At 48.3% G+C, this 57,671-nt stretch carries 47 protein-coding genes and 2 pseudogenes (1 of these 49 running past the window's edge); 37 read left to right on the top strand and 12 right to left on the bottom strand.

All coding sequences use genetic code 11. The features are described 5' to 3' along the window. Positions 1–510, bottom strand: the 5' end (the start) of a protein-coding gene (locus AC2D8L_RS16315) for a glycosyltransferase (RefSeq protein ID WP_484686566.1). The gene continues 585 nt to the left of window position 1, outside the view; only the first 510 of its 1,095 coding nucleotides appear in the window; its start codon is at positions 508–510; its stop codon lies off the left edge, out of view. Between the two features lie 186 nt (positions 511–696). Next, positions 697–1,911 carry a sugar transferase gene (locus tag AC2D8L_RS16310; protein ID WP_484686565.1) on the bottom strand — a complete coding sequence of 405 codons (1,215 nt, stop codon included), beginning with the start codon at positions 1,909–1,911 and terminating at the stop codon, positions 697–699. A 512-nt stretch (positions 1,912–2,423) separates the two neighbouring features. On the opposite strand from AC2D8L_RS16310, the gene AC2D8L_RS16305 reads away from it, so the two are divergent. The 9 genes from AC2D8L_RS16305 (at position 2,424) to AC2D8L_RS16265 (ending at position 15,860) form a co-directional block, all read left to right on the top strand. Beyond that, positions 2,424–4,397 (top strand): polysaccharide biosynthesis protein, encoded by a 1,974-nt coding sequence (locus AC2D8L_RS16305; RefSeq protein ID WP_484686564.1) that lies wholly within the window; start codon positions 2,424–2,426, stop codon positions 4,395–4,397. Positions 4,398–4,944: 547 nt separating this feature from the next. Then, a complete protein-coding gene (gene repA, locus AC2D8L_RS16300) occupies positions 4,945–6,183 on the top strand; it encodes a plasmid partitioning protein RepA (RefSeq protein ID WP_484686563.1) in 1,239 nt (412 codons plus the stop codon). Beyond that, complete coding sequence (repB, locus tag AC2D8L_RS16295) at positions 6,180–7,196, top strand: plasmid partitioning protein RepB (RefSeq protein WP_484686562.1); 1,017 nt, start codon at positions 6,180–6,182, stop codon at positions 7,194–7,196. The genes repA and repB overlap by 4 nt, the downstream gene beginning before the upstream one ends. A gap of 351 nt (positions 7,197–7,547) precedes the next feature. Then, positions 7,548–8,426 carry a helix-turn-helix domain-containing protein gene (locus AC2D8L_RS16290; RefSeq protein ID WP_484686561.1) on the top strand — a complete coding sequence of 293 codons (879 nt, stop codon included), beginning with the start codon at positions 7,548–7,550 and terminating at the stop codon, positions 8,424–8,426. 493 nt (positions 8,427–8,919) lie between these two features. Continuing rightward, positions 8,920–10,596 carry a hypothetical protein gene (locus tag AC2D8L_RS16285; protein ID WP_484686560.1) on the top strand — a complete coding sequence of 559 codons (1,677 nt, stop codon included), beginning with the start codon at positions 8,920–8,922 and terminating at the stop codon, positions 10,594–10,596. 48 nt (positions 10,597–10,644) lie between these two features. Next, positions 10,645–12,843: an AAA family ATPase gene (locus AC2D8L_RS16280; RefSeq protein ID WP_484686559.1), complete on the top strand. Its 2,199-nt coding sequence runs from the start codon at positions 10,645–10,647 to the stop codon at positions 12,841–12,843. Continuing rightward, complete coding sequence (locus AC2D8L_RS16275; protein ID WP_484686558.1) at positions 12,843–13,613, top strand: hypothetical protein; 771 nt, start codon at positions 12,843–12,845, stop codon at positions 13,611–13,613. The genes AC2D8L_RS16280 and AC2D8L_RS16275 overlap by 1 nt, the downstream gene beginning before the upstream one ends. A 260-nt stretch (positions 13,614–13,873) precedes the next feature. Further along, positions 13,874–15,421: a Fic family protein gene (locus AC2D8L_RS16270; protein WP_484686557.1), complete on the top strand. Its 1,548-nt coding sequence runs from the start codon at positions 13,874–13,876 to the stop codon at positions 15,419–15,421. Continuing rightward, complete coding sequence (locus AC2D8L_RS16265; protein ID WP_484686556.1) at positions 15,411–15,860, top strand: thiol-disulfide oxidoreductase DCC family protein; 450 nt, start codon at positions 15,411–15,413, stop codon at positions 15,858–15,860. Before AC2D8L_RS16270 ends, AC2D8L_RS16265 begins: the two co-directional genes overlap by 11 nt. Here AC2D8L_RS16265 and AC2D8L_RS16260 read toward each other — a convergent pair. Both AC2D8L_RS16260 and AC2D8L_RS16255 read right to left on the bottom strand, forming a co-directional pair. Next, positions 15,844–16,950 carry a saccharopine dehydrogenase family protein gene (locus AC2D8L_RS16260; protein ID WP_484686555.1) on the bottom strand — a complete coding sequence of 369 codons (1,107 nt, stop codon included), beginning with the start codon at positions 16,948–16,950 and terminating at the stop codon, positions 15,844–15,846. The genes AC2D8L_RS16265 and AC2D8L_RS16260 overlap by 17 nt on opposite strands. Continuing rightward, positions 16,937–17,503 carry a DUF4166 domain-containing protein gene (locus AC2D8L_RS16255; RefSeq protein ID WP_484686594.1) on the bottom strand — a complete coding sequence of 189 codons (567 nt, stop codon included), beginning with the start codon at positions 17,501–17,503 and terminating at the stop codon, positions 16,937–16,939. The genes AC2D8L_RS16260 and AC2D8L_RS16255 overlap by 14 nt, the downstream gene beginning before the upstream one ends. Positions 17,504–17,600: 97 nt before the next feature. Between AC2D8L_RS16255 and AC2D8L_RS16250 the strand changes: the two genes are divergently transcribed. Beyond that, complete coding sequence (locus AC2D8L_RS16250; RefSeq protein WP_484686554.1) at positions 17,601–18,065, top strand: DUF2269 family protein; 465 nt, start codon at positions 17,601–17,603, stop codon at positions 18,063–18,065. A 214-nt stretch (positions 18,066–18,279) separates the two neighbouring features. Here the strand turns inward: AC2D8L_RS16250 and AC2D8L_RS16245 are convergent, their stop codons facing one another. After that, on the bottom strand, positions 18,280–19,044 hold the full coding sequence (locus AC2D8L_RS16245; protein ID WP_484686553.1) for a DeoR/GlpR family DNA-binding transcription regulator: 765 nt from the start codon (positions 19,042–19,044) through the stop codon (positions 18,280–18,282). A 121-nt stretch (positions 19,045–19,165) separates the two neighbouring features. On the opposite strand from AC2D8L_RS16245, the gene AC2D8L_RS16240 reads away from it, so the two are divergent. The 4 genes from AC2D8L_RS16240 to AC2D8L_RS16225 all read left to right on the top strand — a co-directional run bounded on the left by AC2D8L_RS16240 (position 19,166) and on the right by AC2D8L_RS16225 (position 26,079). Then, positions 19,166–21,625, top strand: coding sequence for a GcvT family protein (locus AC2D8L_RS16240; protein WP_484686552.1), 2,460 nt, complete (start codon positions 19,166–19,168; stop codon positions 21,623–21,625). A 167-nt stretch (positions 21,626–21,792) separates the two neighbouring features. Beyond that, positions 21,793–22,812: a putative 2-aminoethylphosphonate ABC transporter substrate-binding protein gene (locus AC2D8L_RS16235; RefSeq protein ID WP_484686551.1), complete on the top strand. Its 1,020-nt coding sequence runs from the start codon at positions 21,793–21,795 to the stop codon at positions 22,810–22,812. Positions 22,813–22,931: 119 nt separating this feature from the next. Continuing rightward, positions 22,932–24,071 carry a putative 2-aminoethylphosphonate ABC transporter ATP-binding protein gene (locus AC2D8L_RS16230; protein WP_484686550.1) on the top strand — a complete coding sequence of 380 codons (1,140 nt, stop codon included), beginning with the start codon at positions 22,932–22,934 and terminating at the stop codon, positions 24,069–24,071. 1 nt (position 24,072) lies between these two features. Beyond that, positions 24,073–26,079, top strand: coding sequence for a putative 2-aminoethylphosphonate ABC transporter permease subunit (locus AC2D8L_RS16225; protein ID WP_484686593.1), 2,007 nt, complete (start codon positions 24,073–24,075; stop codon positions 26,077–26,079). Between the two features lie 44 nt (positions 26,080–26,123). On the opposite strand, the gene AC2D8L_RS16220 is transcribed toward AC2D8L_RS16225, so the two are convergent. Continuing rightward, a complete protein-coding gene (locus AC2D8L_RS16220) occupies positions 26,124–26,996 on the bottom strand; it encodes a LysR substrate-binding domain-containing protein (RefSeq protein ID WP_484686592.1) in 873 nt (290 codons plus the stop codon). 117 nt (positions 26,997–27,113) lie between these two features. Between AC2D8L_RS16220 and AC2D8L_RS16215 the strand changes: the two genes are divergently transcribed. From AC2D8L_RS16215 to AC2D8L_RS16175, 9 genes are all read left to right on the top strand, one after another. Then, positions 27,114–28,325 carry a 2-aminoethylphosphonate--pyruvate transaminase gene (locus AC2D8L_RS16215; protein WP_484686549.1) on the top strand — a complete coding sequence of 404 codons (1,212 nt, stop codon included), beginning with the start codon at positions 27,114–27,116 and terminating at the stop codon, positions 28,323–28,325. A gap of 13 nt (positions 28,326–28,338) precedes the next feature. Continuing rightward, on the top strand, positions 28,339–29,583 hold the full coding sequence (gene phnA, locus AC2D8L_RS16210; RefSeq protein ID WP_484686548.1) for a phosphonoacetate hydrolase: 1,245 nt from the start codon (positions 28,339–28,341) through the stop codon (positions 29,581–29,583). A 14-nt stretch (positions 29,584–29,597) separates the two neighbouring features. Continuing rightward, positions 29,598–31,049: a phosphonoacetaldehyde dehydrogenase gene (phnY, locus tag AC2D8L_RS16205; protein WP_484686547.1), complete on the top strand. Its 1,452-nt coding sequence runs from the start codon at positions 29,598–29,600 to the stop codon at positions 31,047–31,049. Between the two features lie 76 nt (positions 31,050–31,125). After that, a complete protein-coding gene (gene pbfA, locus AC2D8L_RS16200) occupies positions 31,126–32,481 on the top strand; it encodes a (R)-1-hydroxy-2-aminoethylphosphonate ammonia-lyase (protein ID WP_484686546.1) in 1,356 nt (451 codons plus the stop codon). Then, a complete protein-coding gene (locus AC2D8L_RS16195) occupies positions 32,478–33,317 on the top strand; it encodes an EamA family transporter (RefSeq protein WP_484686545.1) in 840 nt (279 codons plus the stop codon). The genes pbfA and AC2D8L_RS16195 overlap by 4 nt, the downstream gene beginning before the upstream one ends. A 96-nt stretch (positions 33,318–33,413) precedes the next feature. Beyond that, positions 33,414–34,229 (top strand): DeoR/GlpR family DNA-binding transcription regulator, encoded by an 816-nt coding sequence (locus tag AC2D8L_RS16190; RefSeq protein ID WP_484686544.1) that lies wholly within the window; start codon positions 33,414–33,416, stop codon positions 34,227–34,229. Then, positions 34,222–35,001, top strand: a complete 780-nt coding sequence (locus tag AC2D8L_RS16185) for an inositol monophosphatase family protein (RefSeq protein ID WP_484686543.1) — start codon at positions 34,222–34,224, stop codon at positions 34,999–35,001. Before AC2D8L_RS16190 ends, AC2D8L_RS16185 begins: the two co-directional genes overlap by 8 nt. Next, positions 34,998–36,671, top strand: coding sequence for a Na/Pi cotransporter family protein (locus tag AC2D8L_RS16180; protein ID WP_484686542.1), 1,674 nt, complete (start codon positions 34,998–35,000; stop codon positions 36,669–36,671). Before AC2D8L_RS16185 ends, AC2D8L_RS16180 begins: the two co-directional genes overlap by 4 nt. Before the next feature lie 108 nt (positions 36,672–36,779). Continuing rightward, positions 36,780–38,180, top strand: a complete 1,401-nt coding sequence (locus AC2D8L_RS16175) for an FAD-dependent oxidoreductase (protein WP_484686541.1) — start codon at positions 36,780–36,782, stop codon at positions 38,178–38,180. 401 nt (positions 38,181–38,581) lie between these two features. On the opposite strand, the gene AC2D8L_RS16170 is transcribed toward AC2D8L_RS16175, so the two are convergent. Beyond that, complete coding sequence (locus AC2D8L_RS16170) at positions 38,582–39,748, bottom strand: ROK family protein (RefSeq protein WP_484686540.1); 1,167 nt, start codon at positions 39,746–39,748, stop codon at positions 38,582–38,584. A 151-nt stretch (positions 39,749–39,899) separates the two neighbouring features. Between AC2D8L_RS16170 and AC2D8L_RS16165 the strand changes: the two genes are divergently transcribed. The 11 genes and pseudogenes from AC2D8L_RS16165 to AC2D8L_RS16115 all read left to right on the top strand — a co-directional run bounded on the left by AC2D8L_RS16165 (position 39,900) and on the right by AC2D8L_RS16115 (position 49,816). Then, positions 39,900–40,913: an extracellular solute-binding protein gene (locus AC2D8L_RS16165; protein ID WP_484686539.1), complete on the top strand. Its 1,014-nt coding sequence runs from the start codon at positions 39,900–39,902 to the stop codon at positions 40,911–40,913. Between the two features lie 81 nt (positions 40,914–40,994). Continuing rightward, entirely contained in the window at positions 40,995–41,990 is a 996-nt protein-coding gene (locus AC2D8L_RS16160) for an ABC transporter ATP-binding protein (RefSeq protein ID WP_484686538.1), read from the top strand. Between the two features lie 2 nt (positions 41,991–41,992). Continuing rightward, entirely contained in the window at positions 41,993–43,693 is a 1,701-nt protein-coding gene (locus AC2D8L_RS16155; protein ID WP_484686537.1) for an ABC transporter permease, read from the top strand. A 7-nt stretch (positions 43,694–43,700) separates the two neighbouring features. Continuing rightward, entirely contained in the window at positions 43,701–44,684 is a 984-nt protein-coding gene (locus AC2D8L_RS16150) for a glycerophosphodiester phosphodiesterase family protein (protein WP_484686536.1), read from the top strand. 65 nt (positions 44,685–44,749) lie between these two features. After that, the gene (locus tag AC2D8L_RS16145; protein ID WP_484686535.1) at positions 44,750–45,496 is read left to right on the top strand and encodes an inositol monophosphatase family protein; all 747 of its coding nucleotides are present in this window, start codon (positions 44,750–44,752) and stop codon (positions 45,494–45,496) included. Between the two features lie 697 nt (positions 45,497–46,193). Beyond that, the gene (locus AC2D8L_RS16140) at positions 46,194–47,213 is read left to right on the top strand and encodes an IS110 family RNA-guided transposase (RefSeq protein WP_484686534.1); all 1,020 of its coding nucleotides are present in this window, start codon (positions 46,194–46,196) and stop codon (positions 47,211–47,213) included. A gap of 347 nt (positions 47,214–47,560) precedes the next feature. Then, positions 47,561–48,190, top strand: a complete 630-nt coding sequence (locus AC2D8L_RS16135; protein WP_484686533.1) for a TetR/AcrR family transcriptional regulator — start codon at positions 47,561–47,563, stop codon at positions 48,188–48,190. Beyond that, positions 48,108–48,491 (top strand): annotated as a pseudogene (locus tag AC2D8L_RS16130) (GFA family protein); the annotation flags it as partial. The gene AC2D8L_RS16135 and the pseudogene AC2D8L_RS16130, both read left to right, overlap by 83 nt. Positions 48,492–48,566: 75 nt before the next feature. After that, positions 48,567–48,725, top strand: a complete 159-nt coding sequence (locus tag AC2D8L_RS16125) for a hypothetical protein (RefSeq protein ID WP_484686595.1) — start codon at positions 48,567–48,569, stop codon at positions 48,723–48,725. Next, positions 48,718–49,017: a DUF6958 family protein gene (locus tag AC2D8L_RS16120; RefSeq protein WP_484686532.1), complete on the top strand. Its 300-nt coding sequence runs from the start codon at positions 48,718–48,720 to the stop codon at positions 49,015–49,017. The genes AC2D8L_RS16125 and AC2D8L_RS16120 overlap by 8 nt, the downstream gene beginning before the upstream one ends. Before the next feature lie 163 nt (positions 49,018–49,180). Further along, positions 49,181–49,816 (top strand): tyrosine-type recombinase/integrase, encoded by a 636-nt coding sequence (locus AC2D8L_RS16115; protein WP_269395297.1) that lies wholly within the window; start codon positions 49,181–49,183, stop codon positions 49,814–49,816. 345 nt (positions 49,817–50,161) lie between these two features. Here the strand turns inward: AC2D8L_RS16115 and AC2D8L_RS16110 are convergent, their stop codons facing one another. From AC2D8L_RS16110 to AC2D8L_RS16090, 5 genes and pseudogenes are all read right to left on the bottom strand, one after another. Further along, the gene (locus AC2D8L_RS16110) at positions 50,162–50,650 is read right to left on the bottom strand and encodes a FadR/GntR family transcriptional regulator (RefSeq protein WP_484686591.1); all 489 of its coding nucleotides are present in this window, start codon (positions 50,648–50,650) and stop codon (positions 50,162–50,164) included. Between the two features lie 9 nt (positions 50,651–50,659). Continuing rightward, positions 50,660–50,842, bottom strand: a pseudogene (locus tag AC2D8L_RS16105) (GntR family transcriptional regulator); the annotation flags it as partial. A 26-nt stretch (positions 50,843–50,868) separates the two neighbouring features. Continuing rightward, positions 50,869–51,840, bottom strand: a complete 972-nt coding sequence (locus AC2D8L_RS16100; RefSeq protein WP_484686531.1) for an ABC transporter permease — start codon at positions 51,838–51,840, stop codon at positions 50,869–50,871. Next, complete coding sequence (locus AC2D8L_RS16095; protein ID WP_484686530.1) at positions 51,833–52,633, bottom strand: ATP-binding cassette domain-containing protein; 801 nt, start codon at positions 52,631–52,633, stop codon at positions 51,833–51,835. The genes AC2D8L_RS16100 and AC2D8L_RS16095 overlap by 8 nt, the downstream gene beginning before the upstream one ends. 68 nt (positions 52,634–52,701) lie before the next feature. After that, a complete protein-coding gene (locus tag AC2D8L_RS16090) occupies positions 52,702–53,715 on the bottom strand; it encodes a sugar ABC transporter substrate-binding protein (protein WP_484686529.1) in 1,014 nt (337 codons plus the stop codon). Between the two features lie 171 nt (positions 53,716–53,886). On the opposite strand from AC2D8L_RS16090, the gene dgoD reads away from it, so the two are divergent. From dgoD to AC2D8L_RS16075, 3 genes are all read left to right on the top strand, one after another. Then, positions 53,887–55,035, top strand: a complete 1,149-nt coding sequence (gene dgoD, locus AC2D8L_RS16085) for a galactonate dehydratase (protein WP_484686528.1) — start codon at positions 53,887–53,889, stop codon at positions 55,033–55,035. A gap of 7 nt (positions 55,036–55,042) precedes the next feature. After that, complete coding sequence (locus AC2D8L_RS16080) at positions 55,043–55,930, top strand: dihydrodipicolinate synthase family protein (protein ID WP_484686527.1); 888 nt, start codon at positions 55,043–55,045, stop codon at positions 55,928–55,930. A gap of 326 nt (positions 55,931–56,256) precedes the next feature. Beyond that, positions 56,257–57,671: glycine-rich domain-containing protein (locus AC2D8L_RS16075; RefSeq protein WP_484686526.1), on the top strand; the 1,415-nt coding region annotated here is incomplete at its 3' end.

Below are 57,671 nucleotides of genomic sequence, written 5' to 3'. Positions count from 1 at the left end.
TCCAAGTGGGATGATCGAGGTTTTCTCTTCATAGCGGGGCAAAACGGGACTGCTTTTCAAATAGTTAGGTGAAGTTGCGACTATGTGGTCCACGCTTTGGAGAAATCGCGTCATGATTGGGCGGTAAAACAAACGCAGCACTTTTTGTTTAACAATATCGGAGTGATATGTCACAATTGTCGGTTTTTTAACAGGAGATGTCAGTTGCAGCAAATCGGCAGATGGCCAGGGAAAGTGAAAATGCACAACATCTGTATCTTGCACGAGAGCTCGAAACTTCGAAAAAATTGATATTGACAAATCGTTTGAAGAAATTTGTGCATCACGCTTTGCTTGATGGGAATAATGGTGCGCAATTTTGAAAGGCTCGATTGTAGATTTCTCACCCAGAGACAAAACATGGCTTTCAATTCCACTGCATTTTGTTCCTTCCGATATCTGCCAAATAACTCTTGGAATTCCTGTAAAGTTGTCCGGCAAATAACTCTTGTAGACGTGAAGTATTTTCAAGTTGTGTCCTTCAAGTACCTATGGAAAAGCGTTTTTCAAGCGACTTATCGCTAGTTTTCTCAAAATTGTTCCAGTTCTACGCCGTGGATTTGACAACCTAACCATGTTTGTCTTCTTCATTGATGTGAATTAGGAAGGCCTCATATTTTCACACCTAATAAATGGGACATAAGAAATGGTGAACTATTATGTCGTTGCGTCTCTTCTCTTGAAGAGTGTTCTGAACAAGATTTGAAGGTCTAATGATATACATTGCAATCGAATATAGTTTTCATCACATCTAGAGATCAATATTGGTTCACTCATATCGATTCCGTTTACCTGTGAAAGCCCTGTTATTCCGGGCAGCACATCGTAAATTCCACGTTTCGTTCGCCTTTCTATCAGTTCCAATTGATTGGGCAAACACGGGCGTGGGCCAACAAGTGCCATTTCCCCTTTTAGGATATTCCAGGCCTGTGGAAGTTCATCAATTTTTGTGAATCTGAGAAATCTACCAACGCGTGTGATTGAGCTTTCACCAATCTCGTGCGTTCCTAATTGAGGCGTGCCGGTAGTCATAGTTCGAAATTTCAAGCAATGGAATATCTTTCCATTTTTTCCGACACGTTTTTGTCTAAAAAGGCCGGCTCCTGAGGAGTCGAGTTTGATGACTATCCAAATGATCAGCAATAACCACCAAAATCCAAGGATAATTGTGAGTGAAAATCCAAGGCCTAGTGCCCTGTTGAAAACTCCATAGACTCGATTTTGACGTTGACCTTTCGTCTGGATAGCGTGGTTCACTGTTCCGTCATTGACAATAGACTTGATTGAAGATGACAGACGTACAAGGTTGGTCGTTGGCCAAAATGCATGAATAATTTGTTGTCCTATTCCATAAGTAGATTTTGCAAGCGGGTTTGGATTAGAGTTTTCATTGACTTCACCGTTTGAACTGCAGAGCGCGGAAATGTACAAGTTAAAAACATTGGCTTGTGGGAATTGGGCGAATGTGTCAGGTGATTTGACACATGTACCCGAGTGTATCTCGGTAGCTTGCAGTTTCAGATCTGCAATGAAGGAGATTTTTATCAACTTGGGGATATTTGTCTCATTGGGGGCAGCGCAAAAACCTGAATTATGACAAACGGATGTATTTGCTTCGCTCGGTGTTGGCTGAGCAACGTAAACCATTGCGTCAAAGTAATTCGATTTATCAACTATTGAATCAAATCCTTTATGAATAGAAAGTTCAAAATCTTTTTCAAGCAATGAAATCAAGGCGCTATCTAATTTGCTGCCATTGTCAACAAGCAACACTCGTTTTCTATATTTGGGGAAATCAATTGGTTTTGCCAACACTGCCATCTGGTGCCTTTCAATCCAAGTTGGACCAAGGATTTCGTACCAATAGTCCATTGCATTCAACCAGGCAATGCGCTTCTTGTGCGATTTCCATCGGATATCTTATTGTTCTATGAATTCGATGTTTTCGTCTTCACCTAATGGTCGGCGGGGCCCTGCCAATCCCAATGCGTCTTTGATGGTTTTTCGGGACGAGCGACTTGGCAAACCGCTGTCATCGTAGCTAATTCCGAAACACGCAATCATGGTTCCAGCTAAACGGGAAGTTTCTGTATGAAGCCGCTCACGTAGTAACACCCTCAATCATAGGATGGCCATGCTCGTTCGATTTGTTGTCGGTGCAGGTACTTATTTCCTTGGTTAATAACTTATCGGTTGAAACACCTTTTGTTCTAGTCTGTCGGAAGAAAGTATTGTCCGATGATTGGAAATGAGGAGATCTGTTCGAATATCGTAATCTCAATTAAATGTTGCCAAACTTGGGCCCATTTGACACCGTGTTCCGGTTGTTTAGGAATGAATCCGCTTATACGCTGAAAATGGAAACCACAAGAGATATGAATTCGATGTTGAATAGACTTTTGGGTCTAGATCGCCCAAAAAAACGTGCAATTCAGTTGGCTATTGATTGTGTGTTGCTTGCCTTGAGCTTTGCACTGGCTATGGCATTACGCTTGGATGGATTTGGCTCTTTGGCTGTTTTTTCGGTTTGGGTGGCATTTATGGCGATGGTTCCTGGATCCCTATTTATCTTCATCCGCCTGGGATTCTATCGAGCTGTCATTCGATACATGTCAACGAAAGTAGTCGAAACCATTGCTACTGGGGTCGTCTTCTCCGCCCTTATCCTTTTCGCAGTTAGCCAGGTATTTGGGCTGCCCATTCCGCGCTCGGTTCCTGCTATTTATGCACTTCTGGCATTTGTCAGCGTTGGCGGTGTCCGTTTTGCATTGCGGGCGCTTGTGGAAAGGCAGAAAATTGGGAATAAGGAAAATGTAATTATCTACGGTGCTGGAGAGTCTGGGCACCAATTGCTGACAGCGCTTTCTAACGGACCAGATTACGCGGTTGTCGGTTTCGTGGATGACGGAATTGATATACAAGGTCAAGAACTTAGCGGCGTTGCTGTTCATAATCCGGTCCAGCTTGCGACGATTGTCAAACAGCATGGTGTGAAAACTGTTTTATTGGCCGTTCCTAGCGCAAACCGGGCGGCGAAGCGGCAGATTGTCGATAAGCTGGAGAGCTTGAATGTTGAAGTGCGCACGATTCCGGGAATGGCGGATTTGGTGTCTGGAAAAGCCAGTGTAAGCGATTTGCAGGTGGTGTCTGTTGAAGACCTTTTGGGGCGAGATCCAGTGCCGCCGAAAAAAGACCTGTTAAACCAAGATGCGGCTGGGAAAAGGGTGATGGTTTCGGGTGCTGGCGGGTCGATTGGTAGCGAGCTTTGCCGACAGATTTTGCGACAAATTCCTGTAACGCTTGTCCTTTTTGATGTATCTGAATTCGCGCTCTACCAAATTGAAGACGAACTAAAGTCTTTGGCAACGACGAATAATATTGACGTTGAAATAGTGCCTGTCATTGGCTCTGTGCAAAACCCGCGCCGCGTTGAAGCAGTGCTTAAGCAATTGAAAGTGCAAACAATTTATCATGCCGCGGCCTATAAACACGTACCGTTAGTTGAGCAGAATGTCATCGAGGGGATGCGAAATAATGTATTTGGCACCAGGACGATTGTTGACGCGGCGATTGCGGCTGGCGTTGAGAATTTCATATTGATTTCAACAGATAAGGCCGTGCGACCGACTAATTTCATGGGCGCATCAAAGCGCGTGGCAGAGTTGATTTGTCAGGCGGCGGCGAGATCGCAGAACCAAACGCGGTTTTCAATGGTGCGGTTTGGCAACGTTTTGGGATCGTCGGGATCGGTAATACCTCGGTTCCGAGAACAGATTGAAAAAGGCGGGCCGGTGACGGTCACTCACCCTGAAATCAATAGATTTTTCATGACGATACCTGAGGCCGCACAACTGGTTATTCAGGCTGGCGCCATGGCGCAGGGCGGGGATGTATTTGTGCTGGATATGGGTGAGCCAGTGAAAATTGTTGATTTGGCACAGCGCATGATCAAACTGCATGGACTGCAGCCTTATTTCCCCGAAGATCCGCATTTAGGGCCGGCAAGCGGGGATATCCCCATTACATTTTCGGGCCTGAGAAAAGGCGAGAAGCTTTATGAGGAATTGCTGATTGGTAATTCGCCCGCCGGGACTAGTCATCCGCGTATTTTGACGGCCAGTGAAATTGCCATGGAACAACAAGAACTTGAGCAGATGCTTGATGATTTGCTCAGGACCTGTGTGGAATATGATGCGCAAGCCATTCGGCAAATCTTGCAGGATGCCCCTATTGAATTTCACCCAGTTGACGAAGTTTCGGACCTTGTTTGGATGGCTCGAGAGGGTCAGGACGGGGATAAGCGAATTGTTGATTTAACGCCCCACATCAAGGCGTCAAAGAAAATTACAGAACACTAGCCCCTGCTCTTTTGTGAGATTTTCGGTTGATTTTGGCCGGAAACATTCCACTTTGTGCCGGGTTTGGCCCGGCATGTTCCACTAATTTGTTTCATAGATGTCTGCGCCTTCGCGGCGGCTGATCATACGATGGGACTTGTGTAGCAATTGGTGGCATAGATGTTTCATCTCTATTGCGCACTTCTCGGCGATTGATGATCCGCAATTGATGACAATTCCCCCCCTCACTTGCTTCCATTTATCTGCTCAGCACATATGCTATGCAAAGATTATGCCTCTGCGATTCTTCCACTCGTCGGTTAGCGGCCTGAAATTATGCCCGCGGATTGGACGGCTGACAGCCCAAACAAGTTCTGCCTGCAATTGGATTATCCCCGCTAAAATATTGAAGCGTATGCTCTATTTGAGTGGGACGGATTTGATGTCGAGGGGCCGACATCGCGTTAAGATGTTGGTAACCTTGTTTTCCTTTACGACTCGGCGCAACTATGCAAATAGTTGACGGGCAAAGTGCATCAAATAACAATTTTGCCGTCAGAGAGGGAAAATGACGACATCCGCTGAACATGGTGAGGGACACAAGGCGTCTGAAAGACTGGATGCGATTGATGCCGTCGACAAAATTGTTGATCATGCTGGCCTATTGTCCGGCCAATTGCAAATTTTGCGCGAGCGCATGTATCCGCCCGAAGCGGAAAAATCTTTGCGCTATTTCATGACCAATGAGGTGAGCAAACTCACCTCTATTCCAGAATCGACATTGCGCACTCTCTCGATTGATGGCAAAGGCCCTTCCCCTGCCCGGCTGGAAAATAATCACCGGGCTTACACCTTGGCGCAGATCAATGAATTGCGCCAGTATTTCGCCGCGCAGAAACCAGATGGTGACCTGTCCATATTGCCCAAGCGCGGGCCGGGCGAACATTTGCAAGTGTTGGCGGCCACCAATTTTAAGGGCGGCAGTGCAAAGACCACGACCACGGTGCATCTTGCTCACTATCTAGCGTTGCAAGGCTATCGCGTGTTGGCGATCGATTTGGATCCGCAAGCTTCGCTTTCAGCTATGTTTGGTTTTCAACCTGAAATGGATGTAGGCCAAAACGAAACCATTTATGCAGCCCTACGCTATGACGATCAAAGACGGCCATTGCGAGATGTGATCCGCAAGACCTATTTTGATGGGCTTGATTTGGTGCCGGGCAATATTGAGGTGATGGAGTTTGAATATGAAACCCCGCGGGTTTTGGGCACCAACCAAAAGGTTGAGGGCGGCATATTCTTTGAACGGCTAAAACTTTCCATTGATGAAGTGGCCGATGATTATGACATAGTGCTGCTCGACACCCCCCCTTCCCTTGGCTATTTGACGCTCGGCGCGCTTTATTCAGCGACTTCCATGGTGATCACCATTCATCCGGCAATGCTTGATGTGGCGTCCATGAGCCAATTTTTGCTGATGCTTGGCGATTTGGCCCAGGTGATCCGGGACGCGGGGGCGACCATGCGCAATGATTTCATCAATTATTTGATCACCCGGCATGACCCAAACGATCAAGCGCAAACCCAAATTGTTGCCCTATTGCGGCACCTATTCGCTGAAGATGTGTTGATGCCCACCGCCTTGCAAAGTACGGCGGTTGAATTGGCGGGGTTGGGCAAGCGATCCATTTATGAAGTTGAGCCGGGGGAAATCCCCCGCAACACGTTGAAGCGTGCGCGCGAGGCCATGGATGATGTGAATCGTTCGATTTTGGATGGGGTGCATAAAAGTTGGGGTCGGTTATGAGCAAGAAGAAATCAATCGCTTCAGCCTTTGGCAACCTGACTCAGCCTGATAATGCATCATCAAAAGACGATCGGCCTTCAACACCGAGTGCAGCCCCCAGTCGGGTGGCGGCCGGTGTGATTGGGGCGACCCAAAGATCGCTAACTGAAATTCGCGAAGAACGCGATCGATTGTTGGCTGAAGCCGAGCAGGGCGGGCAAATTATTACCCTTGAAACCGGTGATGTGGACCCCTCGCCTTTTCGCGATCGATTGCCAGATGATGACACAAAAGAGTTTGAGCGCTTTAAAAATGCGCTTGCTCAAGAAGGACAACGCACGCCAATTTCTGTGCGCCGTGACCCGAATAATGAACATCGATATCAAATTGTATTTGGCCATCGACGCTGGCGGGCTTTAGCAGAGCTTGGCCAAAAAGTTGAAGCGCGGGTTGGTGAATTTTCGGACCGGGATTTGGTGGTGGCGCAGGGCATGGAAAATGCCGAACGCCAGGACCTGTCCTGGATTGAGCGCGCGCTTTTTTGTGCGGAAATGGAACAAGCCGGCATTAAGCCCAAAGACATTAAAGCGGCGCTTGGGGTTGATGATGCGCAAATGTCAAAGTTCCGCGCAGTGACCCGCATTGTGCCAAAGCCAATTATTGAAGCGATTGGCCGGGCGCCCAACATTGGGCGACCAAGATGGTTGGAACTGGTGGCGCTGATCGATAATGATGGGCAATTGAGCCTTGTTGAAAAAACCTTGTCAGCTGACAAGGTGAAGGCGCTTTCTTCGGATGAGCGGTTTGTTGCCTGTTTGATGGCACTGACCGGGCAGGCGGAAGAACCGATCCGGTCGGCTAAGCAGCAGGGCAATATATTTGCGAAGGTGGGCGAGGTGCGTTTTGGCAAATCAGACATGCGCATCAAAGTGGCAAAACAACATGCCCAGGCTTTTAAGGCCTTTATGCAGCGCGAGCTGCCTGAACTTGAAAAGCGATTTGCCCAGAGCATTAAAGGGCAACACGAGGAATAACCTTGTCAGCTGACAAGGTGTGAAGTGAGCGTGCATGGTGACATGCATTTAATTGCAATGGTTTTGATGTCGTAAGGAGCAACACGGCGAAGAAAAACAAAACCCCCCGAGGCGGCAACCAGCGGGGGGATTGATCAAGACAAAGGAACGGCAATTCCTGTTACCCTGTTGAACTAGGTTTAGTCTTATCAGTTCCCCAACATTATTGGCAAGTCAAAAACGCGATTTTTGCGTGTGGGTATCTATGTTCATTTTTTGAACATGATGCACCACGGCATTTCACGCGATGGGATTTTATTGCCTGGTGCACGTTGTGATGCGGCCTCTTCACTTGATGAAGGAGAGGGACCAATGGGGTCATCACATCAGCATAACACATCAATTGCGCCCAATTATCAGGGTTTAGATGTTGCGGTTTGGGATATGGGCTTGATCGGCGACGATATGTTGCGCGCGCTTGAAACTTCCCATGAAGAAGCGCAGCGCCGTATTCGGGCGCGCTTTAGCCAATCGATTTTGGCCAAGCAAGGGTTTAAGAAGCCGCGCTTTGGCTCAAACGCTTATCGCGAATATGTCCGCAAGGGCTATATTACCCCCGAAGAAGCAGAAGCTGACGCGATTATGCGTGAAATCCGCGCCGAACGGGCAGGGCGGGGTGATGCAAATGGGGAAAATAGTGCGGGCGGGGCGCTGATGAATTCTGCGGCGGCGCATAAAGCATTTGAGTTGTCTAAGAGACCACCTGTGCGATGGGGACGCCAAGCGCCGATCCCTTCAGACCAATATGCCCCCAACATGGCCACCACGGCCGCTAGGGACGAGCGTTTGACCCCAAATGCCAAAGCTCTATTGCAAATCATTCATGCGCGCTGTGGGCGGGAAGGGATCACCGAGAGCACAAAAGGCACATTGGCCAACATTATGAACCGCTCAACCCGCACCATTCAGCGCTATATCGCTGACCTGGTGCAATTTGGCTATCTGGTGGCCCATACCAAGCGCAATGGGCGCGGACTTTATGTGGGGCTTGTTTTGCGGGTAGGGGAAGCGACAAAGCCATTCTATGAAGATCTGCGACGTACGGCGGACTTAATGGGGCAGGTGTTTAATTGGGGGGCTTCTGAGACCGAAGTTTCTCTTGTAAATTCAGATAGGACACAAATGTCCCCTAAAAAGCAAATCTTACATAAGAATAATAACGACACCCAAATGGGTGACCCCTTTGATTAGAATTTCTAGTCCAAAAGGACTAAAAATTACTCTTTAAACCGCTAAAAAATTTAATCCTTCACTTAGGCACCCCAAGTGAACAGTGAACTCGCTCAAAATCAGAGCGGTTCACTTCTTCCGCTGCTCAACACCAAAATAATACCGACGTGCTCGCTCCAGCAAGGGCTACGCCCTTCTCCGCGCCGCTCCGATCCCGTATCGGGATGCTTTCCGCTGCGCGCGCCGGTGTTCTAAACGTGTCGGCTCCGGAGGAATGTCAGACTTCCCGTCTCTCCAAAGGAATAGATTTTAGGAAGAATTCAAATTCCATGCGACATTGACGAACCGTTCTCAGGTTTGTAACTATACGTTCTAGTTTGATTAACAATTATTTAAGGCAATTTTTGCGGCCAAAAATCGGTGCTGAAGTCCCTGCAACATCAAAAAGTTTTTCGTCAAATTATTGATTTTGGTTGGGCTAACTTTGTTTTAAATTCATATTTGGAGAGCGTAAATGGCTGAAACAGCTGGCAAAAAGAAAAAAGTACAATCGGTTGATGAGTTCATTTCAGCCTCAAAAACACAAAGCACCAACAAAGCCAGCAAGAAAAGTCAGGCCGAAGCCACCGACGCAGGGGAATTTGCCAATATTGGGGCGAATAGCTTCTTCAAAATCCTTTTGAACAATGAACTTAGTGCTGTTGAAAAACAAAAAGCGGTGGCTAAAGAGCTTTCCTTTGCCAAGAACAAAGAAGAAGCCAAACATGCGCTCGAAGAGTTCAATAAGATGAAGGAATATCTTCAGCATGAGCGCAAACGCATGGCGCGGGAGATCATTTCCCTGACCGACACCGAAGCGTTTTCTGAGTTGAAGGATGTTTATGAGGACATCAACACGGCATTGATAGACTTTGAAAATCGCATTTCACCGCTGACCAATATTGTGGATGCGGTTTATACGTTGCGCATGAATGGCGTGACGTTTGATATTTTCAATGAAATTGCGAAAGACAAAGAAGCTGAAGAAGAGCGATTGATAAAACTGCGCGAGTTGGAAAACGAGCTGTTCGAACTTGAAAATCTTATCAAGGAAACAAAAATTTCCAACGACATGTTGCGCGATGAAAAGTCGTTCTTTGGCTTTGGTGGCATTAAAGAAAGTGCAAAGCGCCAAATCGCTGAAAACAATATGAATTTGGATGATTTTGACATTCGGATGCAAAATCTGAACCGCGAAATTGAAGAACTTTCTATTGAAACAACACGTGATAGCGAGTTCGCTGAATATGCCGACGAAAAAGCCCGGTTGCGTGAACTGCTTGATATTTCGTCTGAAGAGCATAAATCGCGCCAAGAGGGTCTAATCGCGGCAGCGAGCGGCTTTATCGACACGACGGAAACCCGTGTGGCCAGTGTTTTGACCCATTTCAATGGGATGAATAACCAAATCGACCGGTTGGGCGACGCGAACTATACGATGCGTGAAATTTACGCGATTTTGAACGACGCAACAGAAGAAGCGGGCCAATCCAACCAATCGAAACGCGACGAGCTATCCACCGACGCGGAAGGCGAAGGCGACATCCAAAAGATGGAACGCGAACGCCAATTGCGCGATCTGGAAAATCATATTTCGGCTCTTGGTCAATCCAATGTAGATACGACTCAAGTTTTTGCCGAATTGACCAGTGCCGGCCACCGGATCAAATCGATGAAAGATGGCAATGAGCAGCAAGTGAGCAAAACCCGTGCCCTACACACATCAGGTGTTGCCGGGGTTGCGGACCAGTTGAGCACCGTGTTGCAAGCCGTTTCGTCTGCAGCATTGGGTGAAAGTTCTGAAATGGCGCGGATGTCGCTTGAACGGATGAACGAAACCACCCGCAGCTTGGGCCAAAAGGAAGTTATTCGCGTGGCCATGGGCGCCAAAGAGGTCAATTCAGAATTGACCAAAGCCCTTGCTGATCTTGAGCAATATGGCGATGTGATCAACACCGCCACGGACATTACACGCGAAGGTTTGAGCGAAACAAAACGCTTGTTGGGCGAGTTGGAAAACACCGCCAATAGCGTGCAGGAGGACATCAAAAAATCAACCGGCGTGGCGGCAGATGTAGCCGCTGGTGAGAGTGAGAAATCTAGCGAAAAAGAAGAGAAAACGGCAGCGCCGAACCCATTTGATATTGGGTAATAAGGCGCGAAAAGCGATCTAATCACAGCTTTTTTTTGGGAGATATCCATGCCGTTTAATTCTAAGAATTTTCTCATCCGAGGTGAAGACCAATTGGCCCGTGATGAGGGGTTTCGACTGGTTGGCCGTACCGATGAGTTGCGAAAGCTTTCTGGCATATTGATGCGCAAAAGCGCGCATAATGTGCTGTTGGTTGGGGCTGGGGGTGTCGGCTGTTCGGCACTTTGCTTGGGGTTGCAGGCCCGCAAAGCGGACCCGGATGTGCCGTTCGATATTATCAATAAACGCATTTATTGGCTGGATAGTGACGGATTGTTCTCGTCGGGTGATCATGCGGTCATTAATGAGGGATTTCAAAAGCTTGTCCGAATTTTGCGCCGTTCAAAGGACAGTGTTTTAATCATCGAGGACACAAGAGATTTCATTGAAGCGGCACGCAATAATGGTTGCACTAATTTCATCAATGCATTGATGCGGGATTTAAAAGCTGGGCGGTTTCAAGCGATATTTGAAACCCGCGATCAGGACTTGCCAACGGTTTTAAAATGCCATTCTGACATGCATGAAATTTTCACAATGATTGATTTGCTAGAGCCAAATGAAACGGCATTGCATGAAATTGTAAGTGATGCGTCGCGCACCCTATCCAGCCATCATCGCATCAATATTTCTCAGGATGCGGTGGACGCGGCGATTGACTTGACCAGCAAATATCGTGTGAGCGATATGAGCCTTTCGCGCGCGCAGCCGGAGCGCAGTTTGAACCTGTTGGACCGGGCGCTGACGACCTATCGGCAGCGAGCCCATGCAGAACCGCCTACCATCACTGCCATGAAACAGAATTTGGCGCATTTGCAAAAGTGCGGCGAAGGCCAAAGTCAGCAAGATGCTTTGCAAACTGAGCTGGCGGCAGCGGAGAGCGAATGGCTTGAAAACAAAGAGCGGTTGCGGATTTTTTATAAAAACCAGCGGGATGGTGAAGAGCTGATCCGCTCGTTGGAGCAAGATTTAGAAACCGAACTTGAAAATGCCGCACAGCGCGAAGAAGAGCTGGAACATAACCCCGGCGAAGCGCCGACGAAAATGAGCTTTTCGGCTCAGTTGCAGGGCAGTGGGTTTGAAAATCGCGTCATTAGCGATATTCGCCAGCGGATATCTGATGCGGAAAAAGCGGTGGCCGAAAATTTGGCCAAATATGAGGATTTGGCCGCCAAAATTAACGCCGAATTGCTGCTTGATTTACCCAATGTGACCGCAGAGTTCAGCGCGATTTCCGGTATTGCGGCGGAAAAGCTCAATCAAGATGAGCGGCTTAAATTGCTCAACCTCGAAAAAAGCCTATCTGGCCGGGTATATGGGCAAGAACATGCGGTTTCCAAATTGGCGGGGGCCATTCGGGTGGCCAAAGCCGGGCTAAAAGAGCCCAATAAACCCCAAGCCGCATTCCTTTATCCTGGGCCATCTGGGGTGGGCAAAACCGAAATGGCCAAGGCCCTCACCGCATCGCTGATGGATGATGAGCGGGCGCTTTTGCGCTTTGACATGTCTGAATATATGGAAAAGCACGCGGTGGCGAAACTGATCGGTGCGCCCCCAGGTTATGAGGGATATGAAGCGGGGGGCATTTTGACCAATTCCATGCGGGCCAACCCCCATGTAATCGTGTTATTTGATGAGATTGAAAAAGCCCATCCGGATGTATTTAACGTGTTGCTGCAAGTGCTTGACGATGGGCGGCTCACCGACAATCGCGGGCTTACGGTTTCCTTTAGTGAGGCGATTATTTTGATGACGACCAATATTGGTCAGCCCCACTTTTTGGACAAAAGCCTGAATTTTGACGAAGCCGTGACCGAAACCATGCATGAACTAGACAATGTCTATCGGCCTGAATTTTTGAACCGCTTCAATGGGCGCGAAAATATCGTCTGTTTCAACCGACTTGAACTGCCGGTAATTGAAATGATCGCTAAGCGAGAGTTGGAAAAGATCAACCAGCGGATTGCCACACAAAATGCCAATCTTGATGTGGTGATGGATGACCAAGCGGTGGCCGACCTTTGCAAAGATAAATATGAGCCCGCCCGCGGTGCCCGCGGCATTCCGGGATATTTCGTGTCGCGGATTTACCCCATTGTTGCCAAAACCATTTTGGAAACCCCGGAGGCTAGCGGCACATTAGAAATCACCTATCGGGCAGGGGATGGCGACGTCGACATCCAGATGAACGCGCGAGAAGCCGCATAATGGGTGAAAAGGAAAAGGGCTCTTCCACTAGCGATTTGCGGGAGCGGGCCAAACGGGCCCAAGCGCATTTAGATGCGGCGCGCGGTACCAATGACAAAAAAGGGGAGGGCGCCCAAAAGCCAAATGCGAGCCTTTTTGCTGATTTGGTAGCCAAGTTCAAAAGCCTTACCGACTTGCCGATTTTGCGGTTTTTTCGCCCAATGGTTGGGTTTTTAGGGCCAAAATATGCATGGGCCTTTGGCAAGTTAACGCTGAAAAAAGATGGCACATCCAACCTTGGCCGACAGGCGCTTGCCCTTGTGGGCCTGAGCGTCGGCTCGCTTATTGGGTTATATTTCCTAGTCTTTTCCGTTGTCCCAAACACTTTCCGGCTGGTCTATGATGGCGTGGTGATCAACGCCTTTGCCTATGAAGATGTGTTGGTGTTCGGCAAGCCCGATTGGGTGGAGGGCGAACCCGGCGTATTGAGCGTTTTTGCCTGTCGAAAATATCCGTGCGAAGGGCAATCCGATTCAATAGAATTTCGCATGCGCGATAGTTTTTATCTCGATGTTGTGCGCACCCTAACCCGGCTAGAACCCCATGATCCGGGCGAGTTGGCCGGCGCCTTTTTGTCCGAAGAAAATGCCTGCCGCTTCAAAGCCTATGGCGTGCGGGTGAAATATTTGGGCTTTTACCCCAGCCTAATTGAAGCAACCTGCCGACCGATTAACGGCGAAAATGCGGATAGTGCATTGGACGCGATGCGGGAAACGGTGACGACTGAGTGAGCGGCGTGGTTGAAGGAAGGAATTGTGCGAGAGCTTGTCTCACACGGAGAAAGCGCAGCTTTGGAAATATGAGAATGCTGACGCTTTGGCCGGTTCAAATGACTGTGTGGCAAAAATGGTTTACCACTCGAGAAATTCCGCCAATTTTGATACTAGAAATTCCGACTTATCAGCGAAACTCGACAGAATAGCTAGTTTGTAAGTGTTTTTCATGATACATTGCTAAAAATCAATGAAACTGGCAAAAGTCATTAAAATTCATGAATAATGCAAAAAATCATCAATTTTCAGGACCAGTAAGTGTTTTTCATGAGCTAAGGTTGCCCGAAATTGCGCAGCCGGTGGGTTATGCGGCGCTGATTGATGCATTTGATTTGGCGGTGCCCATGCCGTCTGTTCTTTGTGCAATTGGCACCAAGCACAAGATATTTGAAGCGCAAGGTTGGCGGCTTTATACGCCGCGACATGCGCCTGCCTCAACTCTTGAAGCACATTTAACCTTCGCTCTGAAATATGAAGGGCTGCACCTAGGCGTATTGAAAAAGCTCTTTCAAACACTGGAAGCGGCCGAGCTAACTGAATTGATCGCGCAAAAGCCCAACAGCGCCTATATGCGGCGCATTTGGTTTTTATATGAGTGGTTGCTGGACAAGCAGCTTGATTTGCCCAATGCCAAAACTGGCAGCTATGCACGAGTGGTGGACGACAAATTGCAATGGGCGGTGCCGGGCGCAACATCCACCCGTCATCGGGTGCACAATAATTTGCCGGGCACGCCCCAGTTTTGCCCCATGGTGTGGCGCACGGAAAAGCTCAGCCAATTTGTGGGCCAAGAATTTGATGCGAAAGCCCGGGCGATCATTGGCAATATTTCCCAATCGGTTCTGTCGCGCACAGCGGCATTTTTGCTGCTGAAGGATTCAAAATCTAGCTATGCGATTGAAGGCGAAGCGCCGCCCCATGACCGCATTCAGCGTTGGGGCAAAGCGATCGGGGAGGCGGGAAAGCACCCGCTGGATAAAGAAGAGCTATTGCGCCTGCAACGATTGGTGATCGGCAAGGATACGCGATTTGTGCAATTGGGGTGGCGCGACGAGGGCGGTTTTGTCGGCGAGCACGAAGTGGATACCCGCTTGCCGTTGCCCGATCACGTCAGCGCCAAGCCCGAAGATCTATCGGATCTGGTGGCGGGCCTTATTCAGTTTGCTGAAGAGTTTACCCAAGAACTTGATCCGATCATCGCAGCGGCCATGCTGGCATTTGGCTTTGTCTATATCCATCCGTTTGAAGACGGGAATGGCCGGATACATCGCTATTTGATCCACCATATTCTAAGCGCGCGCGGGTTTAATCCGCCGGGTATGGTGTTTCCGGTTTCGGCAGCGATTTTGGACAGGATCGATGATTATCGCCAGGTGCTCGAAACCCATTCAGCGCGAATTTTGCCGTTGATCGATTGGCGCACAACCCCTTCAATGAATGTTGAAGTGACCAATGAAACCGCAGATTTCTATCGCCATTTTGATGCAACACCCCATGCAGAGTTTTTGTTTGAATGTGTTGCGCGCACAATTGAAATAGACCTGCCCGAAGAAGCCCAATTTTTGATGAAATTTGATCGGTTTAAATCGCGGATTGAGGCCCACACCGAAATGCCCGCCTCGATGATTGATTTGCTGTTCAATTTTCTAAAACAGAACGAGGGTAAATTTTCAAACCGCGCCCGCCAAAAAGAATTCGCTGCCTTAACAGACGATGAAGTGGTGGCGTTTGAGCATATTTATGGTGAGATATTTGATGCAATATAGCTATCGTTCAGATCCAGATGTTCCTCCATTTGACGATGCAATGCCGATTGCCGTCATGGATGGGGATTGCGCATTATGCTCGTTTGGCGCGCAGTTGATCGACAGGTTTGATCACCGTCGCCAAATCCGCATTTGCCCGACTGAAACCAAATTGGGTGCGGCGCTGCTTTCACATTATGGCTATTCAGTTTCTGACCCGTCATCATGGCTGTTTATTGCGAATGGAAAATGTTGGACCTCGTTTGAAGCATGGATTGTGGCCGGGCGCACCTGCGGCGGGATTGGACGCCTCCTTGAAGTATTTTGGATATTACCGCGCTCTGTTCGCCAATGGATTTACCTTCGGGTTGCTCAAAATAGGGTGAAATGGTTTGGCCGGCAAAGAATGTGTGAGATCGCAAAACCAAGCCTAAAAGCGCGCCTTATTGGTGATGAGTGATCACCTCTATATCCAATTGGGAAAGCTCATTTAAATATTCATCTAACGTCACCATACCCACACATGGATAAGCTCCGGCGGGAACCTCCATGCCTTTGGCAATTTTTTCAGCCAATATGATCGCGGGGATTGTGGGAATGTGCGGACCATCACCATTTTTTGCGATGATAAACCATTGGCGCATATGAGATTGATCAGGATTTGCGGCAGCGGTGCCGCGCAACGTTACATGCATGCCACCATCCGAGCTGCCGAAACGGTTAAATAGATTACTGGCCTTCAACAAAAGCGCCGCGTGACGCTCTAGCTTTATCGGCAACCCCAGTCGAACAAGCCACCCAAGGGCCCATAGGCCAAGATGCATAATGCTGAGTTCCAGGCCTGCGGAAAATTGGATGGTGTCGATTTGGTGTCGTGCGGGCAAAAGATCGAGATCGGGCACCTCACAATTGGCCATCCAACGTTTGCCCAACCCCGGATAACGTTGGCGATAAAGATTTTGCCAGCCATAGGTTTTTGCCGCCACGCTGGGGAAGGGGGCAAGCGGTTTGCCCACATAGCTCAAAATGGCTTTGGTGGTGGCCAACCCTCGTTCCGCGCCCTGACCGGGGGAGATGCCATATTGCAGATTTTCAATATTGTGAAACTCGTCTCGATAGTGGGTGACCAAGGCATCTGACAGGGTAGGCACCGTGCTGGCACCGCTGATGATGCCAATATTGGCCGCCTTCGCCGCCGCATCTAATTGTCCGATATTGGCGACAAATTCACGCCCATCCGCGAGGTCAATATAATGAATGCCAGTCTTTATCGCGGCTTTCGCCACATCATAAGATTTATGTTGAAACGGCCCAATGGTGTTGATGATTACGCTGGGGCGATATTGGGCCAAATATTGATCCAATTGCTCATTCACATTGAAGCTCAAAGCCGACGCATTGGGTCCAATTTGGGCAGCGAGTTGTCGCGCTTTTTCTGGATCTCGCCCGACGATTAAGACATTAATGTTCTTTTGCGCGAGGGCCGTCGCGATGCGTTTTCCGAAATTGCCGTAGCCACCAAGGATCATCACGGGTTTATTGTGGGTCAAGAGACACTGCCTTTATTTTGAACCGGCCAGAATATGAGTAGATCTTGCCCAACAGGGGATGATTGATGAGCATTTCCATCTCAAACTCATCATCATTTATTGCTTCTTCCCAAGCTGTCGGTTGGCCAATCAGCCATGTAAGCGGCATGGGAATTCGGAAACTACCGATGCGGAACTTATAACCAAGATGCTTTAGGTGGACCCGTCCATCCTCAAATGAAAAGGTCGAATGCCAACCAAGGCCGATGCCTGTCCATTCAACAACCTGATTGCCACAAAGCGGTTCCAATTTTGAAGTGAAACTTAGAGTGCGGCCATCTGGGAGCGACAGGCTGCGTTCATATGAAAATTCGTTGCTATTGACCATTGTCGTAAATTTCACACTGGCTGGAAGGTCGTTAGCGGAAACGGGAAATAATGTTTTGGTCCATAAGAACAAAAATGAGGCTGGCTTGATCCATGCGCTTTGCCAGATCGACATGGTTCCCGTCACTTCGACAAGGTCATTTCGGTTTGCTCTATTGGCATAATGTTTGTGAAATATAGGGGGCATTGCTGGCCATTGGTCGCCAAATATTGGCTTGAAAATGGGATGAGTATGTTCCATCAATATTTATCGCCCTTAAAAGCAAATAGAACTCATCATTAGCATGGATTATCTGATTTTAAAGTGGATACATATTTTGAGTTCCACCGTGCTTTTTGGCACTGGAATTGGCCTGGCATTTTATTTCTTCGCTGCTCATCAGATGAAACAAATTCACGCGATTAAATTTGCCACGAGAGTGGTTGTGTTGGGTGATTTGCTGTTCACCACGCCAGCGGGCATTATGCAATTGATAAGCGGTTTGGCGCTAATGCATCAGGCAGGCTTTGCTTTTGATGAACCGTGGCTGATGCTCTCGATCAGCTTGTTTGTCTTCGCCGGCATATGCTGGCTTCCTGTGGTTTGGATCCAGATCAGGATGCGGGATATGGCTGCGTTGACGGAGAACCTATCAGAACTGCCGGATGCCTATTGGTTACTCAATCGCTGGTGGATCGGGTTGGGCACATTGGCATTTCCCGCACTCGTTGCGGTTTTTTGGTTGATGGTGATAAAGCCTGAATTTTGATCACCATCAATGCAATGGACTTTCAATCCATTGGTGATGCTTTAACTTGCGAGTAAATAGAGTGTCGCGTTTTGTTTACGTGCTAAAGTTTCATGTCATCAGAAACAAGAAACTTAAAGAAATCTCTCAAGTGATGACGAGGAACATACCACTTCGCGAGTATCACCAACGAAAACAAAATTCCAAGTAAGACGCTGCTTCGGCGGGTCAATGATCAGTTTTTTGCGATAATTATCTCGATGCCCAGACGTGACAGCGCTCGGGATATATCTTCACTCGTTCCAACGTCGCAAATCACGGAGTCTACACCGGCGAAGTTTTTAATTGTAACTGGCGTTCTATGCCCTAGCTTTGACTTGTCCGCCAAGACGATGCTGGTCTTGCTGCTTTCTATCATTGCGGCGCGAACCGCTGCACCATCAATTGTATAGTCAGAGAAAACGCCATCAGCTGTTAATCCACCAACACCAATGAACCCAAAATCGGCAAAGTACTCTTTAGCCGATTCAGCCGCCGTGTAACCTGCGGTTGCATTTTCAGTGTTTGAAAGCTGTCCGCCGAGCACAGTTACAGATTTCGATGTCTTTCGCATCAGCGCGGCGATATCTAAATCATTGGTGATGATGTGCAGATCTTTCTTGCGACGCAATTCCGTAGCTAAAGTGTAGGTGGTTGACCCAGAATCTAGCAGAACCGAAGCGCCATCCGGCACGATCTCAGCGGCGACTCTTGCTATTCTTTTTTTGCCTTGGGGGTTTTCGTTGGTGCGATCATCTCGTGAGGGCTCGTGTGTAGGCAGCAACATTGCACCGCCGCGTACTTGGGTGAGTAAGTTTTTAGCGTCCAACTCTGCAATGTCCTGGCGCACTGTCTCCCGGGTAACCCCAAGTTGTTGCGCGACATCACGAATTGAGATTGCGTCATGCTCTTGCAATATCTCAAGAATGACTTTTTTTCGTTGTTCGGGCACGTAATTCATTTGGTCACTTTATGTCCCGAAGTGTTCACTAGCCAGCCAAAAATTGCATAATTTAGAAAGAATTTGCAAAATTTTGCAAACTACGTAGACTTGCCGTCGAACAAACCCGATGGAGCGAATTATGAGCAAAACGCAATTACCAGAACGTGCGCAAGTCGTTATTATAGGCGGCGGTGTGATCGGCGTTAGTGTGGCCTACCATTTGACCAAACTTGGTTGGACAGATGTGGTTTTGTTGGAGCAAGGTCAGCTTTCAAGCGGCACGACATGGCATGCTGCGGGGTTGGTCGGGCAATTGCGCAATAATGCGAATTTGACCAGCTTGGTTCGTTATTCGACAGAGCTTTATAGCCAGTTGGAAGCAGAAACGGGGTTGGGCACGGGTTGGAAAAATTGCGGTTCGGTTACTGTCGCGCGAACCGAAGAGCGCATGCACGTCCTCAAACGGATTGCCGCCACAGCGAGATCTCAAAACGTGGATTGCGAAGTTATTGATGCCAAAACCGCAGGTGATCTTTGGCCCGTCATGCAGGTAGATGATGTTGTTGGCGGTGTTTGGCTACCAGGCGATGGGAAAGCCAATCCCACCGATCTGACACAATCGCTTGCAAAAGGCGCTCGGCAGGGAGGCGCTAAAATTGTTGAGCGCGTGAAGGTTGAGGGGATCTCAACTGAAAATGGCGCAGTTTCTGGTGTGCAAACGTCGCTTGGCAATATTGAAGCCGAATATGTGGTGAACTGCGCCGGACAATGGGCGCGCCATATCGGCAAAATGTGTGGCGTGAGCGTGCCGTTGCACTCCGCAGAACATATGTATGTGGTGACCGGTGAGATTGAAGGAATTCACCCGGACCTCCCGGTCATGCGTGATCCAGACGGCTACACATATTTCAAAGAAGAGGTTGGCGGCCTTGTGGTTGGCGGATTTGAACCAGAGGCAAAGCCATGGGGCATGAATGGTATTCCGGATAATTTCGAGTTTGCGCTCCTCCCCGACGATTGGGACCAATTTGAAATATTGATGGAAAATGCGCTACATCGAATTCCAAAGCTTGAAACGGCTGAAATCAGAAAGTTCTACAACGGGCCGGAGAGTTTCACGCCTGACAACAACTTCTTAATGGGCGAAGCACCGGAGCTGCGAAACTTCTACATCGGAGCAGGGTTCAACTCGACAGGCATCGCATGTTCTGGCGGCGCGGGGCGAGCGTTAGCTGAATGGATTGTCAATGGATCGCCAACGATCGACCTGTTTCCCGTTGATATTCGACGGTTTGCTAATTTCAACAATAACGGCAAGTTTTTGCATGACCGCGTGAAAGAAGTGCTCGGCTTGCATTACATGATGCCATGGCCAAATCGCGAGTTGGAGACGGCAAGACCTTTTCGTCAGTCTCCGTTGTATGATCGATTGGCTGCGAAGGGGGCAAGTTTTGGCTCCAAAATGGGTTGGGAACGCGCAAACTGGTTTGCACTCGACGATGAAAGCCCTGAGCTCGAATATTCATTTGACCGTCAGAATTGGTTCGAGGCCGTAAAAGCTGAGCATGAAGCAACACGAAATGACGTCGCGATTTTTGATCAAACGTCATTTGCTAAACTCAAAATGCAAGGGCGCGACGCCGCCAAAGTGTTGAATAGGCTATGCGCAGCGCAGATTGACGTCGCCATTGGGCAAACGGTCTATACGGGCATGCTCAACGAGACAGGAGGCTATGAGTCTGATTTGACCGTCATGCGGTTAGCCGAAAACGACTTTATGCTCATTACCGGTTCAGCACAGGCTGTTCGGGATGCTGATTGGATCAGGCGAAACATGTCAGATGAAGAACATGCATTTCTAACGGACGTAACGTCATCCTATTCCATTATGTCGGTCATGGGACCAAAATCACGCCAGCTGCTTCAGCGTGTTTCCAATGCCGATCTTTCTAATAAAGAATTTCCATTTTCAACTTGTCAGGAAATTGAACTCGGGCATGCAACGGTGCTTGCAAATCGCATGACATATGTTGGTGAGTTGGGCTGGGAACTTTGTGTGCCCACCGAGTTTGCGACCGGCGTTTACGATGTATTGCATGAGGCCGGTGCTGACCTTGGACTTCGTGATTGCGGCTATTATGCGCTAGACGGTTTGCGGATAGAAAAGGGGTTTAGGGCCTGGAGCCGCGAGCTCACCCCGGATATCAACCCTTATGAAGCGGGATTGGGCTTCGCTGTGGCATTAGATAAGCCTAGCGGGTTTATCGGACAGAAGGCATTGCAGAAAGCCAAGCAAGAGCAAATGCTGACAAAGAGGATTGTTCAGTTTACAGTGGAGGACCCGGACCCGGTATTTTGGTCTGGCGAATTAATACTACGTGACGGGCAGCCGGTCGGAGAGGTGAGGTCTGCAGGTTATGGGTTCTCATTAGGACGTTCAGTGCTGCTTGCACTGATCGAGAGCGACGCAGGGGTCGATAAGGCTTATATTGAAGCTGGGAGTTGGGAAGTTGACCTTGCCGGCGTTAGATTCAGCATAGTGCCCCACTTGCGCACGCCGTATGATCCAAAGGCCGAGCGAGTAAAGGCGGACGCATGACCATTTGTAGGAAAAAGGCAACAAAAATTGGATAACTATTTCTTATGATCTAGTAGGGATTATCGATTTTTCTTCTTCTGATTTTCTGCAACACTTCCTACTGGAGGGCATGAATGCGCTGACGACGCATGCGTGCAAAAAAAACGACATCACTGGGAGGAATAAAAATGAAGATTCAAAAAACAGCTCTAATGGCTGTATTTGCTGGTACAATGTCTGTGTCTGCAGCACTCAGTACCGAGTTGACAGTTTACACAGCGTTTGAGGCGGAAGACCTAAAACGTTACGCAGATGCGTTTACTGCAGCCAATCCAGACATAACGATCAACTGGGTACGCGATTCGACTGGCGTTGTTACGGCGAAGTTGCTTGCAGAAAAAGACAATCCTCGCGCTGATGTTGTATGGGGCTTGGCAGCCACATCTCTACTTTTGCTGAAGAGTGAAGGTATGCTTGAGCCGTATAAGCCGGCTGGCGTGGAAAAACTTTCCCAAAAGTTTGTTGATGGCGGCGATGTACCTTCATGGGTTGGTGTCGATGCATGGGTTGCATCTGTTTGCTTCAACACGGTTGAAGGCGAAAAGCACGGACTGACACAGCCGACATCGTGGGTAGATCTCCTTAAGCCTGAATATAAAGGCCATATCATTATGCCTAACCCGAACTCATCAGGAACTGGATTCCTTGATGTTTCGAGCTGGTTGCAAATGTTCGGCGAAGAGCAGGGCTGGAGCTATATGGACCGCCTGCACGAAAACATTTCACGCTACACCCACTCGGGTTCGGCGCCTTGTAAGCTTGCAGCGTCGGGCGAAACAACAATTGGCGTTTCATTCGCGTTCCGTGGTGCAAAATCAAAATCTGCAGGTGCGCCGATTGAAATTATCGTGCCATCTGAAGGCGTAGGTTGGGACATGGAAGCTGCTGGCATTATTGGTGGCACAGCTAACTTGGAAGCTGCCCAGGCTTTGTTGGACTTTGCGATTACCAGAGAAGCTATGGAAATGTACAATGTAGGCTACGCAGTTGTTGCAATGCCAGGTGTTGCAAAGCCGGTTGAAAACTTCCCTGAGGGTTTGCTTGAAGCGATGATCCCTAATGACTTCGAATATGCGGCGAACAACCGCAAAGCGATTTTGACGGAATGGCAAAATCGGTATGATTCAAAGTCTGATCCAAAAAGCTAAATCTCAGTTGTAACTCAGGGGCACTTTGTGCCCCTGAGTATTCGCTTTTCCGTCGTGTAGTTGCGCGATGTCGAGAAGCATGTACAAATAATCCGACATATATGTGAAAAGGGTTCGCTGTGGCACAAGAGAAATCTGCCCAATCGTCGTATCTTACCATCAAGAATTTGTGGAAATCCTTCGGTAAGTTTTTAGCTCTTAAAGACATCTCTCTAAGTATAAATGAGGGAGAATTTATCTGCTTTTTAGGACCATCAGGCTGCGGAAAGACGACACTTTTACGCGCCATTGCCGGACTTGACTTGCAGACTAAGGGTCAACTTGTCATCGAAGGTAATGACGTTTCAAACCTGCCGCCTTCTGAGCGGGATTTTGGCATCGTGTTCCAAAGCTATGCTCTGTTTCCAAATCTAACCATTGAGAAAAACATCGCATACGGCCTTGAAAATGCTGGCCGTCCGAAGTCGGAAATAAATGCACGGGTCACCGAACTACTCGAGTTGATCGGTTTGCCTGAACAACGCAAAAAATACCCGGCACAGCTCTCAGGCGGCCAACAACAACGTATCGCTCTCGCACGGGCTATTGCGACTTCACCTGGGCTTTTGTTGTTGGATGAACCGCTTTCTGCGTTGGACGCAAAGGTTCGCGTGCATCTACGACATGAAATTAAAGAGTTGCAGCGCAAACTTGATGTCACAACTGTAATGGTGACGCACGATCAAGAAGAAGCTCTGTCCATGGCGGATCGGATCGTCGTGATGAACCATGGTGTTGTGGAACAAATTGGTTCGCCGACAGAAATCTACCGCGAGCCTGCCACTTTGTTCGTTGCGGACTTTATTGGCGAGATGAACCAAATTCCAGCGACCGCTGGGGAAGCCGAAGAAGTTCAAATAGGTGGTCAATCCACCAAGAGCAAGCACCATGACTATGCAAAAGGTGCATCGGTTGTTGCCGCAATTCGGCCTGAAGACATTATTCCCCATGGTCATGGCGCTCGATCTCCGGGTGCCCCCGATATCCAAGAAACGCCTCAAAACTGCATGGATGTGAATGTTCACGAGATGGAATTTTTGGGATCATTTTGGCGTTGCCATCTTCAAAATGAAAGATTTGGCGACACAAATCTAATTGCCGACTTTTCAATTAATGCCGTGCGCCGTCTTGGTTTAGCAAAAGACAAAATGATGCAAATCGAATTGCCGGCAGATCGTTTAATGGTATTTGCGCCAGCTAACGGTGAAGCCAATGACTGATATGCAAATGTTGGAGGATGCACCGGGCGCAACGATCAAGCCGAAGTTGAGCCGTGACGACATCATGATGCGCGCGAGCATCGGTGTGATTGCACTTTACCTCGTCATTACGCTGGCTTTTCCCCTCTACGCGATGATGTCGAAGTCTTTTTCAAGTTTTCACTTTGATCTCACGACTTACGAGTTTCAAGTTAGCGATGAAGCAGGGGTGTTCAACGATACAATTTTGTCTGCTGAGCAACTAAATTCAGCAAATGAAGTTTATGGGCCACGGACACTTGCGACCAGTTCTGACGGTCGTCTGCCTGTTGCAAAACTATTTCCGGATTTTAGTTTTCGCAGCTCGGTCATGTACAGGATGCGGGGCACGTCGGATGAAGCCCGTTATTTGGTTGGCAGTACGCTGCACGTAGGAACGGAATGGACAGAAGTTGATTCCAACACATTTAGACGGGTGATGTTGCGGCCGGTTTCCGAAGTTGGCTTGAACAACTTTGTTACCTACTTCTCAACGCCTGCTTTGTTTAACTCCATACAAAACTCGTTTTTCATTGCGGTCGTGAGCACTGTCTTGACGGTGGGCCTTGCATTTGGATTTGCCTTCGCGCTCGCTCGAAGTTGTATGAAGTTCAAGGGTGTGTTTCGGCTAATTGCCATGGCGCCATTGTTGGTTCCATCTCTGCTACCTGGCATTGCGTTGGTGTATCTGTTTGGCAATCAAGGAATTTTAAAGGCGTTCTTATTGGGCGAAAGTATCTATGGCCCAATCGGCATCATCATTGGTTCCATATTCTTTACATTCCCGCACGCATTTCTCATCATCTCAACCGCACTGGCTATCTCCGATGGCCGTCTTTATGAAGCTGCGGTTTCTCTTAAGACGAGCCGGTGGCGTACGTTTTGGACGGTTACTATTCCGGGTGCCCGATATGGTTTGATTTCGGCCGCGATTGTCGTATTCAATCTGGTGATTACCGACTTCGGACTGCCAAAAGTGATCGGCGGTCAGTTCAACGTGCTCGCAGTTGATATTTACAAACAAGTCATTGGTCAGCAGAACTTTGAAATGGGCGCTGTATTGTCTGTTGTATTGATCATTCCTGCAATTTTCGCATTCGGGATTGATCGGATCGTGCAGGGCAAGCAAGTCGCGCAGCTCTCAGCTCGTTCAGTGCCCTACCATCCCAAGCCAAATACGGCAGTCGATTTGGGGTGGTTGCTCTATTGTCTTGCTATCGCTGTCTTCATTGTAGGTATTTTGGCCATGTGCCAATACGCGGCGTTGGTGAAGTTTTGGCCTTACAATTTGTCACTGGGCTTTAGCAACTATCAGTTTGATCTGATGGATGGCGGCGGATGGGATTCGTACTTTAACTCAATCCAACTTGGCCTCATTACCGCGGTTGTGGGAACAGCTGTTGTATTCTTCGGGGCCTATCTTGTTGAAAAATCCAATGGGTTTGAAAGAGCAAGAGGCATGTTCCAAATGTTCGCGATGTTGCCAATGGCAATTCCGGGCATGGTGTTGGGCCTTGCATACATCTTCTTTTTCAACAATCCGAACAACCCGCTTGGCTTTATCTATGGCACCATGGCAATTTTGGTTGTGGTTACGATCACCCACTTCTATACCGTGTCGCACCTAACCGCCGTGACTGCACTCAAGCAATTGGACAGAGAATTTGAATCTGTTTCTTCTTCATTGAAACAGCCGACAATGAAATTGTTCTCTCGGGTTACCGTTCCAATTTGTCTGCCTGCGGTTTTGGACATTTCGATCTATTTGTTCATCAATGCGATGACTACAGTGTCAGCCGTTGTGTTCCTTTACTCACCCAAAACGACGCTTGCATCAATCGCTGTTTTGAATATGGACGACGCGGGCGACATCGCACCAGCGGCGGCGATGGGCATGATGATTTTCTACACCAATGCGGGTGCGAGATTATTGCACATGTTTATCTCAAAAGGTGTCTTGAAACGAACGCAGGCTTGGCGAACGCGATAGCCAAAATTCTAAAATTGATGGTTGAATTTTTGACGGTCCGGGCTTTACTGCTCGGACCGTAATTCGTTGACCAACCCAACAAAAGCGCGGATGACACGCACATCTCTTCGCTGCGATAAAACGACTAGTGTTTCCGTCATGTGAAGTTCCGGCTTGGCCAAGTCGACCCTTGTTAGTCGATCGTCTTTCCCAAACTCTGCAACTGACACAAACCCAATTCCCGCACCAGAAGCAACAATTTCCCGAACAGCCTCGCGTCCTTCAGCTTCAATGGATGGGGTGAGGTTTACACGTGCTTTTGCAGCAGCTTCTTCAAGTTTTTGTCTTGTTCGCGATCCTTTTTCGCGAAAAACAAGCGGCAATTTTGATAGGTCTTTGAAAGTGAGAGGTGGTTGATCTTCTGGAAATTGTCCCACTGCCGCGAACGCGACGATCGGACTGGCCCCTAAATCATAGGTGTCAATATCTTGTCCTGATGATAGGCCGCCCATAATCCCGACTTCGGCATTGTAGCTGCGCAATTCGTTCAAAACATCTTCAGTGTTTCCTGCTCGAACAGACACAAATACGTTTGGATATTGGGCACGAAATCGAGACAGAACTTCGGTTATATGGTGTGCCGAATCTGCGATAATTCGCAATTTCCCATCTAAACTTGAGCGTCGTTCAGACAGGTATTCTTCAATCTGATCCCCAATTTCGAACAACTGCTTTGTCAGCAGAAATAAATGCTCACCTTCTTTCGTCAATTTGATGCGTTTTCGCTCACGATGAAACAGCAAGACATCACAATCTTGCTCTAGTTTTCGCACTTGATCTGATATGGCTGGTTGAGTGAGAAACAAGGCTTCCGCGGCTCTTGAAAAGCCGCCATGAAGGGCTACAAAATGGAATGCGCGTAGCTGATTAAACCGCATTTGACCGCTCATTTTTTATCATAAGAAAAACCTATCATTCAATACCGATTAGCAATTTTACATATATATCAGCATGGGCGAAAAAGACAGGGCATAATCCATTTCAATGAGGTCAAAATGTTGGATACCACAACAAAAATTGACGTGCCACCGCTGCAAGCACCTCGGCTTGGAGAACCTTATCTTTTAACGCCTGGGCCACTGACAACTTCTTATGAAGTTAAGGCGGCGATGCTGCGCGATTGGGGCAGTTGGGATGGTGATTTTAGAGCCATGACGGCTAAGTTGCGGGCAAGTTTGCTAGCAATGTTGGGCGAAGGTGGTGAAGAGTTCGATTGTGTGCCTTTGCAAGGTAGCGGTACATTTGTGGTTGAAGCGATGTTGAGTTCGCTTATTCCTCGCGACGGCAAAGTTTTGGTGCTTGCCAACGGTGCCTATGGTCAACGTTCGGCGGCGACTTTGAAGTATTTGGGCCGCGATCACGTGGTTCTGGATAAAGGTGATTATTTACCGCCGCGCGGCAAAGAAGTGGCAGAGATTTTGGCTCAGGATGCGGACATTACGCACGTCGTTGCCATTCACTGTGAAACGAGTTCGGGTATCTTGAACCCGATTGAAGAAATTTCTGAAGCAACATATGCGGCAGGACGAAAACTGCTTGTTGATAGCATGTCAGCGTTTGGCGCGATTGAGCTTCAACCATCCAAAATTCGATATGAGGCGGTTGTCTCTTCAGCCAACAAATGTATTGAAGGCGTTCCTGGGTTTGGCTTCATCCTAGCGAAGAAAAGTGAGCTGGAAGCGTCTGAGGGAAATTGTGCCTCGATCAGCCTCGATCTATACGCGCAATGGAAGACATTCAACAAAACGGGCCAATGGCGATTTACGCCGCCAACCCATGTTGTCGCTGCATTTCTAGAGGCTTTGAAAGCACATAAGTTAGAAGGCGGCGTTGAAGGGCGTGGCGCACGTTATACCGAAAATCGTGATGTTATGGTTGCGGGTATGCGCGAGCTTGGCTTTGAAACCTTGTTGGAAAGTCGCTGGCTTTCTCCCATCATTGTTACGTTTTTCTGCCCGGCGGACCCGGCCTTCGAATTCGATCGCTTCTACAATTTGATGAAAGAAAAAGGTTTTGTCATTTACCCCGGAAAGCTGACGATTGTTGACAGTTTTAGGGTTGGTTGTATCGGTCAAATGGATCGATATGTCATGGAGCAGGTTGTTGATGCTGCCAAACAATGTTTAGCGGAGATGGGTGTTAAAGATGCAGCACCTTCTGCCGAAGCGATAAAAGAGCGTGCCAAATTGGCTGCGTCGGAACACTAAGAGGAAATTTAATATGACTATCCAATCTCCGGTCTCAGCAAATGGTCGGACATACCCAACGCCGAAAGTTCCGGCGATTGCCATTTGTCTTGACGGTTGTGAGCCAGAATATCTGGATGAAGCAATTGCTGATGGGTTGATGCCAACGTTGAAGCGCATGCGAGAAACAGGCACAGACCGCCTTGCCCACTCGGTTATTCCCTCTTTTACAAACCCAAACAATCTTTCGATTGCGACAGGTCGTCCACCATCAGTGCACGGCATCTGCGGTAACTACTTGTACGAGCCAGAAACCGGCGAAGAGGTCATGATGAATGACGTTCGCTTTTTGCGCGCGCCGACCGTTTTCAAAGAGTTCTATGACGCAGGTGCCCGTGTCGCCATCGTAACAGCAAAAGATAAGTTGCGCGCGCTATTGGGTGCGGGCTTGGAATTTGATGATGATCGCGCAAAGTGTTTTTCAGCTGAAAAATCAGATACTTCAACTCAAGCAGAACATGGTCAAGAAGCTGCGAGTAAATGGTTGGGCATGGCGCAACCAGAGGTTTACTCCGCCGAGCTTTCAGAGTTCGTGTTTGCCGCGGGGGTTAAGTTGCTAGCTGAGTGGCAGCCAGATGTGATGTATCTAACGACCACAGATTACGTCCAACATAAATATGCGCCCAAAGACGCGCAGGCAAAATCCTTCTATGAGATGTTTGACAAATATCTTGCTAAACTTGACGAAATGGGTGCTGCGATTGTCGTAACCGCTGACCACGGCATGAAGCCTAAGCACCATGCCGATGGATCTCCATCAGTTGTTTATGTGCAAGATTTGCTGGACGAATGGCTTGGTGAAGCCGCGGCACGGCTTATTCTGCCGATCACTGATCCTTATGTGGTTCACCATGGTGCCTTGGGCTCCTACGCAACAGCATATTTGCCAGATGGCGCTAACCACGCCGAGATTATTGCCAAATTGCACGCAACAGACGGAATTACGCATGTTTTGACCAGATCTGAGGCCGTTCGCAAGTTTGAATTGCCGGCTGATCGAATTGGTGACCTTGTTTTGGTCTCAGGTGAAAACATTTGCATCGGAACTTCTGAACATCGCCATGATTTGGCCGCGTTGAATGAACCGCTTCGCAGCCATGGTGGTCTAACTGAACAAGAAGTGCCCTTCATCGTTAATCGCGTGTTGGACCTGCCAAGTAAGCCCACTTTGCGCAACTTTGATGCATTCTTCTATGCCACGACAGCCGCATCCCTGTAATTAAGGACGTTGAAATGAACGAACCGGTTGAAATTCGCAAGGAAGGCATGCGCATTGGTGGAGAAATCGTCTTCACCGATGATGTTGTCGAAGTCACTTACCCCTATACAGGGGAAGTGGTCGGCACGGTGCCTGCTGGGCAAAAAGAACACGCGAAGCGCGCATTCGAAATTGCAGCGGCATACAAGCCAAAACTCTCGCGTTACGAACGTAGTCAGATATTGCAGCGTGCAGGTGAGCTGATTGGTGAACGCCGGGATTATTTGGCGAAATGGCTAACATTGGAACTAGGCATTTGCCAGCAGCATGCCATTTATGAGACCAAACGTGCGCAAGATGTGTATCAGTTTGCCGCTCAGATGGCGTTGGTTGATGATGGAGAAATCTTTTCTTGTGACCTCACGCATAATGGCAAAGATCGCAAGATTTTCACCATGCGAGAGCCAGTTCGCGCCATTTCTGCAATCACGCCGTTCAATCACCCATTGAACATGGTCAGCCATAAAATCGCACCGGCAATTGCCACAAACAATTGCGTTGTATGTAAGCCGACAGAGTTGACACCGCTTACAGCGTTGGCGTTGGCTGATATTCTTTATGATGCCGGTCTACCACCTGAAATGTTCCAAGTGGTCACTGGGTTACCCCAAGATATTGGTGATGAAATGATCACCAATGACAATATCGACATCATTACATTTACTGGTGGCGTGCCGGTGGGCAAAATGATCGCGGATAAAGCCGGATACAAACGAACTGCGCTTGAACTTGGCGGCAACGATCCGCTGATTGTTCTGAATGATCTCAGCGACGAAGATCTTGAAAAGGCCGCAACTATTGCTGTTGCAGGCGCGACGGGAAACTCCGGTCAACGTTGCACTGCGGTAAAGCGCATCTTGGTTCAACAATCCGTTGCTGATCGCTTTGTGCCTATGGTTTTGGAAAAGGCAAAAGCCATCAAGTTTGGTGATCCAATGGATCCAGAAACACAACTCGGGTGCGTAGTCCACGCGAAGGCCGCTGAGACATTCGAAAATCGCGTTCTAGATGCTGAAAAAGCAGGGGCAAAGATTTTGTATCATCCGGCAAGGGACGGTGCTTTGCTGCCCCCAATTGTTGTTGATCACGTGCCACACGACAGTGAGTTGGTGATGGACGAAACATTTGGCCCGATTGTTCCAATCGTTCGCGTGCCGGATGATGATGATGAGGTGATGGCAATCTCAAACAGCACCGACTTCGGACTGTCCTCTGGTGTTTGCACCAACGATATTAATCGCGCGATTTCCTTTGTTAACGGCCTTGATGTTGGCACGGTCAATATCTGGGAACAGCCCGGATACCGTATCGAGATGTCGCCATTTGGTGGCATTAAGGACAGTGGCAACGCCGTTAAAGAAGGTGTGATCGAAGCAATGAAATTCTTCACCAATGTCAAAACATATTCACTCCCTTGGCCGAGGTGAAAATTTAGTTCTCCGCTGAATGCGACTTGACGGGGGTGGACGAAAGTCGGCCCCCATTTTTTTTGAGGAAACACTGATGACAAAAATCGTGCACACTGAAGGCGAGTCGAATACGTCGCTCGCGCGCAAAGCGTGGTCCGCAAAGACCCAGGGTCCAAAGGCAACCCCACTGCTTAATCGAGATTCAGATGCGTTCTTGCATCAAAGCCTTTCTAGCCCGTGCGTCAGTACAGTTGTTAAAGCTGAGGGGTCCTGGATTGAAGACGCTGAAGGAAGGCGTTATCTAGATTTCCATGGCAACTCGTCGCACCATATCGGGTACGGCCACCCGCGTCTGATTGAAGCAATTAAGTCTCAACTTGATGACCTGCCGTTTGCGCCGCGCCGTTTTACAAATGAGCCAGCGGTGGCATTGGCAGAAAAACTTGGTGAGATCACGCCGGGTGACCTAAACAAGATATTGTTCACCACTGGTGGGTCAGATGCGAATGAAGTCGCGTTGAAGATTGCTCGCGCCGCTACTGGACGGTTCAAAACGGTGAGTTTCTGGGATGCGTTTCATGGTGCTGGGTTTGGCGCGGCAAGCGTTGGTGGTGAAGCGACTTTTAGAAGCCATATTGCAGGTCCAATGATGACCGGGACGGAGCATGTTGCGCCATTCGCATGTTATCGTTGCCCTTACGGTCATCAAGGACCGGAGACTTGCGGTTTGGCGTGCGCCAACATGGTTGACTATGTGTTGGAAAAAGAGGGGGACGTGGCCGCCGTGATTGCTGAACCCATGCGTGCCGTGCCCTATGTGCCACCAGCGGGTTTTTGGAAAGCCGTTCGGGCTGCATGTGATCGCCACGGTGCACTACTGATAATGGATGAAATTCCAACAGGACTTGGCAAAACGGGCAAGATGTTCGCCTTTGAGCACGATGAGATTATGCCTGATATTGTGACGCTGGGTAAGGCACTAGGCGGTGGCACTTTGCCGATTGCAGCGGTTATTGCACGCAGCGAACTTGATGTTTGCGGAGACTTTGCCATCGGGCATTACACGCACGAGAAAAATCCGGTTACAGCACGCGCTGCATTGACGACAATTGAAATAATTGAACAGGAGAACTTGGTCGAAAGAGCTGCTGTACTTGGTGATGCCGTAATTGAGCGCTTAAAGAACAATCTAGACAGTTCTCCTATTGTCGGGGACATTCGTGGTCGTGGTCTAATGTTCGGGGTCGAAATCGTGCGAGATAAGCAAACAAAGGAAGCTGCAAATGATCTCGCGGAGCAAATCTACTACCATTGTATGGACCGTGGATTGAGTTTCAAAATTTCGCATGGATGTGTGCTAACGCTCGGCCCGCCACTCACAATTTCAGATAGTGAAATGGATCAAGCCCTGAATATTTTGGAAGAAGCCATAGCCTTGGCCGCCGCATGAATATTTCCGTTCTAGCGATCATTCTGTTCGCGGCCTTTTTGCATGCATTTTGGAATGCGGTTGTAAAAGGAGCCGGCGATAAGTCTGTGGTGCTAGGATTCATTGCCCTTGGTCACGTGGTGCCTGGCATTGTTATGGTGCAAATTTCAGCGCCGCCCTTGGCAGAAGCTTGGCCATATCTCATTGCATCTACGATCATTCATTGGGGATACTATTATCTCCTCACGGTTGCTTATCGCGTCGGTGATCTGAGCATTGTTTATCCAATAGCGAGAGGGTTAGCGCCAGTTCTGATTGCACTTGGGGCGCAGTTCTGGATCGGAGAGACGCTGCCATTGATGGCTTGGGTCGGTTTGATCCTTGTTTCCATGGGGATAATGGTTTTGACCAGCGGCACACGAAAGTCTGGCTTGCCGCTTATGGGCGTAATTGCTGCGCTAGGTGTTGCATTTACCATCGCGCTTTACTCAATCATCGATGGCATAGGCGTCCGTTTATCGGCGAGCGCTGTGGGTTACATCGGTTGGCTGTTCGTCGCTGAAATTCTGGTGGCGGCCTACGTGTTTGGTACCCGATGGGAACGTGTTCGCGCCATGTCGAAAAAAACCGTGTTGTTGGCAATTTTCGGTGGTCTCGTGTCTAGCGCTGCTTATGGCTTGGTGCTTTATGCAAAAACCTTGGCACCTCTGGGTGTGGTTTCCGCTTTGCGAGAAACGTCCGTGGTGTTTGCAGCACTAATTGGCGTTTTGTGGTTCGGCGAAGGGCCTAGGCGTGATCGATTGATTGCATCAGTAATCGTTGCGCTTGGCATTATCACAATTGCCTTCATTGAATAGGCACCGATTGCAATAAAACCCATAAAATCACTCACATACCTTCATTTTTGTGGACTTTTGTGGGAAAATGATGTCAATGAGCATCAAGGAGCAATGATGTCATCAAAATCGGGCAAAAAGTCACAAGATAAACACTCAACGCATAGGCAAGTTGAGCTGCTGGATGTTCTGCGCAAGGTTGGCGGATCAGCGCGTAACGCAAGTTTAGCGTCCGCGCTTGGTGTTTCGGAAGAAACAGTTCGACGAACAGTTAAGACCCTTGCGAAGGAAAATGTGGTCAAACGGGTCCATGGCGGTGTGTATCTCGCCTCCGCTGATGCCGAACAGAGTGTCTTTCATCGTCTTGGTCAACATTCCGAAGAAAAAAGCAAAATCGCTGATCGTGTTGCTGACATGGTCGACGATGGCAGTTGCGTGTTTTTGGATGTCAGTTCGACTTCAACCTATGTCGCTGAGAGCTTAAGCAAGCGCACAAACCTGGTTGTTGTAACCAACTCGCTTAATGTTGCGCAAACTTTGCTGGCCAGTGAAAGCAATCGAGTTTTTATAGCCGGTGGAGAAGTGCAAAAAGCTGAGTGCGGAACCTTTGATGGCGGGGCAATACAATATGTTTCCCAATTCGACTTTGATGTCGCGATTTTAGGCGTAGATGGCATCGACCTTGAAACAGGTTACCTTCTCGCGGGCTCTGCAGAAGCCACACTGGCCCGCCATGTCGCCAAGCGCGCACGTCGCACTTTTGTTTTGGCTGACCATTCAAAATTTGGTCAGCGCGCCGCAATGGTGGCGTGCCCCCAAGATGCAGTTGATGTGGTGATCACAAGCCATCGCCCCCCAAAGCCGTTTGGCAAAAAAATCGCCGATTGGGGCACGGAACTAATTATAGTTGAGGATAAGTTGCACAATGAATAGCGCCACACTTTTAAACGATTCACTGGCAATTGCTGAGTTAGCTGCAGTTGAGGCAAAAAGCCATTTCCGTTCAGAATTGTCTGTTGATTTTAAGCAGGATCAGAGCCCTGTCACGATTGCCGATCAGAGCATAGAGCGTGTTGTGCGCAAGTATATTGCAAATGCTTATCCAGCCCATGGTGTTCTTGGTGAAGAAGAGGGAAGCCAAGGACTCGATCTTGATGATGTGTGGGTGATTGACCCCATCGATGGGACACGATCCTTCATCTCCGGGAACCCATTATATGGGTTCTTGTTGGGTTTCTTGCACAAGTCCAATCCAAAAATAGGCTTGGTTGGTATGCCAATGCTGGGTGAAGTTTATTGCGGTCTTGCCGGTGAAGGGGCGACTTTGAATGGCAAGCCAATTAGTGTTTCGGACCAGAAATCTTTGGATGATGCGATCATATATATCAATGAAGCCGATAAAATATTTCAGCATGAGGCTGAAGTGTTTGGGCGGTTGATGAAGTCAGGCAAAACAAGACGAATGGCCTATGATTGTTATTCATATGCACTTCTAGCGGCTGGGCATGTGGACGCCGTTGTCGACTTCGATTTGCAGCCCTATGATTTTTTGCCACTTATGCCGCTAATTGAAGGGGCAGGGGGTATTATCACCGACTGGTCAGGCAATGCACTGACCATGGACTATTCGGGTGCCGTGGTGGCAGCTGCAACCCCTGAATTGCATGCCAAATTGCTGGATACCGTTATCGGAGGTGCAAAATGAATATTCTGTCCTTTGTCGTTCAACTGGCAGGGGCAACCATGTTGTTGCTCTACGCTGTGCGGATGGTGCGCACAGGCATTGAACGCGCGTTCGGTTCCTCATTTCGGCGTGTCGTCGTAAGCGCAGGAAATCCTTTCAAGTCCGCATTGACCGGCATTGCCTTAGCTATTGTATTGCAAAGTTCTGCTGCAGTTGCCTTGCTTGCCGCAGGGTTTGCGGGCAGCGGCATGTTAAGTTTCTACCCAGCATTGGCTGTTGTTTTGGGCGCAGATTTGGGTTCGGCTTTGCTGATTCAAGTATTGTCTTTCGACCTTGATTGGCTCGTACCTGCGCTGCTCGCATTGGGAGGTGGTTTCTTTATCAAGTCAGACCGTCGACGCTTGAAACAAGCCGGTCGGATAATTCTCGGTATCGCCTTTATCCTGATTTCTCTTCGGTTTTTGCGGGAAACGATGATTCCAATTCGCGACAGCGACTTCTTGCCGGCAATTGGCACATTTTTAACCCGCGATTTCGTGTCAGCATTTTTGGTAGGCGCTGCGTTGGCATTCGTAATGCATTCAAGTGTTGCAGTCGTATTGATGTGCGTGACATTGGTGGCCATTGGCGCAATGCCGCTTATGGCCATCGTTTCATTAGTTCTTGGTGCAAACCTTGGCAGTGCCATCATTCCGATTTGGTTAAGCCGAGATATGGATGTTCAGGCCAGGCGGGTGCCAGTGGCAAACTTCATTATGCGGGGTACTGGTGCGCTAATCGCGCTATTTCTAATCAATAGGTTGCCCTTATTGCCCTATCTGGGGTCATTTCCTGATGCACAAATTGTCATCAGCGTGCACATCATTTTCAACTTTGCTGTTTTGCTTGCATTGCCGCTTGGCAAATTTTTGGAAAGACCTGTTCGTGCCCTGTTGCCTGACGATGTGCAGGCAAAAACAGATATGAATGCGGATATCAAAAGCGCACTGGACCCCGGCGTTCTTGGAACGCCTTCACTTGCGATTGCGAGTTTAAAACGCGAATTGCTGCGTATGGGGCAATTGGTGGAGGTGATGGCGACGCCGGTAATGGACATTTATATGTCAGGTGATCGCGATCATATCCAGTCCGTATGCAGTAAAGATAAGGCGGTAAATTCCACGCTGGATGGCGTGCGTCGTTACGTGGCCGCTCTTTCTGCTGATGATATGAGCAAGGACGAGGCAAAGAGGGCGCGTGAGCTTACGGAGTACGCTATTGCCCTTGAAACCGCCGGTGACATTATCGCGAAGAGGTTGATGCCACTTGCCAACGAAATCAGAGAGCAAAATATTCGCTTTTCAAGCGCGGGTAGAGACGAGTTGATCGCTATGCACGAACGCGTCATGACAAATATGGGATTGGCGTCAAATGTCTTGATTCTAGATGATTTGGAAAGTGCACGCCTATTGTTGGAAGAAAAGGCTGAGATGACGCGAATAGAACGCTCCAGTCGGAAAAAGCACTTGAAACGTCTCAGTGACGGGGCCGAGATTAGTTTTGAATCGAGTGATATCCATCTTGAAACCCTACGTTCGCTCAAAGACCTGAATAGCCAAATTTCAGTTGTTGCTTACCCGATCTTGTTTAGGGGCGGCCAACTTCTCGAAACGCGGCTAATTGCTGAAATCGACAAGACGAGCTTTGCCTAAATCGATTGGCTTCGATACACCGAGGCGCTATTTCACTTTGCAAAATATTGACAAATTTTGCAAAATATAGCAAAACGATCCAAGGTGCACTTATTGAAAGCAATGTCGATGCCGTCTCAATTCCAGCCGTTTTGGTTTTCGCAAGCCATGGACCAAGAAAAGTCGGCGAAAGTGACGCCACTTGATGAAGATACTTCTGCCGATATCTGTATTGTCGGCGGCGGATTTACAGGCCTTTGGACTGCCATACAGATTAAACAACAAAGCCCAAAAACATCAGTCGTGGTAATCGACAAAGGCCTATGCGGAAGTGGTGCATCGGGTCGAAATGGTGGTGTAATGTTGACTTGGTCGACTAAGTTCTTGTCGATGAGGCGGCTGTTTGGCGAACGCGAGGCAATTCGGCTTGTTCAAGCTTCTGAAAATGCAATTTTTGCTATCCGAGATTTTTGTCAAAAGCATAAAATCAATGCAGATGTAAGACTTGATGGTTTGATGTTTACGGCAACAAACAGCGCGCAAAAGGGCAAGTTGAAGCCCGCGTTGGGCGAATTGGATGCATTGGGCATCAACAATTGGCAGCAAACGCCATCAAGCGAGTTGAAAACCAAAACAGGTTCTGAAAAGCATGTGGAAGGCTACTTTTCCCCAATCGGCGGGTCATTGCACCCTGCCTATCTTGTGCGAGGGCTTAAACGGGTTGCCGAACAACTCGGCGTCCAAGTCCATGAAAATACGCCCATGGAGAAGTTGGAGAAAGGGACACCTGTCAAAGTCATCACCAATGGTGGCGTGATTTCAGCGGGCAAAGTGGTTGTCGCGATAAATGCCTGGACCCCGTCTAGGTTCCCAGAATTCAAGAACAGCATCGTGTTGGTGTCGTCCGACATGGTCATCACAAAACCGGTCAACGACTTTTTAGAGAAGTATGGATTGAAGAATGGCACGTCCGTCATCGATTCGAGAACTTTCGTGCACTACTACCGCACGACCGCAGACGGCCGAATGATGCTGGGGAAAGGGGGGAACAACTTTGCGTTTAACAACAATGTTCACCCAAGCTTTGATCAGGCCAGCCAATATGAAGATCAACTTCGTACGGCAATAAAGGACTTCTTCCCGACAATGGATTTTCAAATTGAAAGATCGTGGAATGGCGCGTCGGACCGTTCGTCGACAGGGTTACCATTCTTTGGCAATCTTAGCGGCCAGCCAAACGTTTACTACGGATTTGGATATTCCGGGAATGGCGTAGCGCAGTCTTATGTTGGTGGTCAGATTTTAGCATCGCTAGCACTTGAATTGGACGATGAATGGTCCAACTCGGGGCTTTGCGGTGGCCCAAAGGGCTATTTCCCAATGGAGCCGATCCGGTGGTTGGGTGCGATGACGGTTCGAAACGCCATTCGGCGCAAAGAAGCCGCAGAAGATGCAGAAATGCCACCTGCATGGATTGATACGCGACTGGCAAGCTTAGGCGACGCTGCAGGCAAGTCGGATAAAGTCTAATCGCTGGAACACACGCCCACGAAGAATTAAGTTTTGCAACATTACTCTTTCGGCTCGGGTTCCTCCAAAATATGAATGCACATAGCAAGCTATTGCATGGCGCGCCTTAGATTCCTCAGCGGTTTAGCGGGGAAGAAATATCTGACAAGGGACTTCGCGCTTTAGGCTTATGTTTGTGACAAAGCTGTCATTCGGCGGCAAAGTTGTTGCGTAGCCGAAAGCAGATATTTTGTCATGATTGTTCCTAATAATCCTTCGATGTTGGGAATACGGAATTTTCGACCATGGCGTGATTTGGAGCCAACTCCTCAAATGGACGGGGAACGGACATTAACAACAACTGCGGCATGTTGGCTTTGTCAGCAAAGCAAAATTCGAGGTGGCGCAGGTCACGAGTATTCTCAAGCGTTGCGATTTGCTATTCTACCATTCAAATATCTGTTTCCATGTTCAATGCTGGAACCGGGGAACAAGGTTTCGTAAAATGGAAGACTCGAAGCGCCAATTGGGCCGCTTAAATTCCCCAACGCGGTGGGCTTAATCGCTGCTGAGGCTATACCGCGCGAGGGGCCCGGTGGTGGGACTTGTTGAAGGTTTCGTGCAATCACATTAATCAATTGCAACGGCAAGGCACCGCCCAAAACGATGACTTTTGGATCGAACATTCCTGAAACAACTTGCGTTGCAAATCTGAGTTGACTTGAGGCGCGATGGATCCACTGTGCTATGCAGGGAATATTTTGAGTTTCATCTTTTTCAAAATCAAGTTCCTCATAATTCAAGCCGTCGCTATCGAGTGTGAGGATTAGGTCTTGGAGGGTCGGGCGGGGGGCATCGTATGGAAAAAGCGAGCCAGGTAAGCACGCATTGCCGTTGGCGCCACGAAAAGGGCGCCCGTTTACAACGGCACCACCACCCAAGCCGTATCCAATATGAAGCAGGAATAGCGGGTCTAAATTCTCTTGGTCGTTGAACAAATACTCACCGAGTGCTGACGCAGTCCCGTCATTTTCGAAAAACACGGGCCATTCGCATATATTCTTCACTTCTCGATAAATTGCGCCGCCTTCAAGGGCTGAAAACAGTTCATGTGCTTTAACTCTGTTGCTGTAAGATCCAAAATTGCCTGGAATTGATAGGCCTGTTCCAAAAAATTGAGCGCCATCCATGTTTTTTGGTGTGCAAAGTTTTTCAGTAACCGCACGTGCTAATTCAGCCAAGCTCCGCGCGTCTGCAGGCTCAAACTCATGTGATATAGTGTCATAAATCTTGCCACTCATATCCACCAGAACGCCAACTATTTTGTTGAAATATATGTAAATTCCGACGCTGCGGAAGCTACTCTTTTGCAACGATAGTAGTTTTCGTGGTTGGCCGCGTGCGCCCGATTTATCGACCACCTCCGTTAACAGTTCAATGTCGGCCAATCCAGACACCAGTCGTGTAATGCTAGCGCCCTTTAGTCCAGTGGCCTTTGTAAGGTCGACGCGCGCAATCTTTCCATGACGGTAGACGAGTTCAACCAGTCTTTTTTCGTTCATCGATAGTTCAGTTGAAAAATGTCTCATTGGTATTCCGAAAAGCCTTGATTCTACATCTTCATAATCCTTACATAATTTATTACTTTACAAAAAGTAATTTAATTGACTATGATGTTTGCACACATGTTGTCGTGGAGGATTCATCTGCGAAACGTATGGTCATAATTCGGAGGAAATCATGGGAATTATCAATTTAGCAAAGTCAACAGTACTTGCATCTGCAATGGGAGTGATCGTCGCAACTGCTGCAGTGGCAGATCCAATCACTGTTTACTCACCTCAAGGCGAGGAGCGAGGCGAGTGGATTACAGAACAGGCAAAGGCAGCAGGTCATGACATCGTCATGCTTTCCGCTGGTGGAGGAGAATTATTCGATCGACTATTGGCAGAAAAAGCCAATCCTCAGGCCGATGTGGTGTTGGGATTAATCGATGCTGCAATGGCGACGCTTAAGACTGAAGGCTTGTTCCAAGCGCATGTGCCAACTTGGACAGAAGGATTGCCGGAGGTCTACAAAGGCCCAGATGGCATGGTCCACAAATTCTGGCAAACGCCAATTGTTCTTGCCTATAATGCAGATGCCATGAGCGCTGAAGAAGCCCCTAAAAGTTGGCTTGATTTGATCAAACCGGAATACAAAGGGAAATATGTTATCGGCTCGACCGCATGGCAGACGACGAAGTCTTTCCTTGTCGGCATGTTGGTTAGATATATGGAAGATGATGGCACTATTTCCGACCTTGGTTGGGAGTTCATGCAGCGGCTTTATGACAACGCGATTGTTGTAGATGGTGGCGAAGCTAAAACGGCAGCCTATGTAAATGGTGAGGCAGTCATCGACTTGAACTGGTTTGGTGGCGTTGGTAACCTTGCCAAGAATGTTGGCTATAATGCTGTCATGGTAGACACAGAAGGCGGAACACCATTTATCGCAGAGGGTGTAGCCATTATGAATGGAACAGATCAATTGGACGAAGCAAAAGCGTTCGTCGACTGGTTCGGCTCCGCTGAATTCATGGCAGCTTACGCAACTGAGTTTGGGCAAACACCGGTTCATCCAGATGCCATTGCCCTATCGCCAGAAGCTGTGCAGGCCAATGCAACATTGCTAAGCCCGCAGCCGATCAATTGGGATGCCGTTGCTTCAAAAATAGATGGCTGGATGCAGCGCATTGAGCTTGAAATTAAATAGATTATTCAAGCAAAATTGGCTGGCAGCGATCCTCCCTTTGCGGTCAGCCAATTTACCCCTATCAGAGCAATTGGACCGACTATGATCTCGTTAGAAAACCTGCGCATTTGTTATGGCGACGTTGAAGTAATTCCCGAGCTGTCGGTGGATATTGAAAGTGGTGAGTTCTTCACGCTGCTAGGGCCATCAGGGTGTGGTAAAACAACAGTTTTGCGCGCAATCGCGGGGTTCGTACCGGCGGCATCTGGAAAAATCCTGATTGACGGAAAAGATGTGACTGACATTGCAGCAGAGCGTCGTGATGTCGGTATAGTGTTTCAAAATTATGCCCTTTTCCCTCACATGTCAGTGCGAGAAAATGTTGCGTTCGGCCTCAAAGTTGCTCGAAAGAAAAACACAGAAATCAAATCTGCCGTTGATCGAATTTTGGAAGTTATTGGCATTTCAGAGCATGGCGAAAAGAAGCCTGAAGCGCTTTCCGGTGGTCAACAACAACGCGTGGCAATCGCGCGTTCCTTGGTGATGGGGACAAAGGTTCTCCTATTTGATGAGCCGCTTTCGAACTTGGATACAAAAGTTCGAGATGTGATGCGCAAGGAAATCAAACGTCTTCAAAAAGAACTTGGGTTCACCGCTGTGTTCGTTACCCACGACCAGGAAGAGGCCCTTTCAATGTCAGACAGGTTGCTTGTATTTAACCAAGGTCGCGCCGATCAAGTTGGCACAGCACGTGAAATTTACAATTCTCCTGCCACACCATTTGTCTGTGATTTTGTTGGAGGTGCCAACGAATTATCAAGTGAGGTCGCTACTGCACTTAATCTACCAGGAAATTCTAGGAATTTTGTTCGTCCCGAAGACATCAAGTTTTGGGACATAAATGAGAAACCAAGTTTAGTGGGGAATGTTCTGGATATTGACTTTTTGGGTGCAAATACATCGGTGGACCTGAACATATTGGGTCAACAGATCACTGTTTCTGTGGCACAGGACAAATTGCCTGAAGGTCTAAAAATTGATGCAAACATTGGGGTCCACATCGAACATTCCAAAATCCACTCGTTTGGAGGGGTCTAAGAATGTCCTCGCACCTAACGCTACAACGCGGTCTAATGTACTTTGGCATTGCTTGTCTGCTGTGGATCGCTGTTTCGTTTATTTACACGCCAATTCTCACCGTGCTGCAATCGGCCTTTGTTGCCGGCGGTACAGTCAGCTTTGATGCGTTCGCAGAACTGGCGCGTTCTAAACGCGTAAACAACGCCATTCTAAACACTTTGATCGTCACTGTATTATCAGTTGTCACTGTGAACATTGTTGGAATTTTTCAAGTGGCGGCACTTGAATATATTTCGGTACGTGGACGGAAGTTTTTGAAATTCGCATATTCGCTGCCACTGGTTTTTGTTTCCGTGGTTGCAGCAACCGGGTACAGCTTTGCGTATGGTCAAACGGGTGTAGTGACCCGCGGACTGCAATCGGTGTTTCCAGCTTTGCCCAATGACTGGTTTTCTGGAATTTTTGCAGTTGTGCTCGCTCATACGTTCTTGCTGACGAGTTTTCACTTCTTGTTTCTGCGGGCAGCAATGAGGCGGGTCGACTATTCGATGATTGAGGCCGCCAGAAGCTTAGGTGCGAGCAATTTACGGACATTTATAAAGGTTGTTCTGCCGTTGCTTTTGCCAACGATTTTTGCGACCACATTATTGGTCACTTATAAATCACTCGGCTCATTTGCAATTCCGGCCGTTGTCGGTGGACGAAAATTCGACATGATTGCTGAATTGATCTTGACGCTGAACAGCTTGCGTCGGCCCGATATGGCAGCGATGCTCTCAATTGGTTTAGGAATTGCCGTCATTATTTGCATCATTTTTATGCAGCAAATTGAAAAACGCGGCAGCTATACGGGTGGTGCAAAAACGCCTGTTCCCATTACGAGGATCAAAATTGCGAATAAAAGGGTAAACATTTTGGTCCATGTTGGTGCGTACCTCATAGCGGCGCTCCAATTACTCCCAGTTCTGCTGATATTTATCTTTTCGTTTGCGCCGGCCGCTTCGATAATGTCTGAGGTATTTCCGTCTTCACTCAGTTTGCAGAATTATGTTGCAGTACTGTCTGGGGGCTCTGCATTCACGCCTTTGAAAAACAGTTTGATTATGGCTTTATGCGCCGTGGGGGTTGGATTAGCTGTCAGCCTGTTAGTTGTTGTGGTGGCTCATAAATTCAAGAACGGATTTACAACCGCACTTGATTTGACATTTATGACACCTTGGATACTACCAGCTCCATTCATTGCCATTGGTTTGATCGTCGCATTTTCAACGCCTAACATTTTGGTCGGAAATTACACGCTGTTGGGATCATATTGGATACTACCAGTCGGCTATGCAATTGTAGTTATTCCTCTAATGATTAGGTTTCTGCGTGCAGCGTTTTGGTCGCTCGACCCGACGTTGGATGAAGCTGGGCGTTCACTTGGTGCGTCCCCATTTTATCGGTTTTTCCGCATAACATTTCCGGCAATTTTACCGGTAATAATTCTTGTTGCAGGCATGAACATAAATGGCATTTTGAGCGAATATTCGATGTCTGCGTTCCTGTTCAACGTGAACAACAAGCCATTGTCGATTGCTTTGTTTGAAGGTGCTCGTTCGTCCAATCCGGAGCAAGCAGCCATCAACTTGGTCTATATGACCCTGATTATGGTTTTCTCATTCGTCATAATATCGTTCGCGCAACGTCATGGATTGCGCAATCAACAACTTAAGAAGTGAGTTTTCGATGAGCGAGAGTACCAAATCCATCTCCAATATTGCGCAAAAGTGGCGAGACCCCAGTGGCACTGTGGGTGAAGTATTTGTCACCGCTCATCGGGGCGCTTTTATCAGAGACAACAAACTTTTGCGCCCAGAAAATTCAGTGGCTTCAATTGCACATGCGCGCTCGATCGGATGTGACAATGTTGAGATTGACGTTCAATTTACAAAGGACGGCACAGCCATTGTTATGCACGATGCAACGCTCGACAGAACAAGTGGAGCGAAGGGGAATATCTCAGACTACAATTTTAGTGACATCAAAGATATTCCTTTGGTTCATCCTGGAACGCGAGAAGCGTACGATTCTAAAATTCCCACGTTAGAAGAAATCTTTCTGACGCTGGGAGGTGAAATGATGGTCAATGTTGAAGTGAAAACCGACATTTCAGATATTCCCAAGATAGCTGAAGTTGCCGCGAATGCTGGTGTGTTGCCGCAGGTTACACTCAAGTCAAATCAAAATGATGCAACGCATTTTCAAAAAGTTGCCGATATTCTGGCAACGACGCCGCACAAAATAGATTTTGTGCCTGTTCTTATTGACAGCCGAGACACGATGAAAACCCTAGAAGAAGTCGTCGAGCTGTTTGACCTATCCTGTGTGGAATGTGTTGTTGACTATCAGGCCGGAGATCAAGGCTACAACTTACTTCACCATCTCGGGTTCACTCCAGCAGGAGGTTGGCTCTTTTCGCTTGAAGCCCGACAAATAATGGCGCGGAACAATATTCGCCAATTTATCAACACGCTTTACGTTGATCCAAAAATTCCCGGCAGCCATCAATGGAATGGTGGTCGCAACTGTCAGCTAGCACGTTTTGCCCCAGATAGTGTTTACAGTTTTTGGATAGCCCATGGTGCAACGGTGATTCAAACAGACGAGCCAGAGTTTTTGCTTGATTGGCTTCGTTCGTCAGGTTTTCGACCTGAAGGGCACGCAATTTGACCTCTTTTGAACATAAAGATTCGACCGATCTAAATCTACGAAGATACCATGCGATGGGGAACATAATGGATCGTGCAAGTAATCTTGCGCGCGCCTTTTTCCTAAAGCGCGATACTTTGGCAATTTCTGAAAAGTCCCAACGAGATTTCGTGTCTAACGCCGATAGGTCGGTGGAGTTAGAAATTTTAAACAGCATCAAAACCGAATTTCCGCAAGATGATGTTGTCGGCGAAGAATTGGGTGGAGAACCTAGTGATAAATATTGGATAATTGATCCGATTGACGGCACTTCAAATTTTCTTTCAGGGTTGCCGCTCTGGGGAATTTCTGTTGCGTATGTTGAACATGGGCAACCACAGTTCGGTGCTATCGCCATGCCAGTATTAGGTGAAACGGTGATTGGTCATGTTGACCTAGGCCTGGATCAAGCCAGTCAGAAGAAAATCTCCGGTTCATCTATGCCCCTAGTGTTTGGGGTCGGCCGCAATGGAGTATGGGATGCAGACAGGAGAATTGTTGTTGAGACTCAAATTGAGCAATTAGGCTATTATCCCATCAATTTGGGGTCTTGCTCGGTTGCCCTTGCATATTGCTCGCTTGGCCGTATGGCAGGGTACATGGAAGCAGGTATTGGATTTTGGGATTGTGCTGCTGGCATTGCACTTTGTAAGGCCGCGGGCATGGACGTCGAATTTGATGAGGGCAATGAATTCGCGAACGCCCAAGTGCGGTGCTTGCCACGAGACATCAAACTTCCCAACAATCAACTGCAGCTCCACATTGGCAATTCGGCAATTCCCGTTTCTCGTTAGTTCCGATAGAAATTGAACTTGGCGTCATGGAGTTGCCACGACAGCGAAGTCCGAGCTCTCTGATTTCCTCATCCCAGACAATGTTGTCTTCTTTTGGCGACACATGTGGTCGGATAAGTGGTTTCTTTGTAATGTACAATTTGGACATAACGGACCTCCTTGCATTCAGGAAAAATCCACACAGTTCCTTGGAAAGCACTCAGGAAACGCAGGGAAGCAGGGAGGAGGAGGGTCGTTCAAACGCCACTTTGGCTGTCTTGAACCCCAAACTTCCAACTAGATCAACACATTACCACAATCACTTTTTGTTCCAAAATCGGACAAAGTCCTCATAAAAGATACACACGGTACGCAGCCGGACTGCAGGAAACAATATTAAAGAAAAATCGGGAAAAGCCCGTGTTTTCTAGCGTTAGTTTCAACCGAAAAAGTCTGAGCACAGGTAAGATATGCTGCCTCAGGAAAAATTATGCGGAATTTTGACCTAAAAGTCCAGAATATACATATTACACACTTGGATATCCTCAACCGATTGCAAAGAGGACAAAATAGGGATTTCCACAAACCAGGCACCAAGATTCGGAATGGCCGACGCTTTGCGATGTCGGCTGTGCGGATGGTGTGGATGGCTCCTGCACCAACGGCGTTGTATGCGCCATACTGCAGTTGTCACAAACTGCTTTAGAGGAGCCACCCCATGAGTGTTTCAACAATTGGCCGAGATTTGGCTAAGAATGTTTTTCAGATCCACGGTATCACCGAGAGCGGCGAGGTTGTGTTCAACCGTGCTTTGAGACGGGCACAGGTTTTGTCATACTTTGCTAAACTCGAACCGTGTTTGGTAGGCATCGAGGCGTGTGGAACCAGTCATCACTGGGCACGTGAACTGATCAAACTGGGTCATGATGTCAAACTGATCCCACCAGCTTATGTGAAGCCTTACGTCAAGCGTGGCAAATCAGATGCTGTAGATGCGGCTGCCATTTGCGAAGCGGTTACTCGGCCAACGATGCGATTTGTTGAAGTGAAGACACCCGAACAACAGGCGATACTTGCAGTTCACCGAACACGCGATCTCATCGTTCGGCAGCGAACACAGACAATCAATATGTTGCGGGCGCAACTGGCGGAGTTTGGCGTTGTTCTTCCTCAAGGGATTTATCATGCTCTGCAGTTCGCCAAGGACTGTTTGAATGGAGAACAATCTGACCTGCCTGCAGTGGCGGGCGATGTGATCTTTGCACTTAGTGATCAATTGCGGTTCTTACATTCAAAAATCCTACTTTATTCTCGTCAGATGAACCAGATCGCCAAGCTCGAGAAACGCGTTGCGCTGCTTCGAACAATTCCAGGTGTTGGGCAGATTACTGCTTCAGCAATTGTTGCAACAGTTGGCAGCGGTAAGCAGTTTAATAACGGTCGTGAGTTCGCTGCCTGGTTGGGATTAACGCCACTCAACAAATCAAGCGGTGGAAAAGAACGTCTGGGACACATATCGAAGATGGGGGATCAGTACATTCGCCGTTTATTGGTTCTGGGCATGACGTCCCGCATTCGATCGATCAGGGCAAAGCCAGAGAAGTTCGACCCTTGGTTTGCAGACATCCTGTCACGCAAGCCAAGCAGAGTGGCTACAATTGCCATGGCCAATAAGACTGCACGAATGATCTGGGCCGTGCTCACCCGCAATGAACCCTACAAAATGAGAACCGTTTGAACACAACGAAACAAAAAACAAGAGATTGCAAGACCAATGAAGTGATGGAAAAATTGTCAGCCCTAAAACCAAGACAACCCGTGTTTTGTCCTGAACGCTTGCTGTTCGATGTGCGGAATGGGACTTGGTTGGTGGAAACCATCAGGGCCAGCGGCCATGTGCGTCGCGTCAACAGGCCGAACACAAGACTGCTTCTGACAAAATACATAAATCACAAAAAAGGACTTGCAAAAACGGAGCCATCCACACAGGACAAACCGACCATTGTTGGTTGGTTGCAAAACTGAATTTTTTGCAATGGTTTAACTCGATTGACATACATACCAATCGATTGGTATGTATTCATTATGGCAAGACCTACCAAATTTCAACCCGAACGTGGTGACGCAAAAACCCGCTTGCTGGAAGCGGCACGTTTGCTCATTCGCACAAAAGGCTTTTCGGCTACCTCTGTTGCCAATCTTTGTGAGGAGGCAGGTGTAACTAGAGGTGCGTTCTTTCACAGTTTTGGGAGCAAAGAAGCGCTCGGAGTTGCTGCGGCAAATTTTTGGGCTGAAACGACCAGTGCGTTCTTCGCTGATGCGCCCTACCATCAACCGGACAATCCGCTCGACCGTATTTTGGCCTATGTGGCGTTTCGTAAAGCTATCATTGAAGGTGAAATTTCGGAGTTCACTTGTCTTGTGGGAACGATGGCACAGGAGGTCTATTCGATTTCACCAGCTATCCGTGAGGCGTGTGCCGACAGCATCTTCGGCCATGCCTCGACATTGGAAGCTGACATCTCTTCGGCCATGGCGGAGCATCAAGTCATTGATGGGTGGACAGCCAAAAGTCTTGCACGGCACACCCAAACGGTGATTCAGGGCGCTTTCGTTTTAGCGAAAGCAGGAAATGACGCAACCTTGGCAATCGAAGGTCTCGACCATCTTGAGCGATACATTCGCCTCTTGTTCAAACAGTCACGGAGTATCTAATATCATGCCAAACTTACAATGCACTTGTGGAGAAACGAGGCTCGAAGTGAGCGGCGAACCCTTCATGGTGACGGAATGTCTTTGTGATAGCTGCAGGCAAGCTGCAGATCGACTGCAGAAGTTGGAAGGCACACCCGCTATCCTTACCGATTATGGCGCAACACGATGCTGTGAATATCGCAAAGACCGCGTTCGCATTGTTTCGGGGCAAGAGAACTTGAGAGAATTTCGTTTGAATGCCGATGCTGGAACGCGGCGGGTCATATCAACGTGCTGCAACACAGCTGTTTTCATGGAAATGAAAGGAGGGCACTGGGTCAGCCTTTATAGTCAATTATGGCCAGGCGGTCAGACTCCCCCAGTGAATTATAGAACCATGACGGCGGACCTATCAGACCCTAGCGTACTGCCAGATGATGGCGTTCCAAGCTTAAAGCATCATTCCTTATCGTTTTACGCCAAAATATTTGGCGCATGGGTAGCTATGGGGTTTCGTGATCCGCAGATTGAAGTGAAGGGGAAGGTTGATGCCTGACAACGACAAAATAGAAATCGAGAGTATTACCTCGCCCGAACACAAACAACGCGTTGACCGAGCAAAGTACACGGATATGCGCGCTGCGCTATTGAAGGTGTTGCCCTCCGAACCCGAGGGGTTGAAGGTTGCGGACGCAAAAACTGCACTTCTCCCGCATCTGTCTAACGACCTTTTTCCAGAGGGTGCGAAAGCGGGCTGGTGGTTGAAAGCGGTTCAGTTGGACTTGGAGGCAAAAGGTGTCATCGCACGAGCTTCAACCAAGCCTGTAAAACTGTTTCGGAAACGGTGAGACATATTGTTGGCTTTGGTGTCGAAAAAAGGATTGTTTTTGCACGGGCGAAGGTCTCAAATGGGCTCAAAGCGGAAGTTGCAATTCCTACGCAGTAAGTGAAATAATGTGTTGCTGAACGTCTAAGTGCTGAGGATGGAGGGTATGGAGCAAAGGACTAATTATGTCTGCTTCCGAAAACCTCCCTATGATTATTCCATCTAAACGTGCTTGGAACCATGGTAGATTAATTGGACAAAAACGACCGTTGTTACCAAAGCATGTTTGGGCAATTAGGGTCCGGCTTGAGCTTTCAAAAGCATTACGCGACTTGGCACTGTTCAATATGGCAATCGATAGTAAACTGAGAGGCTGTGATCTCGTTCGATTGAAAGTTTCCGATATTTTCGCGGCTGGCTCAGTCAAAGAACGCGCTTCCATTTTGCAGAGCAAAACGAAAACGCCTGTTCGATTTGAAATCACCGAAGGGACAAGGGCCTCCGTTTCTGATTGGGTTGCTCATCCGCTTATGAGCGGTCATGAATATTTGTGGCCCAGTCGGTTCCAAGACCGTCCCCACATCTCGACACGACAATACGCACGAATGATGAAACTCTGGGTCGTGTCTATTGGACTTGAACCTAGCGCATATGGAACACATTCGATGCGCAGAACCAAGGTTGCACAAATCTATAAAAAAACGGGAAATCTCAGAGCAGTTCAGCTTCTGCTTGGTCATACCAAAATGGACAGCACCGTTCGCTATCTTGGTGTAGATCTGGAGGACGCACTGGCCATTTCTGAAGGTGTCGAGATCTAATCGTCTGTTGGGTCGGTTGAACAACCGGCCTAAAGCTGCCGTTCGTCGCAATCCAATCTCGTGCTTGAAAGCAGACCTTCGATGTATTTTCGCGAAATATGGCAGTCTAATTGTAGTGTCTTTAGCTCTGCATCCGACGATGCGCAGCCCACATTCGAGCACTTGGTGTCTTGAATTCAGCTGATAATGTTTCTACACCAAAAATCAGGAGAAGGAATAGGACTCCAGGCAAGCCTTAGACTTCACGTTCCAACACATTCGGGAGGTGCTGAACATCATCCTTCTCTTGAAACATTTATTCACGGCTTATTACGCAGCACGTGAATAAGTATCAGGCCGAGCGAATTAGTTGGGCTCTTCATGCACAGCTTCGGCTGAACCCAGCAACTTAAGCATTTCGTTGCGCGCGCTAGATGGGTCTTTGTTTGCAATTCCATGAAAAACCCTTGAATGGTCATCAATCCAACGCAAGTCATCTGCTTGCGTTCTATCTAACTGACGTTCAAATAAATGTTGCAGAAGACTGGTTAGAATGCCCGAAAACCCTTGCAACACCGGATTGCCGGTGGCGGCCAGAATACCTTTGTGAAAGCTAATATCTGCTTCAAGTTTTTCTTCACGATTACCAGCAACCATCATCTTCTTTAGGGACTGTGATATTGCGTGTTTGGCTTTCTCATCCCCATATTCCGCAGCCAGTTCAGCCGCCGCGGGTTCGATAATTCGCCTGAATTGATAGAGTTGTTTGATAAGGCCTTCTTGTTTCTCGGGCACTTCAAGTGCCCAATAAATAACATCGGGATCAGTCCAATCCCAACCTAGTTCCGGTGACACATGCATTCCTGCGCGCCTTTTGGTCGTAAACAACCGTTTTTCTTCGAGCGTTTTTAAAGCAGCCCTTGCACTTGCCCTTGAGGTTTTAAACTCATTGGCAATTTCGGTTTCTGAGCCAAGTGATCCGCTTCTGCGACCTGACACTATATCGCGTCCCAATTGTGCAGCAATTTTTTGGCTTACAGTTTCCATAAAAGGGTGTGCTTTCGTTTGCTAAATCAACGACGCCTTTCGATAAAAATCGTATAGGAACAAACAGCGAGCGTTATCATGAGGCCATATATCAATTGCGTATAGAAACCTTTGAGGCCCATTGCAACAATCCCTGCTTCCAGTGAACCGATTACAAACACACCCGCCAGCGTACCATACATTGAGCCTCGGCCACCAAATACCGATGTGCCCCCCACAAAAACAGCAGCAAGAGCCGGAAGTAAGAAACCGTCGCCGGTAGATGGCCAGAAATAGGTGACTTCGCTTACCAGCAACACGCCAGCAAATGCGGAAGCTACGCCCATGAAGACGTAACACAGCATCCGCACCAAATTTACATTTATGCCCATCATATGCGCTGAGATTTTATTGTCGCCTACAAACAATACGTGGGTGCCAAAGACATGGCGGCGATAGATGTAGATTAAAACGATAGCCGCTATGATGAACCAGACAAATTGCATCGGAATTTCACCAAAAATCCGACCAACGAGTATATCGCGGAATGCGGTTTCGGCCAATTCAACAACAGGAATTCCCTTGCCTTCCGCAAGCACATTCACAAGCCCGCGCCAAACAAACATAGTGCCAATCGTTGCGACAATTGATGGCACCCCAATAAGTGTAATGATAGCGCCGTTTACAGCGCCACAGCTGGCACCTGCCACAAGGCTGACGATAAAGGCCGTACTCGCACTGCCGGTCACTTCAAAAGTTTTAGCAAAAGCCCAAGCGCTCAATGCCATAACGGATGGGAAAGACAGATCGATTTCGCCCAAGGTTACAATAAAGGTAACCGCAAGCGCCAAAATGCCAATGTAAGGCAATGTCGTCATGAATGAACGATAAATATCAAACCGCAAAAAAACATCCGGGGCAGAAAAAATAAAAATCCCAAACAGCAACACCAAGATTAATGTGATTGCCACATCTAACCGGTCAACTTTTGAATAGAGGCGCTGAACAACATTACTCATTTGATGATCCTTTATTTCCACTTACTTGTCCCTTGTGGTGCAGTTCCACCATCAGGTCGACCAACGCATCGCGCTCTATTTCTTCTTTCTTAAAGTTCGCAGCAACTTGTCCCCGGTCCAAAACGATAAACCGATCTGCCACCGCATAGACGTGCAAAATATTGTGATCGATTAGAATAACAGATTTGTTCTCATCCCTAATTCGGCGAGTGAAATCCAAAACCTTTTCGGTTTCTTTTAGGCTAAGGCCCATCGTCGGTTCATCAAGAATGATCAAGTTGGCTTGAAAATGCAGGGCCCGCGCAATCGCAACACCTTGTTTTTCGCCACCAGAGAGATTGGAAACCTCGGTATCAATGGTAATCGCCCGCGAGGTAAAACCCATTTTGTTTCTTAAAAGGTTATCGGCATCTGCGCGTTGGCGCTTAATGTCCATAAAACCAAATGAATTGCGGATTTCTCGGCCAGCAAAAATATTGCGCCAAATAGCTTGCTTGTCTGCGAGTGCGCGTTCTTGATAAACGGTTTCAATACCATGCGCACGAGAATCGCGGACAGACTTAAAGTGTACCTTTTCACCTTCCACAAACAGCTGCCCAGAATCAGGAACGTGAACCCCGGTGATCACTTTAATTAATGTAGACTTACCCGCACCATTGTCACCAACCAAAGCAACAACTTCCCCGCGGCCAATTTCGATATCAACACCTTTGAGCACTTCGACGCGCCCAAACGATAAATTCACGTCAGACATTTCAAACAATGCCTTTGAGCCTGCGACGTCTTCACTCATATCCTATGCACCTACATCTTTTGTAAAAGCTCTGGGGGAAGTCCCCCCAGAGATGTTCATGGAGCGGACTAGCGAATTGCTTCTGTCGCAAGTGCGCTGACCGCTTCAACATTGTCCGCAGTGATAATCGCTGCGCCAGTGTCGATGTTCATTCCAGCAAAACCAAACTGGCTGCTCAAGTATAACTGAACGATTGGCAGATAACCTTGTAGGAATGGTTGTTGATCAAGCACCGCATGGATGTGACCTGAACGAATGCCTTCAACCGTTGCGGCAGAAAGGTCAAACCCACCGCCACACAAATCACCAGGAGCTTTACCAGCAGCCTTCAACATTGTTGGCAATGTTCCCGTTAGACCACCATGATCAGCGATCACAGCAGAAATATTGGTGTTTGAGGCAAGTGTGGCCGTTAACACCGGGATACCTTGAATTGGATCTTTGTTAACAGCGTCTGAGATTTCAAGATACTCAACCGTGATACCAGCTTCTTTTAGACCTTCGATTGCACCGCGTGAACGTTCACCGCGTGCCTCCTGTGCCAAAAGACCCCAAACCAAAGCAGTGCTGCCTTCTTTAAGATCACACTGAGCAGCCAAACCGCGTGCCAAGTTTACACCAGCTGAGTAGTTCTTTGCACCCACATAACCAAAACCAGATGCCTTGTGTGTTTTTTCGTCCTCAGGCAAGCCAACATTTTGTGTCGTAACAATAATGCCTTTTTCACGCGCCTTTTTAACCAAAGGCGCTAATGCAACCTCACCGGGGTGACCCATAACCGCAATACCAGTTGGGTTTCTTGCAATCGCTTCAGAGAATTGACGTACAATTTTCTCTGAGCTCCAATCCGACCAAACATACTCAACATCACATCCAGTATGTTCTTGAGCAAGTCTTGCACCGTTATAAACGATTGACGCGAATGCGCCGCCCTCGGGTCCACCTGGGAAGAAGACGAACTTTTTCCCATCGCAACTTGTCATATCACTAGCCTGTGCTGAACCTACCGCGATAAAGCAAGCAGTTGCAGCAATGGCAATCTTGCCCAACACTGGTTTTAAGTTTTCCATTTTCAAAAACATTTTATCCCTCCCATAAATCAAAATTAACTCGGCCAAACGACCAAGACATACTTAAAACACAATCAAATTGACACGTCAATATGTCATACATATTTGCATTTCTAGTATTTTTGTCGTACATAATTAATAATTCGTTTTGCGATCAACGAAAGCCTATTTGCAGGATTTATAATGAAAATAACTGGACTAAAAACATTTGTTGTGGCCCCTCGTTGGCTGTTCTTGAAAATTGAAACCAGCGATGGCATCGATGGTTGGGGAGAACCGGTTTTGGAAGGTCACACCGAAACGTTGCGTGCAAAGATTCATGAACTTGAAGATATGCTTATCGGTACCGATCCCTTCCACATTGAAGACACTTGGCAAAAAATCTATCGCAACGGATGTTATCGCGGCGGCCCAGTTCTCATGAGCGCAATGTCTGGCATCGATATGGCACTTTGGGACATCAAAGGCAAAGCGTTCGGCCAGCCTATTTTCCAACTATTGGGTGGACCAGTACGCAACAAAATCCGCAGCTATAGATGGACAGGTGGTGATCGACCTGAAAACCTTATTTCAGGCGTAACGGCTCTTCGAGACCAAGGTTATGACGCTGTAAAATTCAACATATGTCCAGAGCTGCAAATTGTTGATTCATATGCCAAGATCGATCGCATTTTACGCCCGCTTTTTGACCTTCGGGAAGCCGTTGGGACTACAATGGATTTAGCATTCGATTTTCATGGTCGCGTTCACTACCCTATGGCAAAAGTGCTGTTAAAAGAAATGGAACCGCTTCGTCCCATTTTCGTTGAAGATGCAGTTGTCTCTCAGCAAGTTGGCGCTATGGCAGAGCTTTCGCGCCAAACCTCATTTCCCCTTTGTGTCGGCGAGCGCATGCACTCTCGCTATGAATTCAAACATGTGTTTGAGCAACATGCCGCATGTGTCATCAATCCTGATACAGCCCATGTGGGTGGAATCTCGGAAATGGTGCGCATTGGCCATATGGCAGAAGCTTATGATATTGCACTTGCCCCCCATTGCCCGCTTGGCCCAATTGCCCTGGCAGCATGTTTGCAGGTTGATGCAATCTGTCACAACGCATTTATTCAAGAACAAAGCCTCGGCATTCATTACAATAATGGTGGCGATCTCAATGACTACCTTGTTGAAGAAAGCCGCTTTTCTGTCAAAGATGGATATTTGGATATTCCACAAGGGCCGGGCTTAGGCATTACTGTGGATGAAAACATGGTAGCTGAGCGTGCTAAGCAGGGCCATAAATGGCGTGCTCCAGTTTGGCGGCACGAAGATGGCTCAATAGCTGAGTGGTGAGGTAAAAATGACTTTATCCCTATCAGGCATACATGCGGTTCTTTATGCGCTCTTTGACAAGTCAGAGGCAATCGACGAACAAGGCATGGCCAAACAAGTCGAGTATTGCATTGAAAACAAATGCCACGGCATTACGGTTTTGGGATTGGCAACAGAAGTTCTCAAACTGACATTTGCCGAGCGCTTGCAAATCATTGATGTGGTTGCACAAGCAAATGCAGGTCGACTGCCTCTTTCCGTCACCATTGCAGGCAGCTCGATACATGAGCAATTATTGCTGGCCGAACATGCACAACGCGCCGGAGCGGATTGGCTCATCCTACAACCGCCTATGGTCGGCAATTATGGGGCAAATGTATATATTGAATTCTATTGCAGTGTAGCGTCTCAAATTGACCTGCCTGTCGCGATTCAAAATGCGCCGCAATATTTGGGGCGGGCCCTTTCGGCGACCGAAATTACGAGCCTGCGCGAGCTCTGCGCAAATATTATTGCTGTAAAGTGCGAGGATTCAGTACTTGGCATTAAAGGCGTGATCGACGCTGCTGGTGACAAGCTTGATATTTTGGGCGGACGCGGCGGCATGGAGATGACGGACTGCCTTCGAGCGGGTTGCAATGGGTTTGTTCTTGCTCCGGATATCGCCCCAGTGGCAGCTCGCATTTTTGACCTTTGGCAATCAGGCGATAGGGAGGCCGCTGAAGCACTATATGCAAATGCGTCCCCCGCGATCGCCTTTGCTATGCAGTCGCTAGAACATCTGATAACGTATGGAAAACGCATGTTTGGATTGAATGCAGGGGTTGCCGTTTTTGACCGCTCCCCTTGTCTTGCCGCAACTGAATTTGGTGAAGAAACTGCACGAAAGTGGGCTACCGAACTGAATGAATTGTAGAGTTTTCCTGCGAGAGTTCAATTTATCAAATTTCTTGGATCACGAAACCTCGAGTTGTGATGCGGAATAAAACAAATCAAATTCGAAATATTTTGAAACCTGATTGAATATCAACTTCAATCCGCGTCTTGTTACCAATGATCCAAACGGCCGCAAAACCGCGATGTGCCGACGGCCAATCATTGCCTTGTATGTTATTAAAATCCGTATTTTTTGGTCATTCCTTAAACGCAAATTAACCACAATCGTAGATAATTGGGTAACTGGTCCCCATGAATCTTCTTGACGACCGAATAACGACGTCGCGAATTGAGACCTGAGACAACATGCAATTAACTAGCCTGAAAAAAATACTGATCAGCGCTATCATTGCTTCTGTCGCATCAGCAACTGCGGTTTTTGCCCAAGCAACCGGTGGCACCATAACTGAGGTTGTTGATGGCGGTTCTACTTACAGGGTGCACACCTTTACGAGCGCTGGAACCCTTGCCGTATCTTCATCGATCACAAATGTTGAATACCTCATTGTCGCCGGCGGCGGCGGCGGCGGCGGCGAGTCGGGCGGCGGTGGAAGCGGCGGTGGCGTTCGCAAAGGAACAGTTGCGACCGCCCCAGGCAATTTCAACATTGTTATTGGTAATGGTGGAACCGGAGGTGTCACGCGAGGTGCCGACGGCACAGATGGCGGTGACAGTTCGTTCAACGGGATTGTTGCGACTGGCGGCGGGCGTGGCAAGACCGCGCGGCGCGGAAATGCAACTGGTGGTGAAGGCGGCGGAGGCGTCTGGAGCAGTACATCAGGATTGGCAGGTGTAGCGGGTCAAATTGAAGCTGGTGGAAACAGTAACGGAGCTCACGGCGGCGGAGGGGGAGGTGCTGGCTCCGCTGGGCAAAACGCTGGGAGCAGTGCAGGAAACGGTGGCGATGGTAAACTCAGCACAATTTCAGGAGTGGCGACTTATTATGGCGGCGGCGGTGGCGGCGGCAAGTCAAAAGCCTCCGGCGGTAACGCGGGGACAGGCGGGCTTGGCGGCGGCGGCAATGGTTCCACTTCTGGAAACGGCAATCCGGGAACTGCCAACACCGGCGGTGGCGGTGGCGGCGGCATAAACACCAATGGCTTCCAAGGCGGAACTGGCGGTTCTGGTATCGTGATTTTACGTTATCTTGTACCATCACCGATAGCCAACGCAGGATCAAACCAGACCTTAGCTTCTGCAGCAAATGTCATGCTGAACGGATCTGGAACTAGCTTCGCTATCGATCAATCCTTGACCAATGCTTGGACGCAAACTGCTGGGACAGTTGTCGCTTTGTCATCCAATACGGCGTCACAACCCAGTTTCACTGCACCAACCCTGCTTGCAGGTGACGCCGACGCAACGCTCACATTTTCACTTATTGTGACAGACAATCTGGGCCAAGCCTCTACCGCCGACACCATTGATGTTACGGTGACCGCTCCGGGAAACACCACGCCGACAGCCAATGCTGGGCCCAATCAAACCGTGGTTTCCGCAGCGAGTGTTACGCTAGATGGAAGTGCATCGTCAGACAGCGATCCGGGCCAGTCTCTCACTTATGCTTGGACGCAAACTGCTGGGACAGTTGTCGCTTTGTCATCCAATACGGCGTCACAACCCAGTTTCACTGCACCAACCCTGCTTGCAGGTGACGCCGACGCAACGCTCACATTTTCACTTATTGTGACAGACAATCTGGGCCAAGCCTCTACCGCCGA

The sequence above is a fragment of the Maritalea sp. YIW29 genome, assembly GCF_057219265.1.
Note: the sequence above shows the minus strand (reverse complement) of the source record. Positions and strands in the feature narration are given on the sequence as shown.

Excerpts from the sequence above, each read along its gene's own strand:
- AC2D8L_RS16310 (WP_484686565.1), bottom strand. The coding sequence starts at position 1,911 with ATGGACTATTGGTACGAAATCCTTGGTCCAACTTGGATTGAAAGGCAC.
- AC2D8L_RS16305 (WP_484686564.1), top strand. The coding sequence starts at position 2,424 with ATGTTGAATAGACTTTTGGGTCTAGATCGCCCAAAAAAACGTGCAATT.
- repA (WP_484686563.1), top strand. The coding sequence starts at position 4,945 with ATGACGACATCCGCTGAACATGGTGAGGGACACAAGGCGTCTGAAAGA.
- repB (WP_484686562.1), top strand. The coding sequence starts at position 6,180 with ATGAGCAAGAAGAAATCAATCGCTTCAGCCTTTGGCAACCTGACTCAG.
- AC2D8L_RS16290 (WP_484686561.1), top strand. The coding sequence starts at position 7,548 with ATGGGGTCATCACATCAGCATAACACATCAATTGCGCCCAATTATCAG.
- AC2D8L_RS16285 (WP_484686560.1), top strand. The coding sequence starts at position 8,920 with ATGGCTGAAACAGCTGGCAAAAAGAAAAAAGTACAATCGGTTGATGAG.
- AC2D8L_RS16280 (WP_484686559.1), top strand. The coding sequence starts at position 10,645 with ATGCCGTTTAATTCTAAGAATTTTCTCATCCGAGGTGAAGACCAATTG.
- AC2D8L_RS16275 (WP_484686558.1), top strand. The coding sequence starts at position 12,843 with ATGGGTGAAAAGGAAAAGGGCTCTTCCACTAGCGATTTGCGGGAGCGG.
- AC2D8L_RS16270 (WP_484686557.1), top strand. The coding sequence starts at position 13,874 with ATGAATAATGCAAAAAATCATCAATTTTCAGGACCAGTAAGTGTTTTT.
- AC2D8L_RS16265 (WP_484686556.1), top strand. The coding sequence starts at position 15,411 with ATGCAATATAGCTATCGTTCAGATCCAGATGTTCCTCCATTTGACGAT.
- AC2D8L_RS16255 (WP_484686594.1), bottom strand. The coding sequence starts at position 17,503 with ATGCCCCCTATATTTCACAAACATTATGCCAATAGAGCAAACCGAAAT.
- AC2D8L_RS16250 (WP_484686554.1), top strand. The coding sequence starts at position 17,601 with ATGGATTATCTGATTTTAAAGTGGATACATATTTTGAGTTCCACCGTG.
- AC2D8L_RS16245 (WP_484686553.1), bottom strand. The coding sequence starts at position 19,044 with ATGAATTACGTGCCCGAACAACGAAAAAAAGTCATTCTTGAGATATTG.
- AC2D8L_RS16240 (WP_484686552.1), top strand. The coding sequence starts at position 19,166 with ATGAGCAAAACGCAATTACCAGAACGTGCGCAAGTCGTTATTATAGGC.
- AC2D8L_RS16235 (WP_484686551.1), top strand. The coding sequence starts at position 21,793 with ATGAAGATTCAAAAAACAGCTCTAATGGCTGTATTTGCTGGTACAATG.
- AC2D8L_RS16225 (WP_484686593.1), top strand. The coding sequence starts at position 24,073 with ATGCAAATGTTGGAGGATGCACCGGGCGCAACGATCAAGCCGAAGTTG.
- AC2D8L_RS16220 (WP_484686592.1), bottom strand. The coding sequence starts at position 26,996 with ATGCGGTTTAATCAGCTACGCGCATTCCATTTTGTAGCCCTTCATGGC.
- AC2D8L_RS16215 (WP_484686549.1), top strand. The coding sequence starts at position 27,114 with ATGTTGGATACCACAACAAAAATTGACGTGCCACCGCTGCAAGCACCT.
- phnA (WP_484686548.1), top strand. The coding sequence starts at position 28,339 with ATGACTATCCAATCTCCGGTCTCAGCAAATGGTCGGACATACCCAACG.
- phnY (WP_484686547.1), top strand. The coding sequence starts at position 29,598 with ATGAACGAACCGGTTGAAATTCGCAAGGAAGGCATGCGCATTGGTGGA.
- pbfA (WP_484686546.1), top strand. The coding sequence starts at position 31,126 with ATGACAAAAATCGTGCACACTGAAGGCGAGTCGAATACGTCGCTCGCG.
- AC2D8L_RS16195 (WP_484686545.1), top strand. The coding sequence starts at position 32,478 with ATGAATATTTCCGTTCTAGCGATCATTCTGTTCGCGGCCTTTTTGCAT.
- AC2D8L_RS16190 (WP_484686544.1), top strand. The coding sequence starts at position 33,414 with ATGTCATCAAAATCGGGCAAAAAGTCACAAGATAAACACTCAACGCAT.
- AC2D8L_RS16185 (WP_484686543.1), top strand. The coding sequence starts at position 34,222 with ATGAATAGCGCCACACTTTTAAACGATTCACTGGCAATTGCTGAGTTA.
- AC2D8L_RS16180 (WP_484686542.1), top strand. The coding sequence starts at position 34,998 with ATGAATATTCTGTCCTTTGTCGTTCAACTGGCAGGGGCAACCATGTTG.
- AC2D8L_RS16175 (WP_484686541.1), top strand. The coding sequence starts at position 36,780 with ATGCCGTCTCAATTCCAGCCGTTTTGGTTTTCGCAAGCCATGGACCAA.
- AC2D8L_RS16170 (WP_484686540.1), bottom strand. The coding sequence starts at position 39,748 with ATGAGACATTTTTCAACTGAACTATCGATGAACGAAAAAAGACTGGTT.
- AC2D8L_RS16165 (WP_484686539.1), top strand. The coding sequence starts at position 39,900 with ATGGGAATTATCAATTTAGCAAAGTCAACAGTACTTGCATCTGCAATG.
- AC2D8L_RS16160 (WP_484686538.1), top strand. The coding sequence starts at position 40,995 with ATGATCTCGTTAGAAAACCTGCGCATTTGTTATGGCGACGTTGAAGTA.
- AC2D8L_RS16155 (WP_484686537.1), top strand. The coding sequence starts at position 41,993 with ATGTCCTCGCACCTAACGCTACAACGCGGTCTAATGTACTTTGGCATT.
- AC2D8L_RS16150 (WP_484686536.1), top strand. The coding sequence starts at position 43,701 with ATGAGCGAGAGTACCAAATCCATCTCCAATATTGCGCAAAAGTGGCGA.
- AC2D8L_RS16145 (WP_484686535.1), top strand. The coding sequence starts at position 44,750 with ATGGATCGTGCAAGTAATCTTGCGCGCGCCTTTTTCCTAAAGCGCGAT.
- AC2D8L_RS16140 (WP_484686534.1), top strand. The coding sequence starts at position 46,194 with ATGAGTGTTTCAACAATTGGCCGAGATTTGGCTAAGAATGTTTTTCAG.
- AC2D8L_RS16135 (WP_484686533.1), top strand. The coding sequence starts at position 47,561 with ATGGCAAGACCTACCAAATTTCAACCCGAACGTGGTGACGCAAAAACC.
- AC2D8L_RS16125 (WP_484686595.1), top strand. The coding sequence starts at position 48,567 with ATGACGGCGGACCTATCAGACCCTAGCGTACTGCCAGATGATGGCGTT.
- AC2D8L_RS16120 (WP_484686532.1), top strand. The coding sequence starts at position 48,718 with ATGCCTGACAACGACAAAATAGAAATCGAGAGTATTACCTCGCCCGAA.
- AC2D8L_RS16115 (WP_269395297.1), top strand. The coding sequence starts at position 49,181 with ATGTCTGCTTCCGAAAACCTCCCTATGATTATTCCATCTAAACGTGCT.
- AC2D8L_RS16100 (WP_484686531.1), bottom strand. The coding sequence starts at position 51,840 with ATGAGTAATGTTGTTCAGCGCCTCTATTCAAAAGTTGACCGGTTAGAT.
- AC2D8L_RS16095 (WP_484686530.1), bottom strand. The coding sequence starts at position 52,633 with ATGAGTGAAGACGTCGCAGGCTCAAAGGCATTGTTTGAAATGTCTGAC.
- AC2D8L_RS16090 (WP_484686529.1), bottom strand. The coding sequence starts at position 53,715 with ATGTTTTTGAAAATGGAAAACTTAAAACCAGTGTTGGGCAAGATTGCC.
- dgoD (WP_484686528.1), top strand. The coding sequence starts at position 53,887 with ATGAAAATAACTGGACTAAAAACATTTGTTGTGGCCCCTCGTTGGCTG.
- AC2D8L_RS16080 (WP_484686527.1), top strand. The coding sequence starts at position 55,043 with ATGACTTTATCCCTATCAGGCATACATGCGGTTCTTTATGCGCTCTTT.